We start from the raw sequence: 57,671 nt of genomic DNA, 5'->3' as shown, positions 1-57,671 counted from the left end.
CGGTGCAATTGGCGGAATGTTTGAGCAAAACGCCATTGCCGACCATCAGCGCCGAGATCGAATAGCGGATTGCCTGATAACAGGGGAAGTTCCACGGCTGAATGCCATAGATGACGCCCAGCGGCGAATAGGTCACGATGCCGCGGCCCTCCGGCACATCACGATCTTCATCGGCGAGCATCTCCGGACCGTGCTTGGCTGTATAATCGCAAATCCCGGCGCATAGCTCGATTTCCTCGCGGGCGTCACTGAGCAGCTTACCCATTTCATCGGTCATCAACTGGGCGAATTCCTCCTTCGATTCACGCAGCTTGTCCGCGATGGCCGCGATCACTCCGGCACGTTCCTCGAGGCTCTTGAGCCGCCAGTCGAGAAAGGCGTCATGACTTTGCTGTACGACCCGCATGGCCTCGTCGTCCGACATGATTGGATAGTCTCGAGCGGCTCTTCGGTCAGTGGATTGACGGTTTCTATGGTCTTGTCGGTCATGGGGGATCCTTTATCATTGTGAATTGGTCGGCAGCGCCGGATCTTGGGAGGAAGCGTTCAGCCGTATGTCTTGCGATGGTCGTCCAGCGTGCAGGCCGCATGTTCCAGAGCCTTGTCAATTGCCTCCGGGAAGCTTTTTTCGTCGCAATATATTATGCCGCTATGGGCGGCGCAGACGGCCGCCGTATCGGCCCAGTCGCGGGCCATGTCCCGGGCCCAGCGGATATAGTCATCCGCTGCCCCGGCCCGCTTCTCCAGCCCGTCTGCCAGCTTGGGATGGAATCGCAGTTTCGGGCCCGGCACGACCTTCTGGACGAGCGAGGGCAGATCGATGACCATCAGCGTGTCGTCCGCATGAACAATACCGCTTTCCCTGTGTCGTACGATCACCGATCCAACGTGGACACTGTCGTCATCGGAAATGAAGTCAACGCCGGAAGGGATTGAAAAGTCGAGGATATCGGAAAATTGCCGCTGGGTTGCTTCATCTTCGATGAAATGAGCGTCCCAATCGAGCTCCGGCGCCTGCTCGTGATGCCGCCGGGTACCAATCAGCCGCGCATGGGGCAGCATGTCCTGCATGGCCTGGCAATGGATGGTGTGGAACGGATGGACATTCAGCACCGCCTCGATCAGGGCGCCGCCTTCGGTCAGCGCCATCAGTTCCTCGCGGTCGGATACCTCCGGTGCATAGGAATCGAGCAATATGAACGTACCCCCGGGCTTGCGCACCAGCGACATATGGGTGCCGATATTTATGACATGGGCGATCTTGAAATCACCGCGTATGTTCCAGAAATTGTCAGCAAGATGTTTGATTGCAATGCTCCTTGGGAATTTCACCGGGGGTTTCCTGAACAACACCCGAAAATGATATCAGTTCCGGTCGTCATCGGATGAGCCGGCGCCGAACAGGTAGGTCACGGGCAGCCATGACTTCACCATTAGACAATGAAATCAAACAGCTCTTTCCCGATTAACGCGGTCATGCCGCCAGTGCGGCTTATCGGAAGGATATGGTTGAAACGGCCGCTAGCGCAGCTGGCTATCCTTGCTGCCTCGCCGGTTGAAGCCGGCGGCCTTGCGGCCCGCATCGCGCGCCGACTGACAGACCACACAGGTTCTGGTACCGGGCAAGGCGCGGCGCCTGGCGTCGGGAATTTCCTCGCCGCATTCGGCGCAATATCTGGCAGCTTCGCCCGTAGCATATCGGCCCGTGCGCGCTTGACCGCGTCGGCAATCGTATCGTCTATCTGATCCTGCACCGCGCCATCGCGCGCCCAACCGCCTGCCATAAAAACTCCGAATAAATTAGTTGTGGAAATAGTCTATCGGGGAATCAACGGCTGGACCGGAAAAGGTTGCCCACGTCGCCCTGTCGGGCGTGGGCTTCAGCGGAGCACTGCTTGCCACAGGCTTTGGCCGGACGAATATCGGTACGGAAACACGGGCGCGTTTGACGAATAAGCCGGGGACACCGGATCACGCGACGCAGAAATAGAAACAGGCGGGCCTCTTTTCGAGGTCCCGCCTGTTATTTCTAGAACAAAGCGCGAGAAAAATGGGGGGCGAAACTCTGCCCCCCGGTTTGTTTACTTGTTGACAGCGTCTTTCAAACCCTTGCCGGCTTTGAATTTTGCTTGGGTCGATGCTGGAATCTGCATCGGTTCGCCGGTGCGCGGGTTGCGGCCGGTGGAAGCTTTGCGCTTGGAGGTCGAGAATGTGCCGAAGCCAACGAGACGAACTTCGCCGCCGCTGGACAATGCACTGCTGATGGAATCAAATACGGCGTCTACCGCTTTGCCGGCATCGCTTTTGCTGAGGCCGCTGTGATCCGCTACGTTACTGATAAGGTCCTGTTTATTCATTATGGGAATCCCCCTTCTCTAATGGCAATTCGTTTTGAATCGCGCCGTTGTCTGTCGGCAGTAATGCGAAATTATCCGGAACTGTCAAAGAAAAACCGCTGTTTTCTGCGCCAAAGGACAATTTTTTACGCCAAATGACGCGAAATGAGACGAACGGTTGAGATGCGGTAGCCGTTTCAATTATTTTGCTACCGTATTTCACCTTTGTTTCCAAAGCGCGACTCGATGATGACCGGCGATCAGTGGCGCGCGGCCGACCCGGCCTCGTCGGTGACGGGCGCTGTGGCGTGACTCGCAAGCTCGTCGGCATCGCTCCATTCGATCGGTTCCACCGTCTCGGCCAGCGCCTCGGCCAGCACTTCGTCGACATGGCTCATCGGAATGATCTTCAGCTTCGAAGTAATATTGTCCGGAATTTCGACGAGATCCTTCTCGTTTTCCGCCGGGATCAATACCGTGGTGATACCGCCGCGCAGCGCCGCCAGGAGCTTCTCCTTCAAACCACCGATCGGCAGCACGCGACCGCGCAGGGTGACCTCGCCGGTCATCGCGACATCGCGGCGCACCGGAATTCCGGTCAGCGTCGAAACGATCGCAGTGACAATGCCGACACCGGCCGACGGGCCGTCCTTGGGCACTGCGCCTTCGGGCAGATGGATATGGATATCCTTGCGACTGAAGACACTCGGCTTGATACCGTAGGACGGTGCACGCGCTTTCACGAAGGACAGCGCGGTCTGGATCGACTCGTTCATCACATCGCCGAGCGTGCCGGTGGTCTTGATCTGGCCCTTGCCCGATACGGTGACCGATTCAATCGTCAGCAGCTCGCCGCCGACTTCGGTCCAGGCAAGGCCGGTTACCGCGCCGACCTGGTTTTCCTCCTCGCCGATACCGTGGCGATATTTTCTGACGCCGGCATATTCGGAAAGATTGTCGGGCGTGATTTCGACGCTCTTGTAATCGCCTTCGAGAATCCGGCGCAACGCCTTGCGCGCCAGCTTGGCAATTTCGCGCTCGAGAGTCCGGACGCCGGCTTCCCGCGTATAATAGCGGATCAGGTCGCGCAACGCGTCCTCGCGCAGGGCAAATTCACCCTCCTTCAGACCATGCGCCTCGATCTGCTTTTCAACCAGATGGCGTTTCGCAATCTCGACCTTCTCGTCTTCCGTATAGCCTTCGAGGCGGATGATCTCCATCCGGTCGAGCAGAGGCTGCGGCAGGTTGAGCGAATTGGCGGTGGTCACGAACATGACATCCGACAGGTCGATATCGATTTCGAGATAATGGTCCTGGAACTTGTCATTCTGTTCCGGGTCGAGCACTTCGAGCAATGCCGACGCGGGATCGCCGCGAAAATCCTGACCCAGCTTGTCGATCTCGTCGAGCAGGAACAGCGGATTGGACGTGCCAGCTTTCTTCAGATTGGATACGATCTTGCCCGGCAGCGAACCGATATAGGTCCGGCGATGGCCGCGGATTTCCGCTTCGTCGCGCACGCCGCCCAGCGACTGGCGGACAAATTCGCGACCCGTGGCCCGCGCAATCGAACGGCCAAGCGAGGTCTTGCCGACGCCCGGAGGGCCGACCAGACAAAGGATCGGGCCTTTCAGCTTGTTGGTACGGGACTGGACCGCGAGATATTCGAGGATGCGTTCCTTGACCTTTTCCAGTGCGAAATGGTCATCGTCGAGGACCTTTTCCGCCTGCTTCAGATCTTTCTTGAGCCGGGACTTCTTGCCCCATGGCAGTCCGAGCAGCACATCGAGATAGTTGCGCGTCACCGTCGCTTCGGCCGACATCGGCTGCATGCCCTTGAGCTTTTTCAGTTCGGTGGTCGCCTTGGCTTTCGCTTCCTTGGAGAGCTTCAGATCCTTGATCTTCTTGCCCAGCTCGGCCAGTTCGTCGCCTTCGCCGTCTTCGCCGTCGCCCAGTTCCTTCTGGATCGCCTTCATCTGCTCGTTGAGATAATATTCGCGCTGGGTCTTCTCCATCTGGCGCTTGACCCGGCCACGGATTTTCTTCTCGACCTGCAACACGCCGAGTTCACCTTCCATGAAGGCAAAGACCATTTCGAGACGCTTGACGGGATCGCTCTCCATCAACAGGCTCTGCTTGTCCGAGACCTTGACGTTGATATTGGCGGCCACTGCATCGGCCAGACGCGCGGCATCGTCGATTTCGCCCAGCTGCACGACGGTTTCCGCCGGCATTTTCTTGTTGAGCTTGGAATAATTTTCAAACTGGTCGACCACGGACCGCATCAGGGCCGAAGCTTCGCGCCTTCCGCCGCCTGCTCTTCGAGCAGGTCAATCTCGGCCAGCACATAGCCGTCCGCTTTTTCCTCCAGGGAAATATGTCTGGCGCGCTGCTTGCCTTCGACCAGCACCCGTACGGTGCCGTCGGGCAGTTTCAGCAATTGCAATACGGTCGCAACCACGCCGAGATCATAGAGCTGGTCGCGAACGGGATCGTCTTCCGCCGGGTCGAGCTGTGCGACGAGGAAGATTTCCTTGTCCGCATCCATCGCCTTTTCCAGCGCGACCACCGATTTGTCGCGACCGACAAACAGCGGCACGATCATATTCGGGAAGACCACGATGTCGCGCAACGGCAACAGGGGCAGCGATTTCGATTCAGGGGCAGGATTGGCTTCGGTCACGGACATTTTTACTCCAACTTGGTGCGCTGCAACAGCGCCTATGACCACTATATGGTGCCTGTTGGAGACACTTCAAGCGGGATGCGTCCGATCGGCAGGACGGCCTAAAAGGGCAGTTTGAAGCCCGGGGGTAACTGCATACCGCTGGTCATCTTGCCCATTTCCTCGCTGCTGACCGTATCGGCGCGGTTGCGGGCATCGTTGAACGCGGCGGCGACGAGATCTTCCAGCATCTGCTTTTCATCGGCCTTCATCAGGCTTTCGTCGATCGTCACGGCGAGAACCCGGCCCTTTGCGGTTGCCTTGACCTTGACCAGTCCGCCACCAGCCTGGCCTTCCACTTCGAGGCTATCCAGTTTCTTCTGGGCTTCCTCCATCTGGGTCTGGACCTGCTGCGCGGCTTCCTGCGCCGCTTTCATCATTTCTTCCATCGATTTCATAGCTATGCGCTCCTTGATTCTTGTGGGCGAGGATCTTCGTCCTCCAGCAATATGGCGTCGGGGAAGGCTTCAAAAGCGGCCTTCACCATCGGGGCGTCGAGGATCGCCTGGCGTTCGGCATCCCTGATCTGCTGCTCCTGTTCAACCAGACTGGGCTGCGCCTCACCCTGCCCTTCGACGATGGTCCACTCCCGGCCGGTTTGCTCCTTCAGCGCGTCGGCAATTTTCCGGATATCGGCATCGGCAATAGGACGCGCCGGCTGATAGACGATATTCGGCGGGTCGAGCGAGATCAGCCGCATGTCGGCGATCAATATGCTTTCCAGAACGGCAGAAACCCGGCCGACCGCGTTGATGACATCGGCAAATTCGGTCGGCAGCGCGCTGGCCTGGGGCGTCGGCGACGGGACCGGCGCAGCGGCGGCCTGCGCGACCGGTTCGGCAACCGGCGGTGCCGACTGTTGCTCTGGCGGTGAAGCCGGAGCCGCCGGAGCGCCTGTTCAAGCATTTTCGCGAGCTTTCCCGGATCGGGCATGTCGGCGGCGCAAAGCACGCGGAGCAAAGCCATTTCGCAGGCTTCGCGCGGCAGATGCGCCTGCTGGACTTCCTGATAGCCCTTGAGCAGCAACTGCCAGAGCCGGTGCAGGACCGGATAGGAAAGCTGTTCCGACCAGTCGGAAAATTGTTGCCTTGCCTCTTCCGACAAGGTCGGATCACTGGCTCGGCCGACCTTGAAGAGGGTCACCTGATGCGACAGCGACAGCAGCCCGTTCATCAGCGACAAGGGCTCGACACCGATTTTATACTGTTCGGCAATTGCATCGAGCAAGGCTGCGGAATCGCCTTCAAGCAATCTGGCAAACAGCCGCCGAACGGCGCCCCGATCTGACAACCCCAGCATATCGCGAATCTGGACAGCCTTGACCTCGCCATCGCCGTCCATATCGGCATGGGCAATTGCCTGATCGAGGATCGACAGGCCGTCGCGAACCGAACCCTCGGCCGCCTGGGCGATCAGATCGAGCGCTTCCTGCTCTGCAGTCACGCCTTCCTTGCCGACTATCATGCCGAAATGCGCAGAAAGTTGATCCGGGCTGATCCGCTTCAGGTCGAAGCGCTGGCAGCGGGAGAGAACCGTGATCGGAACCTTGTTGACCTCGGTGGTCGCAAAAATGAACTTCACATGCGGCGGCGGTTCTTCCAGCGTCTTCAACAGCGCATTGAAGGCGTTTTTCGACAGCATGTGCACTTCGTCGATGATGTAGATCTTGTAGCGCGCGGAGACCGAGGAATAGCGCACCGCCTCGATAATCTCGCGAACATCGTCAACGCCGGTATGGCTTGCGGCATCCATCTCGATGACGTCGATAAAGCTGCCCTCGGCAATGCTGCGGCACGGTTCGCATTTGCCGCATGGATCGATCGTCGGGCCACCCTGCCCGTCTTCGCCGATGCAGTTCAGCGCTTTGGCAATCAGCCGCGCGGTCGATGTCTTGCCGACGCCGCGCACACCGGTCATCAGGAAAGCATGGGCCAACCGGTCGCGCTTGATCGCGTTGCCCAGCGTCTGCACCATCGCATCCTGGCCGATCAGTTCGGAAAATTTCGAAGGCCGATATTTGCGCGCCAGCACCCGATAGGGCTGCGCCGCGCCGGGGGCTGGCTGCTCCGGCGCATCGACACCGCCAGCCGCAAATATATCTTGTGAATCGGACATGAAGGAACAGTTTAGGCGAGAGGCCCCGGCTTGTCGAAGGCTATTCGCGGTGAATTTCGACTCTGCCCGAAAACAGGCGGAAAACCGGCTGAGCCTTTGGTTTCAGGGCTGTTTGAAGGTTGGAACTGCCGCCCAGACATGGCGCCGTTGCAAAGTAGGAGCCGGGCGACCCGCAGAAAAATCGTTGCGGCTGCTTCCTTCCGGACCTGACCGGGTTGGCGACGACTGCGTCCACCCGACTCCCGCTGCGCATATGGTGGGACTCGGGTAAAATTGCAAGCCGTTAGATGATCTGCATATTATGGCTTTCACCGGGCATCTGTACGGTCAGGCCATCAAGCTCGGGGGTCAGGGTGATCTGGCAGGCCAAGCGGCTGGTCCGGCGCGCACCCGCGGCCAGATCGAGCATATCCTCTTCCATTTCCGACGCCGGGGGCAATCTGTCAAAATCGGCTGCCCTGACGATGACATGGCAGGTCGAGCAGGCCATTTGCCCTTCGCAAGTTCCCTCGAGCGGCTGGTCATGGATTTGCGCAACGGTAAGCAGATTGTCGCCGTCAGCGGCTTCGACCGAAAGCGTCGTTTCTTCGTCGGAGCTGACGAAATGGACCGTGATCTTGCTCATGATAGCTGATTCTCCGCTGCTTGATTGATCAGACCGGCGGCCCGCTCGATATCTTCCATGCTGTTATAGCGCCCGAATCCCAGACGAATCGATGATTTAATCTGTCCCGGTGCCAGTCCCAGCGCCGCCAGCACATGGCTGGGTCGCCCCGATCCACTGGCACAGGCCGAGCCGGCGGAAAAGGCCACGCCGCGCACATCGGACATCAGCCGGGCGACATCCAGGCCCTCGCGACGGATATTGAGATTGCCGGCATAGCGCCGGTCGAGCGAACCGTTCACGGTCCAGTCGCCGAACAGGCTGCGCGCTCTTTCGGCAAGGCCGACTATATGCTCCCTATCCTGTTCCCGGCGCTCGGCGCATAATTTCGCCGCAGCGCCCAGCCCGGCGCAGAGAGCGGGAGACAGCGTGCCCGACCGCACACCCTGCTCCTGCCCACCACCGTGGATCAGCGCGGGTATATCGATACCTTCGCGCACCCAGAGCGCGCCAATGCCTTTCGGGCCATAAATCTTGTGTCCCGACAGCGCGATCATATCGGCCTGCTGCGGTATATCGATCCGGCCAAAGCCCTGCACCGCATCGCAGAGCATCAGCGCCCCGGCCCGGTGTGCCATTGCTGCAATCTGCTCGACCGGCTGGATCACGCCAATCTCGTTGTTGACCAGCATCGCGCCCACCAGCGCCGTCTGCGGCCCCAAACATGCTTCCAATTCTTCCAAGCGTAACAGCCCCTGGGTATCGACAGGCAGCAGATTCGTCTCGAAGCCCTGCGTGCCATACCAGAGCGCGGTGTCGCGTACGGCGGCATGCTCGGTGTCGACAACCGCGATTTTGGCGCGCCCGTCCTGCATCCGGACCGCTCCCATCGCCAGATTGATCGCCTCGGTCGCGCTGCCGGTGAATATCACCCGCCCGCCGGAGGGACATAAGGCGGCAATCTGATCGCGGGCAAGCTCGACCGCCGCTGCTGCCTTGCGACCCATGATATGGGGACTGTGCGGGTTGCCGAAATTGTCTTTCAGCCAGGGCAGCATCGCGTCGAAAACCTCGGGTGCGAGCGGCGTGGTCGCCTGATTGTCGAGATAGATGGGGTTCATCGGCCGGGTTTAGCTCCGCCGGGATTCTGCAAAGATCGACTTCCACTTGTCGATGAAGGCGTAGATATGCGCCCGGCTGGTGTCCCGACCGATACTGACCCGGATCACCTCGCGCGCCATCTGCGGGTCGGTGCCCATGGCTTCGAGCACATGGCTGGTTTTGAGCGTGCCCGACGAACAGGCGCTGCCGGCGGAGACCGAGAATCCTGCCATGTCGAACTTGATCAGCTGCGTATTGGCGGCCACGCCGGGCATGTGGTAGCTGGCGATGGTGGCGATACGCGGTGCCTTGTCGGCGATCACCGCGCCACCTTCCTTCTTGATTGCATCGTCGAGGTGCTGGCGCAATTCCGAGGCGCGCCCGGCCCAGTTGGCCGGCGCTTCCAGAGCCGCGGTCATGCCCAGAATATAAGGCAAATTCTGTGTTCCCGAGCGATAGCCCTGCTCTTGTCCGCCATCAGCCTCAAGCAGTCGGAGGTCCTTCACCAGCAGGCGCCGACGCCCGGCGGTCCGCCGAATTTATGACCTGCGACGATGATCATATCGGCCTCCGGCAGCGGCATTTTCCCGATCGATTGCGAACAGTCGGCGAGAAGATAGCACCCGCGGTCGCGCACCACCTTCGCCAGCGCACCGAGATCCTGGATCACGCCGGTTTCATTGTTGACCGACTGGATCGCCACCAGCGCCGGTTCTTCGGCTGCCTTGAGCTGATGGTTGAGATTCATCGGAACGACCAGCCCGTTGCTGTCAACCGGAATCGGCTTCGCATTGCGCGCGAATCGCAGCACCACATCATGCTCGACCGGTGAAATATATTGAGCAGCAGGCTTGGACTTGGTCAGCGCGATCTGCACCGCTTCGCTGGCGCCGCTGGTAAAGATGACATCGCCATCCCAAGCCAAAGCGGTCTTGAAACGCTTGCGCGCGTTCTCCAGCATCGCCTGCGCCGCGCGCCCGTCGGCATGGGGCGACGACGGATTGGCCCAATGATCGAAACCCTCCATGCAGGCTTTTCTGGCCACATCGAGCATCGGCGCGGTGGCGGCATGGTCGAGATAGATGCGTTTTGTCTCGGTCACGATATGGGCAAAAACTCTCTGGCTTGCGGGATTGAGTTGCGGATTTGTTCACTCTCCCTATATAGACGCTGCATCCAGCGCAAAAGCTATTCTGACTTGTCGCGCTCTGGAAACGACAATCTAGATCGAAGAATTGAAAATCCATGCCTGACGTAATTTTTACCGGACCCGAAGGCCGCCTTGAAGGCCGCTTCAGCCCAGGACCCCGTGACCGTGCACCGGTTGCGATGATTTTGCATCCCCACCCGCAAGCGGGCGGAACGATGAACGACCGGATCACCCAGGCGATGTACAAGACATTCGTCAAGCGCGGCTTTGCAACGCTGCGGTTCAATTTCCGTGGCGTCGGCCGGTCTCAGGGTACGTTCGACAACGGCATCGGCGAATTGTCCGACGCGGCAGCGGCGCTGGACTGGGTCCAGAGCTTCCACCCCGAAGCGCAGACCACCTGGATTGCCGGCTACAGCTTCGGCGCCTGGATCGGCATGCAGCTCCTGATGCGCCGTCCGGAAATCCGCGGTTTCATTTCCGTGTCTCCGCCAGCGAACATGTATGATTTCAACTTCCTGGCACCCTGCCCGTCATCGGGCATCATTGTCCAGGGCGTGAACGACGAAGTCGTGACGCCGAGCGCGGTCCAGAAGCTGGTCGACAAGCTGCGGACGCAGAAACATATCACCATCCATCATGACGAGATTCCCCGCGCCAACCATTTTATGAAAATGAAATGGACCTGCTGATGGGATCGATCGACAATTATCTCGACATGCGGCTCGCACCGGATTCGCCGATCAAATAAATCGCAGGTCTAGTCGCCGGAATCCGGCGATACAGGCTGATTGCTCTCCGGTGCTGGAATCATCCAGATTCCGACATTGGCGAACATGACGGCGGCTGCCACCAGCATCAGCAGGCCCTGTTTCCGGTTGCTACCCTTGCGCAATATATAGATTCCGCCAGCCAGAAGTGCGGCCCCGGCCAGCATGAGTATCGATAGGATCAGGTCGGACATGCCGGACCGATTACCGCTGCCGCGGCGGACTGACAATGGATTCTTTCACCAATTTCCCGCAGCGATGGCCGCCTCATGCGACCGCTCCCGGTACGGGATTGCCAAAAGCGCCGGGATCATATAGAACAGACAAGGAACAAACGACAGGAAAAGCGGAACCGGCAGCGTGATCCCCGAACCTCCTCTGCTGATCATCGGCCCGATGGCGAACGATCCGGATCTGGCATATTTGCCATGGTGCGAGACGGCAGCGGAAAATATTATCGTCAATCGCGCCAAGTTCAAAGATCTGGAGATGGTCGAGGTCATTTTCGACGCCATGACCTTCCTCGTCTCTCGCCTGACAGCAGCGGAAATGTCCCATTGTCTCGCGACCGGGAAATACCGGCCTCCGCGTCGCAACCTGCACGCCTCCGGACTATCGGCCATCGGTATCGCGCCGGGTGACAATCTGGCCAGCGCAAGTCATCTGCCGACGGTCAACAAACGCTTGCTGCTGCTGGGCAAGTGGATTGGCGAAAGCGTGACCGCAAGCGCGGTGGCCTGGCAGCCATCCGGCAGGATCAGCGATTTCACGGATTTTGTAACAGCGTGGACCAGTATCTGGCTGGCGGGCCCTCACCTGCCAATTTCCGGACGGCGGTCGCATAGGGACGACAGGGTGATTGGGGTCAGCGGCTAGCGCGCACCGTCGCCGTTGTCGCAATCTGCAGGGCAACGGCCCGGTAATACGGGCCATGTTTTAGGGCGAGAGAAAGCCCCTCACCCCCTGCGAAGGCTTGGGCCGCATCGATCCAACGAGCAAAAATATCCCGTCAGATACGACGCGGCCGGAAAAGGCCTGATTATTAGGCTGCCGTCGGTGCGGCTTCGCGGACATTCTGGTCGACATGTTCGGCAAATTGCTCGAAATTGTTGATGAACAATCTGACCAGCTTTTGCGCGGTTTCGTCATAGGCGCTGGGGTCCGACCAGGTCGAACGCGGATCGAGGATCGCGCTGTCGACGCCGGATACGGCGACCGGCACTTCGAAGCCGAAATTCTCGTCGATGCGGAATTCGCCGTCGTTCAGGCTGCCGTCGAGAGCGGCGTTGAGCAAGGCGCGGGTTGCCTTGATCGGCATCCGGCTGCCTTCGCCATATTTGCCACCGGTCCAGCCGGTGTTGACCAGCCAGCAACGCACGCCGCCCTTGGCAATGCGTTCCTTCAGCAGATTGCCGTAAACCGACGGATGGCGCGGCATGAACGGCGCACCGAAGCAGGTCGAGAAGGTCGCTTCCGGCTCGGTCACACCGATTTCCGTGCCGGCGACCTTGGCGGTATAGCCGGACAGGAAATGATACATGGCCTGCTCGGGTGTCAGACGGGAGATAGGAGGCAATACACCGAACGCATCCGCGGTCAGCATGATGATATTCTTGGGCACCGGACCCATATTTTCTTCCGAAGCATTCGGAATGAATTCGATCGGATAGGCACCGCGGGTGTTTTCTGCCTTGCTGTTGTCATCGAGATCAAGTTCCCGGGTCTCCGGATCCATCACGACATTTTCGAGCACGGTACCAAAACGGCGGGTGGTCGCGTAAATTTCAGGCTCCGCTTCTTCGGAGAGACGGATCATCTTGGCGTAGCAGCCGCCTTCGAAATTGAAGACCGCGGTATCGGACCAGCCATGCTCGTCATCACCGATCAGCACACGGCTGGCATCAGCCGAAAGCGTTGTCTTGCCGGTGCCCGAGAGGCCGAAGAAATCGCGGTATCGCCTTCCGGACCGATATTGGCAGAGCAATGCATCGGCATGACCGAATCGAGTGGCAGCAGATAGTTGAGCAGGCCGAAAACCGACTTTTTCATTTCGCCGGCATAAGCGGTGCCACCGATCAGGATCAGCTTCTCGGTGAGATTGACCGCAATGACCGTCTCGCTGCGCGTGCCGTGGCGGGCTGGGTCAGCCTTGAAGCTCGGCAGATCGATGATCGTATATTCCGGAACGAAAGCCGCCAGTTCGTCAGCTTTCGGCCGCACCAGCATCGTGCGGATGAACAGATTGTGCCACGCCAGTTCGTTGATGATCCGGACATTGACCCGGTGCTCCGGCTGCGAACCGCCGAAAAGATCCTGCACGAACAAAGTGTCTTTCTCGGCCAGGGCAGCGAGGAAATCTTCTTTCAACGCGGCAAAATGGTCCGGCGTCATGCCGACGTTGGTCTTGCCCCACCAGACGCTATCCTCGGTCTCGCCATCGCGGACGATGAACTTGTCATTGGCAGAACGTCCGGTGTGCTTGCCGGTTTCGACGACCAGCGGTCCGTCCTTGGCCAGATGGCCTTCTCCGCGGGAAACGGCGGCTTCTACCAGAGCGGGTGCTCCGAGATTCCAGTGCTGTTCGCCTGAATTGGTGAAACCTTGATCATTTAACGTTACAGACGAAACTTTTGGCACTGATTATCCCCTATGGCTTGAAACGGGTTGAGGTGACGCCGACCCGGCGAATTTGAAATGGCGCTTACTGGACCCTGCCGAGTCGGTCAAATTTCTTCCCGCGACCTGACAAAAATAGAGATATTCCGGCCAGATCACGACTGATGTGTCAATATCGCTACCGACAAGCTATCTTGTAACATATTATCCCATCTACTAGGTCACTTCCAGCGCAAGTGGCAAAGGAACGCGAAATAATGGCAGCCAATATTGCTCTTGTCGACGACGACCGCAATATATTGACGTCCGTGTCGATCGCCTTGCAGGCGGAAGGTTTTATCACCCGTGTATATTCCGACAGCGAGGCGGCACTGCACGCCATTCTGGAAAATCCGCCGGATCTCGCGGTATTCGATATAAAAATGCCGAAAATGGACGGTCTGGAACTGCTCAGGCGGGTTCGGGAAAAGTCCAATGTGCCGGTCATTTTCCTCACCTCGAAGGATGAGGAGCTGGATGAGGCATTGGGCCTGGCCATGGGAGCGGATGACTATATCAAGAAGCCGTTCTCCCAGAGGTTGCTGATCGCTCGCGTCCGGTCGATATTGCGGCGGACGGAATTTCTGAAATCGGTTGACGAGGGCCAGGATGACGAAGCCGCCGAGCCGCTCGTGCGCGGAAATCTCGAAATGGACCCGGCGCGCCATCTGGTCCGCTGGAAGGACCAAAATGTGACCCTGACGGTCACGGAATTCATGATACTCGAGACGCTGGCCCACCGGCCCGGTGTGGTCAAAAGCCGCAACCAGCTGATGGACGCCGCCTATCAGGACGATGTCTATGTCGACGACCGGACGATCGACAGCCACATCAAGCGATTGCGCCGGAAGTTTCGCGAAGTCGATGCCGAATTTGATGCAATAGATACTCTATATGGAGCCGGTTATCGCTACACCGAATAAAGACGGACAAGAGTGTGATCGCGCGCTGTCGCTGCGCTGGTCTGCCAGGCTGTCGCTCACGACCCGTATTCTGGCGGTCAATGTTCTGGCGATCGCCCTGCTCGCTGGCGGGCTGTTCTATCTCAACAATTATCGCGACCGGCTGACCGAGGAGCGACTGGTGCAGGCCAGAATGCAGCTGACGATTGTCGCCGATGCCCTGTCGGCCGTTGACGCGGAATATAAGAATGCGCTCATCCGCCAATTCTCCAGCCATTTGCGCGCCCGCTTGCGGCTCTACGGGCCGGATGGCGCGAAGGTCATCGACAGCTTCGCGCTGGCAAAGCCCAGCTATGAATTTGTCGATCCGGAAAAGGAGCCGTTCCGCAAGGATCTGGCCCGCCTGCTGGACCGCACGATCGAAAGCCTGGTGTTCAGCGCGCCAATCCCGAAATTCACGGAGCCGGACGAGGACCTCGCCGCGCCTGGCTCGAACTTGTTGCGTCAAAGGGGGAGACGGAAGCCGTCAGCTCCGTCCGCCTGGCGCCCGACCGCACGCCGGTTATCGCAGCGGGAAAATCCCTGCCCGACGGTACCGGCACCATCCTGCTGACGGCCAATGCCCGCGACATAACCCGGATCGTCAGAGCCGAGCGGTCGAGCGTGTTGCTGGTGATACTGGTGGCCGCCACCGTTTCGATATTGCTTTCGCTCTTTCTCGCCCGGACGATTGTGCAACCGATCAGAAAGCTCGCCCATGCAGCCCTGCGCGTGCGGATGGGACGATCCGATGAAATCGCCATTCCGCGCATGCCGGACCGGCGCGATGAAATCGGCCAGTTGAGCCGCGCTCTGTCGGACATGAGCAGCGCGCTGCGGTATCGCATCAACGCGACGGAGGCCTTCGCCGCCGATGTCAGCCACGAGATCAAGAACCCCCTCGCCTCGTTGCGATCAGCGCTGGAAGGGCTGGAACGGGTCGAGGATCCGGCCCTGCAAAAGCAGCTTCTCGACGTGGCCAATGATGATGTCCAGCGAATCGACCGGCTGATCAACGATATTTCCGACGCTTCGCGGGTCGATGCCGAACTGGCGCGAGCCAAGTTCGAACCGATCGATATCGGCAAGATGCTCGAACAGTTGCTCGCCGCTCGGGAACAGCGGGCGTCCAATCTCGGCGTGCACATCGCCTTTGCCCGTCCCGCCAAGGATGTCGCCAGGGTGATGGGCGACGGCGGCCGCCTCGAACGCGTGTTCAGCAACCTGCTCGACAATGCGGTGTCTTTCTCGCCCGATGGCGGGCTGGTGGAAATTTTGGCAACGCCCGATGGCGAGGAGATTGTCATCCATGTCGCCGACCAAGGTCCCGGCGTGGATCCCGAACAGCGCGAACAGGTTTTCCAGCGCTTCCATTCCGACCGGCCCGACAGCGAAGCCTTTGGCAAACATAGCGGACTCGGACTGGCAATCGCCAAGACGATCATCGAGGGTCATCAGGGCACGATCCGGATTCTCGACCGGCCCGGCGGCCAATCCGGTGCCTGTTTCGAAATTCGCCTGCCGAAGTCTGCGGCATGAGCGATAGCGACGACAGCGGAGAGGCGACGATCCTGCACGCGACCGCCGTGGCGATAGCCGGTGTAGGCCTGCTGATTCGCGGAAACTCCGGTTCGGGCAAATCCGATCTGGCTTTGCGTCTGATCGACCGGGGCGCCGTCCTGGTCAGCGACGACCAGGTTGCCATAAGGCGCGCCGACCAGGCATTGTTGCTCAGTCCGCCAGCCAGTCTGGCTGGCAAGCTGGAAGTGCGTTCGCTTGGCATATTGCAATGTGAGCATGTTTCCGGGGTCGAACTGAAACTGGTGATCGACCTGAAAGACCAAGTCGACCGCTATCCGATGGACCGGCAGCTCATGATTTTACTGGGCATGGAAATCCCATCCTGTACATTGGATGCTATGGAGACGAGCGCAGCGATAAAGGCCGAACTGGCCATGCAACGCATAATGCAGGGCGCAATAATATCATGAGCGAAAAACTTGCCAAACCGGTTCTGCTGGTCACCGGTCTCTCCGGCGCAGGCAAAACGACCGCCTTGAAGACGCTGGAAGATATCGGCTGGGAAACGATCGACAATTTTCCGTTCCGTCTGGTCGAGCGCCTGCTGAAAACCCCGCCATCCAGTTCCCGCGGCGACAGCGATCCGCCACTGGCGATCGGATTCGACAGCCGGACCAGGGGATTTGAACCGGACAAACTGGTGAAGAGCGTCAAGCGTCTGCAGAAAAACAGGATTACCAGATCAGCACATTATATCTCGACTGTGCGGGTGGCGAGCTGGAGCGGCGCTATAGCGAAACAAGACGCCGTCACCCGCTGGCGCTGGACCGTCCGGCGAAACAGGGGATAGCGCTCGAGCGGACCATGCTCGCGCCGTTCCGCCGCTGGGCGGATCATGTGATCGACACCACCGACCTGACCGCCAACGATCTGCAACGGGAAATCCGGCAGCAGTTCACGCTCGACAAGGATGCAGTCACCACCATCACCCTCACCAGCTTCGGCTTTTCCCGCGGCATCCCCAACAATATCGATCTGTTGTTCGACGTCCGTTTTCTGGCCAATCCCTTCTGGGATCCGGAACTCAAGCTGAAAACAGGGCTGGACGCGGATGTCGGCGAATATATTGCGCAGGACCCGGCCTATCCCGAGGCAATCGACAAGATACTCGACCTGCTCAAATTCCTGCTGCCGCGTTATCAGGAAGCCGGCAAGGCCTATGTCAACATCGGCATCGGCTGTACCGGCGGGCGGCACAGATCGGTACATGTTGCCGAGCGTCTGAGCAAAGACTTGCGTGCCGGCGGCTTTTCGCCCAATGTCCTGCATCGCAATTTGGCATCAAGGCCAATAGAAGCGCTCGAATCAATGCAGAAATCAAACGGAAACAGGGGAATTTAATCAGGTGATTGGATTGGTCCTCGTCACACACGGGCATCTCGCAACCGAGTTTGTCATTGCCATGGAACATGTGGTCGGCGCGCAAAAGGCGATTGCCGCTATCGGCATCGGTGCGCGTGACGATATGGAAGAACGCCGCAAGGAAATTGCCGATTGCATAGCCAAGGTGGATTCCGGCGAGGGAGTCATCATCCTGACCGACCTGTTCGGCGGGACACCTTCCAACCTGGCCATTTCGCTGATGGAAAAAGGCAAGGTCGAGGTCATCGCGGGGGTCAACCTGCCGATGCTCATCCGCCTCGACGGCGCGCGCAAGTGCATGGATATCGGCTCGGCCATTGCCGCTGCCAAGGAAGCGGGCAGAAAATATATCAGCGTCGCCTCGGAGATTCTGGGGAGCGATGCGTGAGCGAGTTCCGGAAAACCGTTGAGATCACAAACAGCCGCGGATTGCACGCAAGAGCCAGCGCCAAGTTCGTAACCTATGTCAGCAAATTGCCCGAGGGCATTGACGTGAAGGTGGCGAAGGACGGAACGGAAGTGACCGGCACGTCCATCATGGGCCTGATGATGCTGGGCGCGGCCAAGGGCGACAGCGTCGAAATCATCGTGTCCGGTGATCAGGCGGAAAGCGCGCTGGAAAAACTGACCGGGCTGATTTTCGACGGCTTTGGTGAAGACTGACACCATGCGTCACCAGATTAGCGGTTTTTCCAATCCGACGATCAAGAGGCTGAGAAGCCTGCGCGAGAAAAAGCATCGCAAGCGCGAGGGATTGTTCCTCGCCGAAGGTCTCCGGATCCTGACAGAGGCGCTGGAAAGCGGAAGAACACCGAAAATATTGGTGGTCGTCGAGGACACGGAACTGCATCCACTGGCGCAAAAGATCGAAGCGGCGACAGTGGCCGCGGGCGGCGATGTCATCGAGACCAGCGAGACGATCATCGCCAAGCTTTCCGGCAAGTCCAACCCGCAATCGATTATCGGCATCTATCCCGATCATCCGGTCCCGCTGTCCGAACTGGATCGATCCACTTCCAATATCTGGCTGGTCGCCCAGGCACTGCGCGACCCCGGCAATCTTGGCACGATATTGCGCACCGGCGATGCGGTGGGCGCCGGCGGTCTGATCCTGATCGATGATTGCGTCGATCCCTTTTCGGTCGAGGCGGTGCGCGCGAGCATGGGTGCTGTCTTTACCCAGCAGATTGTGCAGGCCCGCTGGCCGGATTTTCTGGCCTGGCTGCGCGAAGGCCCCGGCGAACTGGTCGGCACCAGTCTCAACACCGACAAGGATTACCAGTCGGTGGAATATCGCTCGCCCACCTTCCTGCTGATCGGCAACGAGGCGCAGGGCCTGCCGGAAGACTATGAAGCCGCCTGCGATACTTTGGTCAAAATGCCGATGATGGGCAAGGCCGACAGTCTCAACGCCGCCGTCGCTGCCTCGGTCATGGCCTATGAGGTGCTGAACCAGACCCGCCAAAGATAATTTGGCGTCCCGCCATCTCTATGTTAGCTTGCTGGCGGAGGGGAAAAATATGAAAAAACACTGATTTTGCCATCGCTGGCAATGCTGGCGCTTGCGGCCTGCGACGCACCGGCCGAAGAAGCTCCGGTGGTCGAGGAAAAACTGGGCGACTATAGCGCCATCGGCACCGAACCGGGCTGGACTGTCGACATCAAGGACGAGACTATCGCGTTCACGTCCCAGAACGGCAAGGATTTCACGCTGCCGATCGACCGGACCAAGAAAACCGACAGCGGCTGGGAGCTGAGAGGCTTTTCCGACACCGACAATATCAATCTCTACATCACCAGCGGCGTGGAATGTAATGACGGCATGAGCGATCGCACCTATGCCGATACGGTCAAGGTCGAGGCGAGCGACAGCGGTGTGCTCAACGGCTGCGGCGGAAGCTTCACCGAAAGCCTCCCCGGTCCGGCCTAAAAGCTATTCTGCAGCCCGGTCGCTGATTTCCCGATCGTCCTCGATCAGTTTTTCGGCGACCGAGTCACTATAGCGGGGCAGCGCCTCGATTTCCGGCACCGGCTCGAGATCCTTCTTGCCGGTCTCGATTTGCAGCTCTGCAAATTTGCGTCCGGTCGCCATGACGTTGCGCTCGAAGCTGCCAACAAATTTGTTATAATTGCCGACCGCGCTGCCAAGGCCCGAGCCCATGCGTTTCAGATGCTCTCCGGCAACCGCAAGCCGGTCATACATTTCCTTGCCCAACTGGCCGATCTGCTTGGCCTCGGCGGCCATTTTTTCCTGACGCCAGACACCGGCCACGGTCCGCGCGATGGCAACCAGATTGGTCGGCGTCGCCAGCAGGACCTTCTTGTCGAAGGCATGGTCCCATAATGTGGGTTCATGTTCGAGGGCGGCGGCCAGAAAATGCTCGCCAGGCACGAACATGATCACATAGTCCGGCGCGTCCTCGAACTGGTCCCAATAGGCTTTCTTCGACAGTCCATCGATATGCGCTTTCATGCTGTTACAGTGACGCGCCATGGCAAAGCTGCGCGCAGCCTCATCATCCGCTTCGAACGCGTCCTGATAGTCGTTGAGCGACACCTTGGCATCAATCACCAGCTTGCGCCCGCCGGGCACATTGATCACCGCATCGGGGCGCAGGCGCCCCTCGTCGGTGTCGATGCTCTGCTCGGTAACGAAGTCTGTATGCTCCGACAATCCGCAGGTCTCGAGCACATTCTTGAGCTGCTGCTCGCCCCAGCGGCCGCGCGATTTCGGCGCGTTGCGGAGACTGTTGACGAGGCGGGCGGCTTCCTGCTGCACCCTGTCCTGCCCCAGCCGGACCTGCTCGATGGTTGCCGTAATGCCGGCATAGGATTCGGTCCGCTCTTTCTCGATCTTGGTGATCGAGGCTTCGTAGGTCGCCAGACGCTCGTGCACCGGCTGCAGCAATTTGGCGATCTTTTCGCCACCCTTTTCACTGGCCTGGTCAAAGCGCTGGTCGGCCCGTTCCAGAAACTGCCGCTGGGCAGTCTCCAGCATTTTCGAACCGATTTCGGAAAATTGCGCCGACAGTGCCTCTTTCGCCTCGATGAGCTGCTGCATCTGCTTTTCATGATTGCGCGCATCGGCTTGCAAGGCAGCCAGTTCGGTTCTCGCCGCATCGCGCTCGTCGCGGACGCCGTCGAGCGTGATCCGCAAGGCATCGGTGGCCTGCGCCGCGTCCTTGGCCGACTGTATCGCCTCCTTCGTTGCCTGCGCGGCATCCTTGGCCGGCTTGCTGCCAATAAACCAGCCCAGCGCCAGACCGCCCAGAAGAGCGAGGACGATGGCGAAAATGACGATGACAGGATCCAAATTGACTCCCTTTCCGATAAGAACGAAAAGGGAACTTAGGATCGTTTTGAAGAATAGGCAATACTCGTCAATCCGGGAAAGACAATTCAGAGCGGTGCAATTAATAAATGCCGTTCGTCCTGAGCCTGTCGAAGGACCGTTCAAGCCGAGAGGTGCACTTCGACAGGCTCAGTGCGAACGGGCTCTTACAGGCTATGGAATAAACCGGCCATCAGGCCGCGATGCCATGTTCCTTGCGCAGCTTGGCGAGCTTCTTCAGCACCATCTGCCGTTTCAACCGCGAGAGATGGTCGATGAACAATATGCCCTCGAGATGGTCCATCTCGTGTTGCAGACAGGTCGCGAGCATGCCCTCGATCTGCTCTTCATATTGCTTGCCCTCGACATCCTGCCAGCGCGCGGTGATGGTCGCAGGCCGTTCGACATCGGCATATTGGTCGGGCACCGAAAGGCAGCCCTCCTGATAGACATTGAGATCCTCTGACGGATCGAGAATTTCCGGATTGATGAACACGCGCGGATCGTTGATCACGCCATGGTCATGGTCGCAATGCTCGCCATGGTCATGCTCGTGCGGCGCCGGTTCCTGCAGATCAATCACCAGCACCCGCTTGGGCACGCCGACCTGGATCGCGGCCAGACCGATGCCCGGTGCGTCATACATGGTGTCGAACATGTCCTTGACCAGCGTTTTGAGTTCGTCGTCAAACACGGTCACAGGTTCAGACACAGTTTTCAGGCGCGGATCAGGCACCTCGAGGATCGGTAATATAGCCATGGTGCAAATTTAGGGATTCTGCGCGGATTCGTCAAGCAGCGTGCGCGATCTTCAGCGGACCGCCAAAGTATAAGCCCCCCTGTCAGTCGTACGTCCCCGGGGCATCCCCCTGATGTGACCGGGGGCAAGATCGACGGCAACGGTACGTCAAAAAAGAGGCGTGCGGTTCATATATTCGAACCGCACGCCTTTTTTTACAGCCTTTGATGCGTGACTTAGAACTGACCGCGCAAGGTAATGCCGTAAGTTCTAGGCTCCGCAAGGAATGCCGAATAGGTTTGTTGCGATGCAACGAACGGGGTGTTGAACGCTACCTGTGAATAGTCGACGTTGAACAGATTCTGCGCCCAACCTTCGATGGCCCATTTATCATCTGGTCCACGGATACCGATACGGGCATTCACCAGCGTGAAGCCGTCCTGCTCTTTGCCATAAAGCAAATCCGATCCTGTATTATAATCACTGGTCGTTCTGACGTTGACGTAGAAGAGGCCAGTCAGTCCGCTATTGCCGATCGGCGGGGTGTAGGACAGAGATGCCGTAGCGGTGAGTTCCGGAGCATTGGAGAGGTTGTCACCGGGAAGCAGGCGCAAAGCCGGATCAAGCGCGCTACCGTCGTCACGGCCAACCAGATCATTCTCGTAACTGGTATCCGTATAGGTCAGGCCCATGGTCACATTGACGTGCCGAACCGGATTGATCGATGCTTCCAGTTCGACGCCCTGCGCGACAACGCCATATTTGACATCATCCGCGTCGCAGCTACCCGTCGTGCCGTCTGCATCGGTGTCGGCTCCATTGAGATCCGTGCTGCAGGCGTTGATATTCTGGACAAGGAACACCGAGCCATTGAATGTATTGAGCTGGAAATTGTCAAACTGCTGACGGAAAGCGGCAACGCTCAACGAAAATTCCCGACTGGAATATTTCGCACCAATTTCGAAAGCATCGACCGTTTCCTGATCAAACTGAAGATTGGCAGTGTCCCCGGTCAATGCCGGATTACCCAGCGTCGAGTTGGTTAACGCTGACCGGTCCAGATTGAAACCACCAGCTTTGTAGCCGCGCGAGTAACTGCCATAAATCAGCAGATCGTCGGTCGGTTTATAGGACAGGATCGCAGTCCCCGTAAATTCGCTTTCGCTGCGGCTGTCGGCGAGACTTACCCCGTCAAGTTCAGCGGTCGAATTGCCCTGACAGGATAGTCCGATCAGGCCCGCGGCAAGTGGGGCCACTCCACTGCTGAGCAACGGCGTGAACAAAGCCCGCTGAATCGGGCACATCGTATTGTCATTGGAAAAGGCAGCGTTAAAATCTTTAGTCTCGTTCGTATAGCGCAGCCCAAGGGTCAGATCGAGATTGTCGGTGACATGGAAGATATTATGCGTGAAGAACGCAAAATTCTCGCTCTTCTGATTATAAACATCGAGCACAGTTCCCTTGTCGTTAATCTGCGCCAGATTATCCAGACCAGCGAAAATCAGCGGCGTGGCAGCACCAAAGGCGCCGGCACCTCCATTTGCAGCGAGCAGGGCTGCCCTGCCACCAGCACTCAGACAACCCGTACTGGTCGGTGACGCCAATGCAGGATTAACGGCGTTGACGACGCGGCATGGTGCAAACGCTCCATATTGCGTGCCGAAGCGAAGATTATCCCGCGTTTCAAGCTTCTCGTTCGCGTAGAAACCACCGATGAGCCAATCGAGCTTGTCATCGAACATGGAACCCTGCAACCGCAATTCCTGTGTAAAGGTCTTGAACTCTCGGGCTCCGGCATTTTCATTCGGTTCGCGATAGAGAATGTCTACTTGCGTGTAATCGGTATCAGAAGCCTGGAAATTGGAATATTCCCGATATCCTGTGATCGACGTGAGGTTCAGGTTGCCCAATTCTGCGTTTATTTCGACTGAAGCACCGAAATCCTCGGTCTCGCCGGCGTAGGAGCGACCTGGCGTCACATAAATGTCCCGATTGAATGTGCTTTGGGTCAGAGCGTTGCTGTTTTGACCCAAGGCAAGCAGCACCGGAATGATCGGGTTGGCCGGGTCGGTCAGCGCCGGTGCACCGGGTTGTGGAAGAGCGAAGGGATCTAGTCCCGGGCTCACCCGCGCCTGCTGTGCAAATTCAGGCTGGACAAAAGTTGCTGCACAACAGGATTCATCTTTCTTCGAATAGTCACCTACTACACGGACACTCAAAGTATCGCTCGGCTCAAACAAAAGCTGGCCACGCACGAGATAGCGGTCCTTGTTGTTGACATCGGTTCCGTTAACAACGTCGGTATAAAAGCCGTCCCGCTTGAGATAGACTCCGTCAATACGCGCAGCGATTGTCTCGCTCAGCGGACCGGTGAGCCCCCCTTCCAGACGAATCTGGTCAAAATTGCCATAAGTCGCTGCGGCGTAGCCGGATAGCGTAAATTCTGGTGCAGCGGTTGTGATGTTGATCATCCCGGCCGACGAATTTCGTCCACCCAATGTCCCTTGTGGTCCTCGCAGAACCTCGACCCGTTCGATCGGTCCCAGCTCACTGAGCGCATTACCGCTCCGCGAACGGTACACGCCATCGATGAACACGGCGACGGAACTTTCAAGCCCGGGATTGTCGCCCACTGTACCGATACCGCGTATACGGGCCGATCCGTTGGCCTCGTTGCCGGTCGATGATACCAGCAACGACGGTGCAAGCTGATTGAGTTCGCGAATGTCGGTGGCGCCGCTTTGCTGCAATTGCTCTGCCCCGATAGCTGAAACGGCGATCGGCACATCGGATAAAACCTGTGCCCGACCCTGTGCGGTGACCACGATCACATTGTCATCGTAATTGCCTACATTACTTCCGCCAGCCTGGTCGTCAGTCTCGGGTTGCGTCTGTGCGTAAACCGGGGCGGTTGCAATTGCCGCAAATGCGAACGCACATACAGATAGATTCAACGCTAGCTTCATGACATCTCTCCTGAAATTATTTTTTTATACTATTGCTTATGATAGCTTGATGGTTGGCATTTCATAGCCAAATCGGAGAGCGTTGCGTCAAATTTTCAACAACTGTTGCTTTATTGTCGTTTTAGCGTCCCACGTGTTAGAAAGGAACTGCCGGGCAACGCTTGCACAGATTGATCGACCCCCTGCTCGAAACCAGCACCGGCAAAAAAGATAATTCTGCAGCATGTTAGCGCCGCGCGGAAATATGACCGTCTGGGTCAGCAGCGCACCGGTTAGCGGCCTTGTATCAGGCCACAATCAGTCCTGGTTGACCGGCCTGCGCGACCGCAATGCCTGCGCCAACGTGCCCTCGTCCAGATAATCCAGCTCGCCGCCAACGGGAATGCCGTGCGATAGCTGGCTCAGCCTAATCGGGTAATTTTCCAGCCGCTCGGCGATATAATGGGCGGTTGTCTGCCCTTCCAGCGTCGCGTTCATCGCCAGCACCACTTCGTCAATACCGCCCGCCTCAACCCGGCGGATCAGCGTGTCGATACCGATATCTTCCGGGCGGACGCCGTCGAGCGCCGACAATTTGCCGCCCAGCACATGGAATTTGCCAGGAAACAGCCGCGATTTGTCCAGCGCCCAGAGATCCGAAACTTCTTCTACCACGCACAGGGATTTTTCGTCGCGGCGGGGGTCGCTGCATATCTGGCAGGGATCCTGCGTATCGACATTGCCGCAAATCCCGCAAGTCACGAGCCGCTCGTCTACGCGTTCCATCGCCGCCAATATCGGCTTCATCGCCGTTTCCGGACGCTTGAGCAGATAGAGCACAGCCCGGCGCGCCGAACGTGGCCCCAGGCCGGGGAGCTTGGCGAGGGCCTGAACCAGATTTTCGATCTCTTGCGATGCCATGGCTTAGTCATTAGGAGCAGCCGCACAACCCTGCCAAGCAGAAAATGCTTGTCCAGCAACGCCGCGAGCAGATCTCGTCGCGGTCAAGCCGGAAGCGGATCACTTATTTGAAAGACAGTCTATGACGCCCGGCAACACATCCCTTCGCATCGCCTTCATGGGGACCCCAGATTTTGCTGTACCGGCGCTGCAAGCGTTGCACGAAGCGGGTCACGAAATTGCCGCCGTCTACTCGCAGCCACCCCGGCGGGCCGGACGGGGCAAGAAGCTGTCCCCCTCACCAGTGCAGCGCATGGCGGAGGAACTGGGAATCGAAGTCCGCACCCCGGTGTCGCTGAAAAGCGAAGAAGAACAGGCCGCCTTTGCCGCGCTTGACCTGGATGTCGCGGTTGTCGCCGCTTATGGCCTGATCCTGCCGCAGGCGATACTGGACGCGCCGAAAATGGGTTGTCTAAATATCCACGGCTCCTTGCTTCCCCGCTGGCGCGGCGCGGCACCGGTGCAGCGGTCGATATTGGCGGGTGACACCGAAACCGGAATCACCATCATGCAGATGGAAGCCGGGCTGGACACCGGACCGATGCTCCTGAAATCGACCACGCCGGTGGACGGGAAGACCGCTGGCGAGCTGACCGAAGAACTCGCCGAGACGGGTGCAACGCTGATGGTGCAATATCTGGCGGCTCCATCCGACTACCCCGCCGAAGTGCAGGACGACGCATTGGCAACCTATGCGAAGAAAATCGAAAAGCAGGAAGCGCGTCTGGATTTCGCCCGGTCCGCCGATCAGGTCGAGCGCCAGATCAGGGCGTTCAATCCCCACCCGGGCGCTTTTTTCGAATATCAGGAAGCCCGCTACCGGATATTGAAGGCAAAAGTCAGCGACGCTGCAGGCGTCGCGGGCACGACTCTGGACGACCATCTGCTGATCGGCTGCGGCAGCGGAGCGATCCAGCCGGAAGTCATCCAGAAAGCGGGCAAACCGGCGATGGACCTCAAGGCCTTTCTCAACGGTACGAAAATCCCGAAGGGGACCAAATTGCAATGACCCGCTTCGCGATCACTCTGGAATATGATGGCCGCCCGTTCATGGGCTGGCAGCATCAGGATCACGGCCCGAGCGTCCAGCAGGCGGTCGAACAGGCGATCCACAAGATCACCGGTCAGGACGTGCGTGTTTTTGCAGCCGGCAGAACCGACGCCGGCGTCCACGCCATAGCGATGCGCGCGCATTTTGATCTCGAGACGAAATTGACTCCCTTCCGGTTGAGCGAGGGCATCAACGCCGAATTGCGCCCCAACCCCGTTGCGGTGCTGGCCTGCGACATTGTCGACGAGGAATGGCACGCGCGCTTTGCCTGCGAGGGTCGGCGCTATCTCTACAAGATCACCAACCGCCGCGCGCCCTGACCTTTGATCGCGGCCTGAGCTGGCAGATTGCACCCAGCCTCGACGCTGAAGCAATGCACAATGCGGCGCAGGCGCTGACCGGCCAGCACGACTTCACCACATTCCGCTCGGTCCATTGCCAGGCGCAAAGCCCGGTCAAGACGCTCGACAGCATATCGGTCAGCCGCTTCGGCGAGGAAATTGAAGTCGAGGTCGCCGCCCGCTCCTTCCTGCATCACCAGGTTCGCTCGATCGTCGGGTGCCTGAAACTGGTCGGCACCGGCAAATGGACGAAAGTGGACCTGAAAAACGCGCTGAAAGCGAGAGACCGCAATGCGCTCGGCTTCAACGCCCCGCCGGACGGTCTCTATTTTGTCGAAGCCATCTATCCGGAATAGCTGTTCACCGGCGAAGGCCGGTGGCCAGAAAATTGGTGCACTATCGGCTGGACCCCGGCCTTCGCCGGGGAACTAGAGTCCAAACAACCGCGACAGCGACTTGTCGAGCATCAGCAGCTGCCACAGCAATCGGCTGTTATCGGAACGTCCGGCGATATGGTCATCCGCGACCTTGCGCATGGCCTTGCTATCAAACCACCCGGTCCGCGCCAGATTGCCGCCGCTGGCGATGTCCCGGGCGGTGTCGGCAAGCGGTCCGCGGAACCATTGTGCGATCGGCGTCACGAAACCCATTTTCGGACGGTAGAGAATGTCATCGGGGAGATATTGTTCCATCGCCTTTTTGAGGAGATATTTGCCCTGCCCCCTGTGCACCCGCAAACCGGTCGGCAGTTTTGCCGCGAACTCCATCAGCTTGTAGTCAAGCAGGGGTTCGCGCGCTTCCAGACCGACGGCCATGCTGGTCCGGTCGACCTTGGTCAATATGTCGCCCGGCAGCCACATTTTCATATCGGCATATTGCGCCTGATCGAGGCCATTGCGCGCCGGCGCATTGTCCATCAGGTCGATCATCCGCTGCTCGGCCTGATAGTCGCCAAGATCGCTGCGCATGCGGTCGGAATAGATGTGCCGGCGTCCCGATGGCGTGGTCACGCCAACCGCCTCGGCATAGCCTTCCGGCCCGGTCCGGGCCAGCGAGAGCAAAGTCGACTTGGCGCGAAACGGACGTGGTGCCCAGTCGGCCTTGGGATAGACAGAGCCCAGCCAGCCGAAGGCCGGCCCACGGAAGGATTGAGGCAACAGCCCCCTCACCCGTTCTTCGGCATGGTGAAACACATGGCGGCGATAGCCTGCCATTGCCTCGTCAGCACCATCTCCGGACAGCGCGACGGTCACGGTCTCGCGGGCGAGCTCGGCCACCCGGTACGTCGGCAAGGCAGAGGCATCGGCAAAGGGTTCGTCAAAATGGTCGGCGAGCGTATCGATCAGGCCGAAATCATCCGCCGCCACAATGCGTTTGCGATGATCGGTCCGAAACCGTTCCGCGACTTGCCGGGCATAGCCGGTCTCGTCGAGCGAATGCTGGTCGAAACCGATCGAACAGGTCTTGACCGGCCGCCGGCTGTGCTCCGCCATCAGCGCGACCACCGCGCTGCTGTCGACCCCACCGGACAGAAAGGCGCCCAGCGGCACATCCGCGACCATCCGCGAGCCTACGGCCTGTTTGAGCAGGTCGACCAACTCCTCTTCCAAAGCACCAGCAGAAGCCTTGTGGCGCTGGCTGAAATCCATATCCCAATATTGCACCGGTGCGGGTTCCGGCTTGCCCTGCTCGAGCAGCAGATAATGGCCGGCCGCCAGCTTCTTCACGCCCCTGAGCAGCGATGTCTGGTCCGGGACATAGCCAAAAGCGAGATAGTCATCGACCGCCCGCAAATTGGGTTCCCGCCGCAGCAAGGGGTTGGCGAGCAAAGCTTTCAGTTCCGAACCGAACAATATGCTGCCGTCAGAAACCCGCGCGTAGAACAGCGGCTTCACGCCCAGCCGGTCGCGGGCCAGAAACAATTGGCGGCTGCGCTGGTCGTAGAGCGCGAAGACAAACATGCCGTTCAGCCGCTTCAGGCACTCCACGCCCCATTGCCGCCAGGCATAGAGAATGACTTCGCTGTCGCTACTGGTCGCAAACTGGTGGCCCAGCCCCTCCAGCTCGGCCCGAACCTCGCGGAAGTTGTATATCTCGCCGTTGAAACTGAGTACCTGCGCTTCGTCGGCCGTCAGCATCGGCTGCGCGCCGCCTTCCAGATCGATGATCGAAAGTCGGCGATGCCCAAGCCCGACACCCGGGGCGGTCCAGATGCCCGATCCGTCCGGCCCGCGGTGCGACAGGCTGTCGGTCATCTTGCGCAGACGATCGGGATCGACGGGCTTGGCCGTCTCCAAATGAAATATACCTGCTATGCCACACATAGGTGCGCCCTAGCGCAGGCCCGCCATCGCGTCAGCCAATTTGTCGACCGGGCCGAGATCAGAGAGAAAGGCGTCGATCGCAATCCGGGGCGATTCTTCGCGCCTCGTCTCCGACGACACCAGAATTGCCACGGCCTGTTGCGGACCGCCAAGCAGCCTGCTCTTCAGCGTTTCGAGCTTCACCACCGAGCCGCTGCCGGTGAGCTTGCCGCCGATGCGATAGAAACTGACGACATCGCGCACCACCGGTCCGGGCGCGATCAGTTCGACCGCAGACCCGCCGGCCGGTGCTTCGAGCGCGCGGTTGCGGGACCATTCGGTTTCCGGAACCAGTGCGCCCTGCCCGTAACCGACGATCTCGCGTCCTTCTTCCTGACGGTCGTAAACGGCGATAGCGAGATCGGCCTCCATGCCCGTCACAGGGTTCCGGTAGCGCCCGAGCAGCTGATGGCTGGCACCGGCAAAACGGGGTTGCCAGGGGTAAAGTGGCTGATAATCCACCCGCTCCCAACCGGCGACGTCCGGCAGGGCAATCCTGTCGGGGACGGTCGACTCCTGAGCCGCGAGTACCGATATCCACAGTACCGGCGTCAAAAGGATAGCCGCCATCACGGCCATGATCTTCACCGGATGCTGCCGGCCCGACCGGATGGACTGCCGACGAGCCAAAGCGTCTCCATCAATCATCGCATCGTCGATCTTCCGGTCGAAAAAGGGCCAGCCGATCGCCATCAGCACGATCAGGACAAAGGCGAAAAAGAACCAGCCGTAGAAAATATGATCAAAGCCGACCGCGAAATCGAGCGATGTATGATGCGCGATATAGATGGTGCCGAAAGCACGGACACCATTGGCGAGGATCGGCACGATGACCGCGGCGATCATGAACAATATCCGCCGGTTCCAACTCTGGAAGCAGACATTACCGACCAGCGCGCCATAAGCGAACATCGCGATCAGGAACTTGATGCCCGAACAGGCCTCGGCCACCTCGAAATAGCCGGTCGGCGTCGATATGAAAATCCCGTCAATGAAGGCCGGGATATCGGCCCAGGCGAGAAACAGCATCGACAATTTGGCGGTCACCATTTGCAGAAAAGGTACAAATTCCTCGCCGAACGGGACCAGAAAAAACTGAAAGCCAGCGGGAATGTGAGGCCGCGGGCGACAGCGGGTCCGAGCAAGGTGATTACCGCGCCGTGCAGCATCATCAGCAGCCCGAGATGGCGGGCAAGGGAAACGCCGGCAGCCTCTCCGATCAGCCATCCCGAAGCGGCAATTCCGGTCAGCAAAAGTCCTGGCGGCCAGATTTCCGGCACGAGCTTGGCCAGTTCTTCTCGACGTTGCTGCACCAGCCAGTAGAGGATCGGCACGATCAGCAGACAATGATTATAGGTGGAGACAGACCACCATGTCCGGACCATGTCCGCGCCGTCACGCCAGAAAAAGGCCAATATTGCCAAGCTGGCAAGCGCCAGTAATTTCAGGTGCGTCGACCAAAGCGATGCAGGAATAGCAGGCTGTTTGTTGCTCTGGATATGATCGGCAGTTGCGCTCGTCATGCTGCAGCCTCGGCAACCGCAGATACGGGCAGACCGCACAAGGCGGGCAGATCTGCAAGCTGCGTCTCCCACGAATATTGCGCATGAATAAGCCGTTTCGCCCGCTCGCCAAGCTTCGCTGCCTGCTCAGGGTTTTGCAGCAACTGGCACACCAGTCGCGCCTCGTCGTCCGCAGACGCAGCGATCAGGAAATGCTCGCCGTCGATCGCGTCAATGCCCTCTGCCGCGCAATCGGACACGACCACCGGTCTGCCCATCGCCATCGCCTCGAGCACCTTGTTCTGGATACCGCGAGCAATCCGCAGCGGCGCGACGACAACATCGGCAGCCACGATCCAGTTGCGGATGTCCTCGACCGCGCCGATCACAAGCGTGCCATTCCTGCCGTCAAGCTGCCTGACCTTCTCGGTCGGCGCCCGGCCGGCGATGGCAAAGCGCGCGTCCGGAAAACGTGCGAGGATTGTCGGCATGACCTGCGTGCTGAAGCTGTGCACCGCCTGAACATTGGTTGATAATCCATCTGGCCGGTGAACAGGATCATCGGTCCGCTTTGTTCCAGCCCCTCTGGCTGCACGTCCGTTGCGCCGTAAAATTCCAGGTCGATCCCGTTGCCCACGGCCTTCACCCGGTCCCCGGCCAGGCCCGAGCGCTGACGAAACAAACCCGCCTCCGCTTCGCTGACAAACAGGCTGTGATCGGCCCGTTCGGCAACATCTTTTTCGAAGGTCCGCAACAACCGGCCCTCCCGGCGATTGATCCAGGCCATCGGCCCCGTGCCTTCCTTGGCATAGCTTTCGAATTTGGCGCTATCGACATCACCGAAATCCATCACCACGCAACCGTCAAACACTACCGGAATATATTGTGCCATCTGGCCGGAAAATATGAAGATGCAGTCTATCGGGCGTGTGGCAATGACGTCCGCAACATAGGCGCGGATTGCGGCGCTGGCGAAACAGGTCAGCGACACCGGCTGTCCGGAAAATATGGCTTCGATCCCGCCGGCCCATCTCGCTTTCGTCCGCAGGACAATCTCGCAGGAAGCAAGCTCCGCCTTGCGCGCCCAGCCGGTCTGCGCCTCGGCTTCGTCTTCGGCAAAACAGGCCACATGCACGGGGGCGCAGTCCATCAGCCTTTGCAGGAAATGGTGCGAGCGGATCTTGTCGCCCCGGTTCGGTGGCCAGGGGACGCGATGCGTCAGGAACAATATCTCACCCATCAGCCGAGGCCTTTGGCTATCAAGGGTCCGACACGGTTGGCGATGGGCAACGGCAGGCGTTGCCACAGCGCCACCTGCATCCGGTATTTCGGGCTCATCGGATTGACATCGCGCGCATCCTCACCATCGGCTGTGCGCGTTGCATAGGAAAGCGGTTGCGGTTCGAATCCCCAGTTCTTCTTGAAGGAAAAAGCACCCGTTCCATATTTGGATCGGCCGAAATCAAACGAAGTACATCCCCGCTTGCGGGCATGGTTCATCAGTTCATAATACATGATGTCATTGGCGCGAAAGCGTCGCGCGTCCCATGTGCCGCCGCCCCAGTAAGGCATTACCGTCTGGTGATGATAGAGACTGAGAACGCTGGCGACCGGCACATCATCGCTGAGCACGGTCAGGATATCGGCATCCTCGCCGAAAGCGTCGAGGACTTCGTCGAACAGCGCTTTCGGGAATACCGGTGTTCCCAGATTACGGACGCTTTCGGCATAGACGGCATAATGATCCGCCCGGTCTTCCTGCGTCGTCCCGATGCGCACCGTCAAACCGTTTTTCAGACCCTTGCGGACTTCAGCGCGCTGTTTGCGCGGAATGGCGAGCAATTGGCTTTCCGCATCGTCCGCCAGTTCGGTGACAAAACCGGCGTAGACATCCTGCTTGCACTGCCATTGTCCATCGGGCACCGGCCCGCCGCGCAATTCGACGGTGGGAAAGCTGTTGCTCTCGGCAAAGCGCCACGCTTCGTTGGCGAGCAACTGGATTGCCTGATCATTGTCGGAGAGAATACCGCCGCCCACGGCAAAACCGGAAGAAACCAGTGCCCTGCCAAACAGGGGCGAATGGATCAGGTTCAGCGGCAGAATTCCTTGCAATTGTCCTTTGTGATCTTCAGCCAGAAGGTATCGCCACTCGTGACCGCAGCCCTTGCCGACCGACAATACCCATGCCGGGCGATGAAAGGATGTGCCTAGCGGCGAAGCATCCACGAACGATTCAATCCGGGCCAGTTCACCGGCATCGGCTTGCGCGAGAATACGGACCGTCAAGGACTCCGGCTTGATTGCCATATGCATCACATCAGCCCCGCTTCCAGCGCCGCCAGTTCGTCCACTCTGCCCCAGCGGAAATCTTGCCCGGCCCGCTGCAGCTTGGCACGCATCGCTGCCAAATTGGTATAATGGCGTAGCCGGGATCGAAGCGGCGCATTGGCAACCCGCGGCTGATCAGGTCGATCTCCCACGGGTGAAAGTAAAAATCGCGCCATGTCCGTCATCGCGCTGCATCTTCCTGATCGAGCGCTCATATAAGGCATAAGGCAAAAGCCGGAAAAAGCCGCCTCCGCCAGCGGCGAACGTACGGTTACCGAGCTTGACCGTGGTCACCGGCAATTCGATGAAATCGGACTGCTCGACGGGCTTCCAGGCAAAGCGCGGCGACCCTGCCCAGCCATAATGATCATGACGGATCGGCGCGACACTGGAGGAATAGGCATAGCCTTCTTCGGCCAATATCTTGTGCGCCCACGGGGTCCGCTGATCGATGGAAAAACTGGGAGCCCGATAGCCGATGACCTGCTGGCCGGACGTATCCTCGATTATCTTGCGGCTGCGGTCCAGATCGGTCCGGAACTGTTCGGGCGACAGGGTGAACACGCGGGCATGGTCATAGCCGTGATTGGCGATTTCATGACCGGCGTCGGCTATCCGCCGCATGAGGGCCGGATAGCGCTCCGCGACCCACCCCAATATAAAAAAGGTCGCCTTGATGCCTGCTTCTTCGAACAGGGCCAGCACCTCATTGGTGTTATGTTCTACCCGATGCTCGAGCTGATCCCAATCGGCACGATCGATGACCGTTTCGAAGGCTCCCACCTGAAACCAGTCCTCGATATCGACCGACATGGCGTTGAGCAAAGCATCCGCTTTTCTCGCCCTGGCGAAAGGTTCAGGCCGCGCGTCCCGCATTGACATAGCTTTCCTTGCTCCGGACATCGCTCTCGACCCATTGCACAAGCAACGTCAAGACGCGGTGCAGATTTTCTTCTTGGTCGTTCATGCGCGTTTCCATCCGCGACAGACGCTTTGCCATGATATCGATCTGCTGTGCCATCGCCTTGTCGGAGGCTGCCGGAGCCACAGCCGGTTCGGCGGGCTTCGCTTGGGATGCAATCCGCGTTCCGGCAGCCTGTGCGGCCGATTCCGGCGGCGCTTGCGGAGGACGAAGGTTGACCACTTCATGCTCCGTCGCGGACGCCGGTTCGGGCGCGGGAACGGGGCCGGCGCGCTGACAGGTGCATCTGTACTCGCAGTCTGGGCCTTCTTGGGCTTTTCCCACAAAGGGTTCTTGGGCTCGGCAGTTGCTGTCGGCGGAGCGGCAATTTCCACATCTTCGCCATTCAGATCGGCAATCACCCGTTCGACCATCGGCTGGTCGATCATCTCGGCATGCTCGATCGCCCCCATCAGCAATATCCGGCTCATCAAGGCGTTGATCTTGCGGGGCACGCCATCGGTTTCGGAGTAAAGCAGCCGAAATACGCTGGATGTGATTTTCGGGCGTCCCGACCAACCGCTTTTGGACAAGCGATGCGTGACATAAGGTTCGATCTCTTCTGCATCCATCGGTTCAAGATGGTGGTGCGCGATGACCCGCTGCCGCAATTGCTCCAGCTGGTTGGAGTTCTGCAACATATCGCGAAATTCCGGCTGGCCGAGCAGAAATATCTGCAGCAACGCTTGCCCGCCAAGCTGGAAATTGGACAGCATCCGCAATTCCTCCAGCGCGCCCGCCGGAAGATTTTGCGATTCGTCCACGATCAGCAGACAGCGCCGCCCCGCCCGCGCTTCGGCGTGCAGAAACTCTTCAAAGGCGCTGAGCAACTGCGCCTTGTCCATATGGTCTGTGTTGATATCGAAATGGTTGGCAGCAACGCGCACAATATCTTCGCTGTCCAGCTTCGTGGTCACGATATTGGCGGCGGTCAGACGCGCCTTGTCGATTGTCGCCATCAGATGGCTGACCAACGTGGTCTTGCCCGCGCCGACGTCTCCCGTGATGACGATGAAGCCTTCACCCTGTGCCAGGCCATAGCCAAGATAGGACAATGCCTTGCGGTGCGTCAGGCTTTCGAAATAGAAATGCGGATCCGGGGTCAGCTGAAAGGGCCGGCCATTCAATCCATAAAATGTATCATACATGCGCGTATCTCCGGTCAACGGCGGTGAAGAAGCCGTTAAAAATCATATCTCAGTCCCAGCAGAGCGGAAGCGGTAAGCTCGCTGTCGAAACCATCTTGCTGGAAACTGTCCAGACCAACCGCCGCCGTGCCCTGCAATCGGGGCAATATCTGGCGATAATAAGCTGCGTTGGCGCCGACCCCAGAACATTGGGTGCATTGGCAAAGCCGCTGTCCAGAAGATTGGCGTAAACATTGGCATCGAAGCTGGAATAGGCATCGAGTTCGCGGCCGATGGTCAGGTTGGCGTAATAATTCTGGTCGACGAGTCCATCGACCGCGGAAACCGAACCGAGTTGCGAGGCAAAGAAGCGCCGACGCGCATAGCCCACGCCCAAGCCGGTATTCCATCCGCCATGACTATAGGTAAGCTGCCCGTTGACGCCCCGCGCGCGGAACGAGGAAGATGCGGCTGATTGCAGGACATCGTTGAAACACAGGCTGCTCGTCTGACCGAAGGCACAGCCGTTCAATTCCCCGCTAAGGGGATTGCGAGTGGTGGAAAAGCCGGTGCCCAGATTGGCGAGATTGTCGTTGAGCAAATTCCCGAAGCCCGACACCGTGTCGTAGACGGAAATATTCAGCGCTGTGTTCTGGTTCGGCTGATAGGCGAAGTTGCCATAATAGGTTTCGCTACCATAGCGTTGACCGACCCGCGCCTCGAGCGAGGTACGGCGACTTGGCCGCCAGAGCACACCGGCATCCCAGTATATACCGTCCTGATCGTAGGACAGCAATCGGGGCGAGCTTTTGTCGGTGACAAAGCGGCCGTCGTCGCCGATGATCGGAACACCGTCGGTGTCGCGCAACGCATCCCGTTCCGAAATCTCGATATCCTCATAGCCAACGCCGCCAACCAGAGCCATGGTCGACGAAACCGGCACGGTTACGTCGGCACGGACCTGCTTTCCGTCGAACCGCTGATCCAGCTGGCTGCCATCTTCGCGTTGCCAGCCTGCACCGACGGTCCAGCCGAAAGGCAAATCACCGGGTTGCATGCCGACGCTGGCGCTCGCCGAATGGCTGACGCTATCATCGAATACGTCGATGGGAGCCTGTCCCGGTGGCAGGATTCCAGCAGATTCATTCTCTACCTTGGTATAGCCGATGCGGTAACCGGCATTCACATCCAGGGCGCCCACCCGGGTTGCGAGACTCGGACCGGCATAAACGGAATAGACCTGCGTCACATTGTCGATATTGCCGACCGTATTGGATGGTGCCTCACCGCGCAGATCGACCCGGCTGCGGGCCGCGATTCCACCGGCTTCCAGGGCCAGAAGATTGGGAACAATCTGCACGCTGCCGCGGGCCAGACCGGTGATGATATCCTCGTCACCCAGATTGTCCTGATAGAAGAACCTCCGCTCATAGCGGACGTTCAACTGGGCTTCGGCATTGCGCGTCTGAAGCGACGTATCGACACCGGCGGCGACCGACGTATAGGTCAGAACATCGCTGCCGTCCTTTAGATCTGCCACCAATATTTGCTGGATTTCCAGATAGGGTGCCACGTCAGCCTGGCGCTCGCGTGCCTCGACGGCGGGTGCGGCCAGTCCCAGTAGCGGCAAAATTGCCGCCCCGTATTTCAGGACATTTCTGGTCATATGCGCGGTCATGGCTTACTCTCCATATCCATAATAGGATCCAAAGCGCCTGCCCGTCGGCGAGAATTTCGTGCCGTTCAGGAGAAGCTGGATATGATCACAGCCGCCCAGTAAACTCAGCGCATCGCGCAGGGCGGTTTCGGTTGTTTCATCGGCTTTGACCACCATCAGTACCTGACCGACATGCATGGCCAGAACCGAGGCCGGTGATGCCGACAGGGCCGGTGGCGAGTCGAAAATCACAATGCGGTTGGGATTGTTCTGGGTCAGGCGGTTGAGCACCTGTTCGGTCCGCGAGGACGCCAGATATTCGGTATCGGCATTGGTCTGGTCACCGGCCGGCAGGATTGCCAGCCCGGGAATATCCGTATGAATGATGCAGTCTTCCACAGGCAATTGCGGGTCGGCAAGCGCATCCATCAAGCCCTTGCTTCCCTCCAGACCAAGGCTGGACAATATGCTCGGTTTTGCAAAATCCGCATCAACCAACAGGACTTCATTGTCTTTTTCCGCCGCGATCGAGAGCGCCAGGTTCAGTGCACAGAATGTCTTGCCTTCATTCGGGTGCGCCGAGCAGATCAATATCCGCTCGCCCCGCGGCAAAGGGGCCATTTTCTGGCTGCCTTTCGCGGCGAGCAGCAATTGGCGCTTTATGATCCGGAACTCTTCGGAAATGCCGGTTACCGGGCCGTCCGGAACGATGAATCCGGCGTCTCGCAACTTGTCCCGGTCGACAATGACGGTTGGTCCTTCATAGGCCTCTACCGGCCTCTGACGAACAGGTGTGACCTGCCGGGAAAGCGTCTCGGGCTGCGCGGATTTCGACGGGAGCTCCCGTTGTTCGCCCGTCCGGACTGCGGGAATATAGTCGTAGATTTCCCCTGCCCTTTCGAGCAACGAACCGGTCTTTTTGGGAGGATTATATTCGTTCATATCTGCTCCCTCAGGCCACCATGCCGCGCTGGATAAATTCTACGATCATCAGCATCCCGAACACGCCGAAAAGAGCGCCGCTCGTGCCGAAAATATACGAAGCTTCTTCTTCTGGATCTCGCGCTGGGCGCTGGTCAGAATTTGGGAGACCGAACCGATGACCGGCAGGCCGCTTGCCTTTTCCAGCCGTGCTGCGGTCGGATAGCTGGTTTGCACATGGCCCATCGCAAAGGCAGTGCCGATCCCGCCACCGATCCCGGCAATCAGAACCATAGCCAGCAACAGAGGCCGGTTTGGAGCAGCGGGCGAACGTGGGCTGGACGGCGGATCAATAACGCGGAACTTGAGCGAATCGGTTTCGGATTCGACCTGCCCGCGCAATTTGATCTGCTCCCGGTCTGCAAGCAGTTTGTTATATTGCTCTTTCAGCACCTCGTGGTCCCGGTTGATCCGCGACATTTCTGCAGCGACGCCAGGTTCGAGTGTCTGTTTCGACGCAAGTTGCGCCATGTCCGACTGCAGTGCATTTTTCCGCGCCTGTAATGCCGCGAGGCTGGCTTGGCGTTCTGCGCGCATGCTCTGCAGCGAACTATAGGCCGGATTGGGCGTGCGATAGCCACCACCGCCAGCTGGTTCTTTGGCAACCTGTCCGCGCAGCGCTGCGATTTCATTTTTCATGGAGATGATGTCGGGATGGCTGTCGGTCCAGCCACGAGCGCGAGCGCCAGCGAGATTGGCTTCCATCTGGGCGAGTTGGCCACGGGCACCGCCGCTGCCAATTCCGGGCGTCGCGATCGACGACGGCGTGCCGGCAAGCTGGCCATTGAGCGCCGCCAGAGATCCGGATGCCTGGCTTATCTGGGAGTCAATTTGCGCAAGTTCCGCCCTGGCCGCTTCCATCCGCTGGCTGATCGAACCGATACCGGGCAATAGTCCGAGATTCTCCGTCTCGAACTGGACTCGCTTCTGCTCGACTTCCTGAAGCTCTTTTTCCCGCTGCGCGAGTTGAGCGTCGAGAAATTTGATTGTCTGGCTCGTTTCAGACCGGTCGCCCGACAGATTTTCCTCAACAAAAATGTCGATCATTTTCTGGACAATATCACGCGCCAGCACGGCATTTTCCGCGTCGGAAAAATTGCTGGCCGAGGATCTTGCCGTAATCTCGAACAGATTGTCTTTTTCCGACTTGATCTCGATGCTCTTGCGCAATGTCTCGACCTTGTTGGCCAGTTCACGATCCGTCGCCACTGACTGGTTCAGCGCGGTTCCGCGAACGACTTTTTCGAGATTGATCGTGGAAGCGAGGGTTTCCTGGACCCGCTCCATGTTCTTCTTGCGCTCGCGCGCGTCCACCCCGACCTTGTCGGACAGGATCGACTGCATCTCTACAGAAATGCGTGCCTGCGACTCATAGCTGTTGGGGATCAGCGCGACGACAAGCCAGCCCAGCAGGCAAAGCCCCCAGGCCACAGCCAGTGCAAGCCAGCGTCTGTTCCAGACGCTGTGCACCGCTATTCTAAATTCATCATAAAGGCCGTTCATGTGTCTATTCAATTCCTGTGCAGGGAAGCCAAAACAGATTAAAACATGCTTTCCGGGATGATGATCACATCACCGGGCCGCAGCATTACATTGGCGCGAGTTTCACCCTTCTTCATGAGATCGTCGATGCGCAGGGCAAATTCCTGCTGTTTGCCGGTGCCGCGATCGAACCGGATCAGCCGCGCGCGGTTACCGGAGGCAAATTCGGACATGCCGCCGACCGCGATCATCGCGTCAAGCAGAGTCATATTGGCGCGATAGGGTATCGATGCCGGCTTTTCGGTCGCGCCTACCACGCGAATTTGCTGAGAAAACGTACCTGAGAAATTATTGACGATGACCGAAACCAGCGGTTCATTGATATATTGCGATAATTGCAGCGTCAGATCCTGCGCCAGCATCGCCGGCGTCTTTCCTACGGCCGGCATATCGGTGATCAGCGGTGTGGTGATCCGGCCATCAGGGCGGACCTGAACCTTGGCGCCGAGTTCCGGATTGCGCCAGACGAATATCGTCAGCTCGTCGAGCGGACCGATAACATATTCCTCTCCGGGCCCTTCCTGCATCGAGACAAAGGATGCCGGCGGCAATTGCGGTCCGCTGGAATTGCCGGAACAACCGGCGACGGCGAGCGACGCCATGCCGGCACCGACCATCAGCCTCGCCAAATGATTGTTTTTAATCGCAGAACGCATTTTTTCCACCTCGTATAAACCAACTGGCAAATGGCCAGTTTCCGGGGGGAAACGGGCAATTCGCGCAAAGTCACGAGATGGCTATGCTGGATAATAGTGAATATAGCGTTAGGATTAGCTGAATTTCCGATTAACGACGGCGATATTCAGGCGGTAGCCCACAGCTCCGAAAGCTAGTCGACGAGCAGCTCCGTAGCAGGTCCCTGGCCCAGAAAATTGGCCGGACTTGCCGAGGCACCATATGCCCCGGCACAGAAAACTGCCACGATGTCACCGACCGTTGCTTCGGGCATGGCCGCATTGTCGCTGAGCCGGTCAAGGGGGGTGCAGAGACAGCCAACGATCGAGACTGTTTCGGTCGGTTCCTCAGAAAATTTGCTGGCGATCGCAGCGGGATAGTTGCGTCTTACCACCGTCCCGAAATTGCCGCTGGCGGCGAGCTGGTGATGCAGGCCGCCGTCGGTTACCAGAAAGGTCTGCCCCTGGCTCTGCTTGCGATCGATTATCCGTGTCAGATAGACACCCGCCTCGCCGACCAGGTAGCGGCCGAGTTCAATGGCAAATTGTGTCGATGACAATATGCTCGGCAGCCGGGTGAGCTGATCCGACAAGGCGTTGCCAACCTTGCCGATGTCCAGTGGTTCGTCTCCCGGGAAATAGGGAATACCAAAACCACCACCGAGATTGACATGGGCCGGGGCCTCGCCGATTTCGATTGCCAGCCGACCGGCGAGGTCCAGCGTTTGCGCCTGTGTTTCGATAATCGCGTCCGCGCTGAGCGCCTGCGAGCCGGCAAAATATGAAAGCCGCGCCACTCCGCACCGGCTTCCAGAATCTGTTTTACGACAGGCGCGACCAGCTCGATATCCATCCCGAACGGCTTGGCGCCGCCGCCCATTTTCATCCCCGAGCCCTTGAGATCGAAGTCCGGATTGACCCGGATCGCCAGCCGCGGCTGTTTCTCCAGCGCGGCACCGATTTTCAGTGCCCGATCGCATTCGCCCGGCGATTCAATATTGATCGTCACACCGGCCTGGATTGCCTGCTGGAGTTCCTCGTCGCGCTTGCCCGGTCCGGCGAAGCTGACATGGTCCGGTGCCGCGCCCGCTGCCAGCGCCATCTGCAATTCCCCACCGGAAGCGATATCGATGCCGTCGGCCAGGCCAACCATATGGCGCAGCAACGGTGGAAAGGGATTGGCCTTCATCGCATAATGCAGATCCAGGCGGTCGGGCATCGCCGCCCGCAATTGCATCATTCGGTCGTCGAGCCGGCTTCGAGAATAGACAAAAAGCGGCGAACCATGTTCCGCGACCAGCGCACCGGCTCGCTGGCCACCGAGGGCCAGTTCGCCGTCAAGGGCGTGAAAACCGGAGGGGATCGGGCCGATGGCCTTGGTCTTGATCATTCGATATCCATGCTGGCCAATGCGTTGCGGTCCAGCTTTCCATTGGGGTTCTTGGGAAATTCAGAAAGCAGGATGATATCCCGGGGGTGCATAAAATTCGGTAAATTCTGCTTGAGATATTTTGCCAGCTGTTCCGCAACTGCGGAAGCTTCCGTCTCTTGTTCAGCCGGTCGGACAAACAGACGGATAGCATGGCCCAGTCTTTCATCAGGAACGCCCAGGGCAACCGCTTCCGCCACCATCCCCGACTCCACTGCTATTTCCTCAATTTCCGTCGGACTGATCCGGTTGCCTGAACTTTTGATCATCGCATCGTCCCGACCGACGAAATAGAGCAGACCGTCATCGCCGCGCTTCACCGTATCGCCAGAGAAAACAGCGGTTCCAGCATATTTTGATGCGTCCGGGGCACTTTTAAATCTCTGCGCGGTCCGCACGGGATCATTCCAGTAACCCTGCGCAACGAGCGGCCCGCAATGAACCAGTTCTCCGGGTTGATCCGGCCCGGCGACAGCCCCCGTTTCATCAACCACCAATATTTCAGCATAAGGGATGGCGGTCCCCATGCTGGTCGGGTTGTCATCAATCAGAGCGGGATCAAGATAGGTCGACCGGAACGCCTCGGTCAGGCCGTACATCGCATAGATATCGGTTCCGGAACCGAATATTCCCCGCAATTGCTTGACCAATGTCGGAGTCAGCGCACCACCGCTGTTGGTCAGCCGCTGCATCGAGACAACCGCTTCTTCCGGCCATTCATGTTCGACCAGTTGCACCCAGAGCGGTGGAACGGCGGCCAGGGTCGTGATCTGTTCGCGTGCACATGCCTTCATGACGTCACGTGGCGTGAGATAGTCCAGCGGAACCGCGCAACCACCCGCCGACCAGGTCGACAGCAGCTGGTTCTGGCCATAGTCAAAGCTGAGCGGGAGGACGCATATCGTACGATCATCCGATGAAAGCTCGAGATATTCAGCGACACTCAGCGCTCCGAGCGTCAAATTGGCGTGGCTGAGCATCACGCCTTTTGGGCGTCCGGTGGACCCGCTAGTATATAATATCGCAGCCAAATCATTTGTATCGGTCGTTGCCGCGCTCGGCGCCATTGGATCCGCAATCGACTCCAGCGCGCCCTCGACAAGTTTGTCCTCAAATATACGGCAGCCTTCCTCGCCATTGTCTCCCAGAGTTTTGATCCGTCCGGCGTTGCTAATCAACAACTTGGCACCACTATCTGAGACGATATGAACAACTTGAGCTGATTTTAGCAAAGGATTGACCGGCACATGGACCAGGCCGGCCCGGGCCGCCGCCAGCGGCATCAGACAGGCCAGTTCGGTTTTCGAGAGCCATGTCGCGACCCTATCCCCCTTGGCCAATCCCTGCCCGTGCAGCCATGCCGCCAGCATGCCGACACGATGATTTAACATCTTGTAGCTAAGAGACCCCGAACGCGTCACGAGGGCGCTTGCATCCGGATCCTTGCCTATCGCGAGATGGTCCATCGGGAATGCGGCGGTTTCGGGAGTGATGTTCAATTTTTGACCTATGGGAAAAAGAGCAGATTTGTGACAGATACGACCTTAGCCATGACCAGTGAATATCATAGCAATTTTCAGTCCGTGCAAGCCATTGCCGGAGAAAAACTGGGCCGGTCGGTCCAGAAATCACTGTTCGACCGGATCGAATGGCTGAAACCGCTTCATGAACTGTGCCTGCCAGACAAGTCCCCGCTGATAGTCCATAGCCAGGAAGGCGATGCGGAAGCATGGATGTTCCTGATGAAAACCGGATTTCGACGCCATGCCGCCCTCGCCAACTGGTATAATTTCACCTTCCGCCCGATTTATCTCGGTGACTATGACGAAGTAACCAAATTGGCTCTGCTCGCCAAATTGGCAAATCAGCTGAAATCTAGCTCGCATCGTATTGAAATAACGCCAGTTCCTGACGAGGATTCCGCTGCCAGCCTGACCGAACGCGCTTTCGAGCAAGCCGGCTGGATCGTGTTCCGGTCGAAGGCCGATGACAATCATATATTGAACGTCAGGGGCCGCACCTTCGACCAATATTGGGCCGATCGTCCCGGCCAGTTGCGCAATACGGTACGCCGCAAGGCGAAAAAATCTCGTGTCGATCCGGATCGAAACCCGGTTCTCCGAAGAGGACTGGGATGATTATGTCTCGGTCTACCAGCGCAGCTGGAAGCCCGAGGAAGGCAATCCGGATTTCTGAGAAATCTGGCGCGGCACGAGGCGGCCGCCGGATGCATGCGCCTCGGGCTCGCCTATATCGACGGAGAACCGGTGGCCGCGCAATTCTGGACGGTGGAAAATGGCGAGGCGCTAATCCACAAGTTGGCGCATGTCGAGGATGCCACCAAGACGTCTCCTGGAACATTGCTGTCCGTTGCCATGTTCCAGCATGCGATCGATATCGATAATGTCGATCTGATCGACTTTGGCACCGGTAACGACGGCTACAAACGCGAGTGGATGGAGGATGTGCGGGACCGCTACCGGCTCGAATTCTACTGGCCGAACAATCCCATGTCCTGGCTACCAATTTTGAGGCACTTTGCGTCGGGCCTTGCCGGAAAGCGCTCACCGCTTTAGGGAAGCGCCGTTATCCGAGATTCGGGGGTATTAATGCAGAATAAGGTCGAGTTGACGCCGGAAGCCGCCGTGCGTGCAGTGATGCGTGATATTTTGGGACTGAGCGAAGAGCAGGTCGCGGAATTCACGGCGGAAACAGAGCTTTTTGGCGCCCTCCCCGAACTCGACAGCATGGCCGTTGCCGGGCTGCTCACCGAACTGGAAGATCGTCTGGACATCATGATCGACGATGATGAAGTCGATGGCGAACTGTTCGAGACTTTCGGCAATCTGGTCGCCTTTGCCGAGATGAAAGTCACCGAGTGACGCTCATCCCCGCATTCGTCTCCTACGAATTTGCGGATCGCAAAGAATTATGTTTGTCCCTCGCAGCCGGGTCTGCAGGCCGGGTCATGCTCGTTCCACCGCTGTTCGACGAGATGAACCGCATGCGCAAGATGCTGGTCGATGTCATGCGCTCGCTCGAAGCTCTTGAAATCGCAAGCTTCCTGCCTGATCTTCCTGGCACCAACGAAAGCCTGCTGCCACTGGAACAGGCCACGCTATCTGACTGGCAAAAAGCCTGAAGGCCTGCGCTCAACAGCATCAGATTTCGCATATCGCTTCCTTCCGGGGCGGCGTCTTGGCTGTTGCGGATCTGCAAAGCGCCAACCACTGGATTTTCAGCCCGGCAAAAGGCGCGACCATCTTGCGGACCATGATGCGGACCAGGGTCGCGGCCGATCGCGAGTCTGGACTGAGCACAAGCCTCGCCGAACTGGCCGAGCAGGCCAGGACCGGATCGCTAGAGCTGGCTGGCAATATCATCGGCTCCGATCTGTTCGCGCAGTTGAATGTGGCCGAAATACCCGCGATGGAAAATCAGCGGATCGTTCGCCTCGCATCCGATAACAAACAGGGCGACGTTCAAATCTCGGGCTCTGCCCTGTGGCTTCGCGCCGAGCCCGGCGATGACCTGGCCATGTCCTCTGCCATCGCTCAGGATATTGCCACATGGATCGAGCAATGACGCGGAGTTTTCACCAGATAGCCTGTGAGAACGACATGCTCTCGGCGACAGTGGATGCCGGAACAAGCACGACCGCCTTACTGATTGTCAGCGGCGGCAACGAAATTCGGTCGGGCGCCCATAGCGGGATGGCAGCATTGGCGTTGCGCATTGCAAATCAAGGTTTCCCGGTGCTGCGCTACGACCGTCGCGGCATTGGTGAAAGCAGTGGCGACAACCAAGGCTTTCGAGGTAGCGCTGCAGAAATCGCAGCAGCGGTCCAATATCTTCGGCAGACGCAGCCGCACGTAAAATCGGTCCTCGCCTTCGGGAATTGCGATGCGGCGACCGCTCTGGCTCTGTTCGGACCCGAGGCGGGGTTGGACGGCTACATATTGGCCAATCCGTGGGTTATTGAAGCTAGCAATGAACCGGATACCGCAGAACCGACAATGTCGGCTGGCGCGATCCGTGCCCGCTATTGGGACCGGATTAAAATCCGAAAACGATCATCGATCTCCTATCCGGAAAGATCGATTTCAGAAAATTGCTCAAAGGTCTTAAACAGGCCTCCCGAACGGAAGAAAATAGCGCGCTTTCCTTGCGCTTGCGCGACGCGCTCTCCGCCTTGGAAGCGAATACACTAATTCTGCTGGCTAAGCGCGATACCACTGCCCGAGCGTTTCTCGCTGCGTGGGACAGCTCAGATTTCGATTCGGTGCGAAGAAAGTCTGCAATCACTTTCGATACCCTCGACAGCGCATCGCACAGTTTCGCGGACGAAGCGGCCAGAGACTGGCTCGCCGGAAAACTGCTGGAGGCGCTGCGCGCCGCCTGACTATTCGGCGGCGATCAGTTCAAATTCCTGTTCCGCCAGAAAGCGCTCTGCATCGAGCGCCGCCATACAGCCGGTGCCGGCGGCAGTCACAGCCTGGCGATAGACATGGTCCATGACATCCCCACAGGCGAACAGGCCCGGGATCTTGGTTTTCGGCGTACCCGGTTCCACCTGGATATAGCCGCCGTTGATCAGGTCAAGATGGCCCTTGAAAATCTCAGTCGCCGGCGCGTGTCCGATAGCAACGAACGCACCGTCCAGCGCAAGATGGCTCTTCTCGCCAGTCTGCGTATCGACCAGATCGAGACCGACCAGTCCGACCGGCTCGCCGCCGCCTACAAAACGTTCGACATTCGTATTCCAAAGCACCGAAATCTTGGGATTGGCGAACAGCCGGTCCTGCAGGATCTTTTCCGCCCGCAGGCTGTCGCGGCGGTGGATCAGCGTAACGTCATCACTGTGATTGGTCATGTAAAGCGCTTCCTCGACCGCGGTATTGCCGCCGCCGATCACCGCCACCTTCTTGCCGCGATAGAAAAATCCGTCGCAGGTTGCACAAGCAGAAACGCCCTTGCCCGACAATTCCTCTTCGCCCGGAAGCCCCAGCCACTTGGCCTGCGCACCAGTCGCTATAACCAGTGTATCGCCTTCGTAGATATCACCGCCATCGCCGGTCATCCGGAAGGGCCGCTGGGAAAAATCGACATCAACAATCGTGTCAAAGATGAACCGGGTACCGACTTTTTCCGCCTGCGCCTGCATTTCTTCCATCAACCACGGCCCCTGGATGACATCACGAAATCCGGGGTAATTTTCGACATCGGTTGTGATGGTCAGCTGGCCGCCCGGTTGCAGGCCCTGAACCACGATCGGCTCCAGCCCGGCCCGGGCACCATAGATGGCGGCCGACAATCCGGCAGGTCCCGATCCCAGGATAAGCATTTTCGTGCGATGCGTTTCGGCCATATTCCATTCCTGACGATGTTGATTCTGTTATCTGCAAATAGGGATGCGCAGCGCCGGTAGGCAAGACCTATCACAGTCAAAACCGGCGAAGAATAATTTTGACGGGTGATAGCGCGATTTGGCCTTTTACTGATTAGCGGCTTGCGTCCCCAGGCATCGGCTCTGCCGTCCGGCGGCCAAGAGAGTGGCCGCAGCGATATGGAACAGCACTCGCATCATTCATGTTGACGGCCTGCAGCGGCTCCCTTCCCTTATGCCGGTCGCGCAAACTTACGACACAGACAAGGCCCACCGCATCAAGCAATTCTTGTATTCGCGCTGCCGCTCGACAGCGACAGCAATTCAAAACGAAAGGGCGAAAACGAAGCCCGATCGTCCAGACGCAAAAACTGAAGGTTACCTATTCTGGCGATTATATCCCCCAGAGCCGCTTCCAAGGAAGCCGGCGTGTAAGCCAGGACTGGCAGAGCTTCCCGACCGAGATAAGGTATCAGACATGTTGAAAGCGTTCGCAATGTTTTCATATGAATGGTTTCGCAATTCGCCGAAAATCCGATGACATCCCCCATCGTCCCGTGATCGGACTGGAAACCCAGATGTTGGCTAACCTGCTCCAGCTGTCCGAAATGGATCGTATATTCGTAATGGTTGGTCAATTTGACGGCTTTGGGAGATCGCTTGCGCGTACCATATTCGGTAACGACCGCATATCCGTTCTTGGCCAGGCATTTGGCGATGTTTTCCAGCATTTTAATGGCGCCAAAATTGATCACTGCCACCTTCTTGTTCCCTTGGGTAATGGGAACGCAGTTCAGTCGATAGCGGTGCACCACAGTCTCCGCATCGGTCTGGGGGGTGCCCCGTTGAACATTGTCGAGCGATACCGTGGCGACGTTCAGATCGGCAATCACTTCGTTAGACAGCACAAGATCAAATTGCTGATCACCGAAGTCATGACTTTCAATATTGCCCGAAACAAAGTGGGTTTTCTCAACATGGCCGCCACAATTGGATTTTTGCGCCGACTGTAACTCTGGAGACAGATCGAACAGCGTATAGGACAGGCCTTCGTAAAGATCAGGATATCTCATCTGCAGACGGTCCATTATCGCATTGGCGAAAAAGCCCAGACCACAACCAATCTCGATGACCCTGCAGGGCGATTTTAACCGACCGTTTGCGACTAGCCAGTCGCAAAACGCCTCACCATAGCTCCTGTTATCGAGTGCAATATGCGGTTCGCGAAACATATGCGAGATAGTAGTTTCAATCTGGTCAAATTGCCGATTGCCTTCAGTCAAACGCGTTTTGTGAAATATATCATTGGCATCGACTGTTGCCGTCATCGCCGTCGCCATATCGCGTAACCTGGCAGCTTGGCGCAATCTCTTTTGGTGCATCGCGGCCTGCGATCCCGCCGGATGTCGCCAGCGCACCACATCTTTTCCCCAAAAGTTCAGACTTTCCAGAAACTTTGCCAGCTCGGAAGGCGTTATATCGAGCTTCTCCACGATTTCGTTCTGGACCATTCCGGTTGCCAAACAATCCAATATCTCGGTTTCCCGGCGACTGAATCTTCGAACCGGTACTGATTGCAATGATGTCTGAAAAATCCGACGGATTCCTCGCCATGGCGCAACCATAAAACGCCGGGTTGAGGACGCACATTGCGCCGTCAGCTGTACTTTCAGGAACCTTTGCCGCCATTATATAATATTTCCGGTTTTCCAGTCATATCCAACTCGCTCGAACGGACAAGTAAGACGCGATTAGCCCACATGACAACTGCTTATGGCAATCAACAATGATCCGGCACGAGTCAGAGCATGGAGAGTTACAAGGCGATTTCGGCTCTTTTCGGAGATATATGACTGGCGATCTCCAAATCGTATGCAAGTGCGACGCTCCCAAATGGAACATGGATCAAATGTTCAGGCCATGATCGCATATTTCGATTGACCGGTTTCTCGACACATCTGTTTTGAGATGCGTGTTTCTTCGCCATCGATAATCGCAACATCGGTAATCGTCAGGCATTTGCGGCCGTCGGGTTCGGTATTGAGGGCCGTTACAGTCGACGATCCTGATACACCGCCCCGGGTCGGACTTGTCCAGTTTGCGACCGCTCCCACTTCCTCCTGCTCGACAACAGCAAAAGTCGCCTCCGCTGCTTTTTCCTGTTCTTTCTGATCCAGTTTACAGGCAATTTCGCCGACAAGCACCGCGCCGACCGCACCGGCGATCAGGGTCCCGACATCGTCAAGTCCGGCAACAGAACCGACCACGCTGCCGAAAATGCCACCGAGGAGACGACCGCGCCCTCTTGACTTCTTGCAGCTCTTGTCTTCTGCGGCTTTCGCCTTGATTTTCTTCGGCTTTTCCATTTCGGCGAGGCTCTCTGCCACATAGGTATAGCCATAATTTTCCGGCACGGGATAGCCACCGCAGCCGGTATTGTAGCAATAGCGGTCGCTGAGATAATTCCGGTCTGCATGATAAAGCTGCTCCGCCGCCCGGTAGACAGCCATATTGGCGCCATCCGGATCCGAATTCGCATGTTCCTGCATCATGTCCTTGTAGAAACGATCTCTGCTGGCGGCAGAATATTCCATCCTCCCGGCGACTTTCTCGGTGTAGATCCGGGACAACTCGTCCTGATATTGGTTCATGCGCTCACGATATTCGGTCAGCACGCCACTGTAATAATTGTCCAGCGCGGTTGTGCATTCATTGATATTCTTCGCCTTGTCGTGAGGATCTGGCAAATGCAGATGGTCTTCGCGACAATCGGGATAATCGCGCTGCAACAATTGCGGGAGTGGCGGCAATTCGGGCAAAGGTGGTTCCACATGCGCCGGCGGAACATAGGCTTTGTCTGCGAGAGCTCGCGCCTCCGGGCTTTCCGGACCGGTTTCAGTGCCCGGTTCCCGCTCGGCTTGGGATGTCGGAGAATCACCGGTCGATTGCAGGCTTCCGTAAGACGAGCTGGCAAGATAAGTCGACCGCAGCAATGACGCTACACCCTGGTTCTGCCCGGTCAATGCCTGACTTTTGCAGTTCGAACCGCCCGGCAGGGGATTGTAGAGACATTCCCCATGAGCCCTGTCGAGGCCGGTGAATAGCCTGTTCGCGGGGTCGGACGGATCGGGATGACAGTCGGCACATGCGATGCCGCTATGGGATGCAATGCCGACACTCGCTTCGACCGCACCGGAAGCCAGAACGAACGCTCCGATCACAAAGGCCCCCATATATCCGACGGCCGTGACAGAAAGCGCTGCTTGAACCTTACCCAAATATTCCTCCTGTTTCATGCCCCGAGACAAGCCCGAAGACCCTGCCCTAACCCAAATATCCGACCAAATCCAATTTAGTTGAATTTTTCGCAATCGCCCTGGATAGTCAGGTCCGTCTGACATGATCTTGAAAAACGGGCAGAAATTGGTCAGACTATATGGTCTAACCAACCCTCCGTGCATCTGTAATCAGAGGGAAAATCACCCGCCGATACGAAGTCACCCGATTACCTTATCGGGACCCCGGAGAAAATCTGTGATCAATGCCACATGAGGGCTGGAATATTTCGTCAATCGGGAACCGATGAGGCGACCAGCTGTTCATACAGTCAGGTGGTGGGCTGCTGCTGATTCTAGAAGCATGGAGAAACGGTTGCCTGCCGTAACCGGCATCTGAACCGCCCATCTTTCCCTCGAAAGAATATTTCACGATCCGGATCGGCGCGAGATGCTTACAAATCCGGCCATAAAACTGAGGAAAAGTCGCTTCGTTCCGCAGATCTTCGGCCATATTCTGGTAGCGGAGGAGGGACTCGAACCCCCGACACATGGATTATGATTCCACTGCTCTAACCACCTGAGCTACTCCGCCAACCGGTTCTGTCGATCGCGTGATCACGACAAAACTCTCTCTGGACGGCGGCGCTATAGTCATAGCCTTCGGTCTGGTCAACAAGCTGAAGCGAGAAATAAGCTAAAACTTGCACGGCCAATACGATCCGCGCTAACAGCGCTTTTCAAGCCGATATGTGGCACCAAGGGGCAGATATGAACGCATTTTATGACATATTGATTGTTGGCGCTGGCCATGCGGGCGCGCAAGCGGCCATCGCGTTGCGCCAGAAGAAGTTTGAAGGCTCGATCGGCCTCGTCGGAAACGAGAAATATCCCCCTTATGAACGGCCCCCGCTATCCAAGGAATATCTTGCGGGCGACAAGCCGTTCGAGCGGATTTTGCTGCGCCCCGAGAGCTTCTGGGTCGAGCGCGAGATCGATTTGCTCACCGGACGACGGGTGTCCAAACTCGATCCGATTGGCAAGAAGGTGACCTTGGCGTCCGACGACGAAATCGGCTACGGCAAGCTGATCTGGGCAACCGGCGGTTCTCCGCGCATGCTCGATTGCCCCGGCAGCCAGGCGCGCAATATCCATGCCGTGCGGTCTCGCGCCGATGTCGACAAGATCATGGCTGCCTTGCCGACCGTCAAGAAAGTCGTGGTTATAGGCGGTGGCTATATTGGCCTGGAAGCCGCAGCCGTGTTGACGAAATTGGGCAAGCAGATCACCGTCGTCGAATCGCTCGACCGCGTCCTGTCGCGAGTGGCTGGCGAAACGCTGTCCCGCTTTTTCGAGGCAGAGCATCGCAGACAGGGTGTCACCATAGAGCTGGAGGCCACCGTCGCCGGATTCGAAACCGGAGAGGATGGTATCGCAACCGCGGTAACGCTCACCGACGGCAGGAAGCTAGAAGCAGACATGTTTGTCGTCGGCATCGGCATCATTCCGGAAACCGGCCCGCTCGTCGCTGCAGGCGCCGCCACAGGCAATGGCGTCGACGTTGACCAGCATTGCCGCACCAGTCTGGAAGACGTCTATGCGATCGGCGATTGTGCCGCGCACAGCAATGCCTTTGCCGATGGCGCGATGATCCGTCTGGAATCGGTCCAGAACGCGAATGACCAGGCGAAAGTGGCCGCGCTCGACATTCTTGGCGAAGAAACCGAATATGACGCTGTGCCCTGGTTCTGGTCGAACCAATATGACCTCCGCCTGCAGACCGTCGGCCTCTCGACCGGTCACGACAGCTATGTCGTCCGCGGCGATCCGGATTCACGCAGTTTTTCGGTAATCTATTACCGCGACGGAAAGGTCGTGGCGCTTGATTGCGTGAACGCAACCAAAGATTATGTGCAGGGCCGCAAGGCGGTTGTCGAGGGACTGAATCTCGACAAGGGCGAACTGGCCAATACGGAGGTTCCGATCAAGGAAGTCGGAGTCTACTAACGCCCTCTGAAAGGCCAGGTGCCGATCGTCTGCCACGGGCCGTCTAGATAATAATGCAGTCCGATACCGTGAATCGTCACGGGACGAGGCTGGAACGTAGCCGACAGTGAATCGAACAATGCATGCGCTTCCCGCGCCGGCACCTTGTTCTGCACGGTGATATGCAGGCGCGGCGTCTGCTGGTCCTGCGCCACCAGTAATCCCGCGAAGCGTTCCGCCAGTTCCATCCGCAGGGCAAGCAGGTCGGGAGCTTGCAACCGATAGGCCACGCCTTTGCCGAGATGGATCAGGCCGGACAGATGCGCATCCGGTCTCGGCGCCTCTCTGGTCAGCGCAACAATTGCCGCCTTTATTTCATCCAGCGCCTGCGGCGGCAGATGGTGAAACAGGGTGACATGGGCGTCGATCACATTGCGCTCGGGCGGGAAATGGCGTTTGCGCAGTGCGTTGGCCCAGGCAAAATCGGCCTTGCCCAGTTGCGCCGTCATGATGATGGGTTTGTTCAGGCGCTCCATGAATCCTTCTATCGCACAATGTAAAACCGCGAGCAATTTCTCGCTCGCGGTTCATTTTCTCGGGTTGTGCGGCGGACCTAGGCCGCTTTGCGCGTTGCTTCTTCGCTGTCCAGCCATTCAAGCAGCTTTTCGGGGGTCGATTCGACATAAGGATCGTTGTCGACGCCGTCATCATTGATACCGGGCTCTTCGAACCAGGCGCTGACGACGCCATCATCTGCAATCATCGAATAGCGCCAGCTGCGATCACCGAAACCGAGATGGTTTTTCTTGATCAGCATGCCCATGCGGCGGGTGAAGTCGCCCGATCCGTCCGGCAGCAATTTGACTTTTTCGAGGCCCAGGGACTTGCCCCACTGGTACATCACGAAGGCGTCATTGACCGAAATACAGTAGACTTCGTCAACGCCGCGCGCCTGGAATTCTTCATGGAGACGTTCGTAGGCCGGGCACTGCTCGTTCGAGCAGGTGGGGGTGAATGCGCCCGGCAGGGAGAAGACAGCAATGCGTTTTCCCGCAAACAGGTCTTTGGTATTCACGTCTTCCCAGCGGAAGGGATTTTCGCCTTCGACCGATTCGTCTCGAACGCGGGTTTCAGGGTAACTTCAGGGATATTTCTACCGATCATCATGGGCTCCATTGGTTTGAATGAGGGCCGCCTAGCATCGAAAGATTAATAGGCTAAATTGATTTATTACACTCCACTGATTGATATAATCACTCAAATCCTGTGCGGCTGCTAATGCCTTTGGTGCATGGTATTTTCCGCATAACGCGGAATTCACATGACGCTTCCAGAAGATTGCTGCGCTGAAAGCCCGCCCCACGCTCCGGTTCGACATTCTTCTTGATCGGAAACCGCACGAGTTGCACTATCCCGCAACCATGGGGAGGATGAAATGACGGAAGAATCGAAAACACCGGTCTGGTTCTGGATCATCGGCACTGTCGCGCTGGTCTGGAACGCTCTGGGCCTCGGCGCCTATTTTCAGCAGATCATGATGAGCGCCGAACAGTTTGCCGCCTTGCCACAAGTGCAGCAGGATTTGCTCTCGACACAGCCCATCTGGGTCAGCGCCGCCTTTGCGATTGCTGTCTTTGCCGGCTTCGCAGCGGCGATTGCCCTGCTGATGCGGAAACGGATCGCGGTTCGCCTGTTCCTGCTTTCTCTGCTGGCCGTCCTTGTCCAGTTCAGCAGCTATTTCATCCTCGATGGCTACAGCGAATTTGTCGCCGGTCAGGGATGGACGATGCCGGTTCTGATTGTCGCCTTTGCGCTCGGCTTTGTCTTATTCTCGCTTCGGGCGGAAAAAGCGGCCTGCTGCGCTAGGTCAGGCTGACGTGCTGAACGGCGTGAAATCGGTGTCTTCATCATAGATATCGACACCCTCGCGGCGTTTCAGCCAGCCGACCACCAGATAGGTGACCGGCGTCAGCACCGCTTCCCACAACACTTTCAGCAGCCAATTGGTAACCATGACGGTGATCACCGCCGAGGTTTCCCAGACGCCGAGAAAGGCCAGCGGATAGAAGATCAGGCTGTCGACCCCCTGCCCCACCACCGTTGAACCGATGGTCCGGCTCCACAAGGCCTTGCCCTGCGTCCAGACCTTCATCCGGGCCATCACATAGCTGTTCACAAATTCCCCGGCCCAGAAGGCCGTGATCGAGGCGATAACGATCCGCCAGGCGCTGCCGAACACGGCTTCGTAATTCTGCTGGCAGATCGCGCCCTTGTTATCCGGCAGGGCGGGATCGGCGAACCGCAATGCGTCGCTGGCGGGAGGGCAGAGCCATCCGTCAAACGGTGGCAGCTTGACCACCACCCAGCTCATCAGCGCAAGAAACAGCAATGCGGCAAAGCCGGTCCAGATCACCCGCCTGGCTCTCGCAAAGCCGTAAATCTCGGTCAGCACATCGCCGATGACATAGCCAATAGGAAAGAAAAGTATGCCGGCACCATAGATGAAAAGACCGTCGGCAGCCGGCCACCATCCGTCCGGCCACCAGGATATCTGCAGATAGGTCAGTTTCGCCGCGCCGATAATATTAGAGAGCAGCAACACGGTCACAAAAGCCGCCATCACGAAATCATAATAGCGGAACCGGTGACCGGTCTGGCTGGAAGCGGATGTGCGGACTATGGAATTGTCGGTCATGGGCTGACTTTAGCTCCGGCGGGAGACAATTCAACATATGGATCACAGACGCGACTTCTGCATTGGAATCTTCTTCGATTCTTTAAGAGCCGAGTGCGCATAATCAGCGCGCCTTCATGATCTCAATGTACCGGAACCAGCCTTCCCGTTACAAAGCGGGGACGACGGCGCGTTAGTTTTCCTACATCGCTCCTAGATATAGCAAGGTTAGGCCAATTGTATTGCTGAGACCGTGCGATAGCATGAGCGGCCAGAGGTTACGTCTGAAAGCCAGATACAGAAGTCCGGATGCAATGGCGATGGCTCCGGTCGCCACCCATCCGGCCACGCCCTGATAGTAGAAGTGAGCTTGCCCAAACAGGATCGCCTGACAGACAATGGCAAGAAATGCCGGAAATGCTATGCCCGTGAACAAATGCTCGAAACGCGAAAACAAAGCCCCGCGGAATAACATTTCTTCGGTAAACCCTCCGATGACCCACGCGAGCATCAGCCAGAATAGAAAGACGGGAAAATTCCCCTGAATATTGTCGAACCGCCCCTGATATCTCGCATCTATGGCTTGGGTGGCCTCGTCCGGCACATCGAAAAGGCCGACGATAAAGGACTCAGCAATTATGCCAACACCGATGGTCACGACCAACGCAATGACAGTCCACACGGCTAGCAGCTTCATATTCTCGGGGCGTTTTAGCCCAACACTGCTCCAGCTTTGACCACTTTGGCGAAGACAGATTGTTGCAACACCCAAAGCGAGAAGAAGCGAAATCGGTCCAGCAAGGGTCCAGATCGCATCAATTTGCAGCAACAGATATTTGCTTGTCAAAAGCGTGAAGATGATAAGCGATAGATCGCGAAATGCTGTCCATCGACCGGGATTGCTGTGATCTGGGTTTGTCATGAATATTCCTGTTCACTGATAATGCATGGCGCTCGGATTTGCGGGATTGAATATGATGCGGGCCTTTCAGAGCGCCCGAACCCGCTCCAGGACGGATCTTTGCTCAAGCGCCTCCGTCGCGCGCCGCGTGATCGCAGGCATGTCACATTCGATTTCCTCGAACAGGCCGGCGAAAGCACGAGCGGCTTTTTCCAGACACGCCTGCAATCGCCCGAATTGCTCGATGCCGCTGGGTGTCAGCCGCAAAATTTTCCGCCGTCCGTCCTGGGGATCTGCGATCCGCTCGACAATAGCTGATGTGATCAGCAGTTCGACGCGTTGCGTTGCCACCTGATGCGGCTGCCGAAGAAGTTTCGCAATGTCAGCGGTGGATATTTTGCGCCGCTCCCCAATCAACAAAATATAGGACACAGCTCGCGCGGGAAACTCGATACCCGCGTCCTGCAAGAGCAATTCACCCTGATCAGAGATCAAATCCGCTAAGCGCATCAACTGATTGGCGACAAAAGCGCCTCGCAACGGATGGCTATCAACGTAACTTTCCACAGGCACAGACTCCGGTAAATTTATACAATCTATTGTACAATAAGCTGTATATATCGCGTTCAGTCAACCTGTTTCTTCAGCATGGCCTGCTCATATCCGGCAAAAAGCCTTCTATGTCGTGCGGTAATCTCCCGTTCTCATGCAAGAGTGACAGAATGAATGTGCTCGGAAAGCCGCGACTTGATCAGAGTGACTTTTTAAAGATCGATTGTCTCTGTCTCGGCACGATGTGTCTCAAGCGCTCGCCGGAAACACCGGCCAGCTATCGACTATCGCACCATCGTCATAGATCGCGATATCTCCGAATTGCAGGAACACGGCTTCGCTTTGTGTCGGACGGAGGAAGACAAAATCATCGGGCCGGATGTCGGTGCCCGGACCGCCATTCAGCATTTCCTGGTTGCTCGAGCGGCCGAATGTGCTGTTATAGCGCAGCCCGGGCGGATCTTCGGGATGTGCCATCCACTTGCCCCCGTAGATGACGACCGTCTTGTCGAGATTGGGATTGAGCGCGCGTTTGGCACCGTCGGCAAATTCCATTACCGGTAGCCGCATTTCATCAAGCACCTTGAGAGCAGGCGTGGCAATGAAAGCGGCCGGCACGAACGGCTCCAGTAAATCCGTGTCAAAGTCTGTCGGCTTGACCAGCGCCGACCCGGCCGAGATTTCGTTGGCAATATCGGTACCCTTGTAGAGGCGATAGGTCGGACTACCCGCGGCGTTGCGGGTCGCGGCTTTGACCTCGACCTCTCCAAAGACCTGCTTTGCTGAACCCAAGGCCGAACCATAAATTTCCCATGCGCCATTTTTGGCCCGCTCCCGCCAGCCCAATGTCGTGGGAATCTTGGACAGATGCGGCTCGTAACCCATTAGACCGGAAAAGCTCAGGCGGTTTGACTGGCGGATTTTTCCATCATGCCGGTCAGCGCGTCGCCGGGTTCCATCCCGCCACGGTGCAGACCTACGTCCAGTTCGATATTGATCGCCATATCAGCGCCCTGCGCTTCGGCAATGGCAGCATATTGATCCAGTCGTTCGGGTGTATCCACCAACCATTGAACCTTGCTGGCCGCTTCCGCTTTATCCTGTGGCAGCGCGGTGAAATAATTTTTCACGGCCTGCGCCGGCATCGGCTTGCCGATCAGCTGGTTCGCGTCCGGCATCGCTTTGCTCAACGCGATCAACATTGGCAGGTTGAATGTCATGAGCCGGTCGGTGCCGGCGCGTTCCCGAATATGACCAATCAGGTCGAGCGAAGGCAGTGATTTGGCGACGATCCGGTATCCCATGCCGTCCGGCAAATCAGACAGGAGTTGATCGATATTGGCATTGAGCCGCGCCCGGTCGATCACCAAGACAGGCTGGGCTATATTCGCGTCGCGCAATGCCTTTTGCATGGCAAGAAAATAGGGGCTGCGCGGTCCGCTCTTATCCGATGTCCGTCCCAGTGCCACAGCCATTCCTCCCGCTATCACCGCTCCGCCAACCAGCATTTTTCTGCGGCTCAATTTTGCCATGCTAGGCTTCTCCCCAGATCTTGGACAGATAAGGATTTACAAATTTCCCGGCCGGATCAAGCTCCTTGCGCAGCTCATTGAAAGCAGCAAATTT

Annotated in this window: 51 protein-coding genes, 1 tRNA gene, 1 other RNA gene and 13 pseudogenes (1 of these 66 running past the window's edge); 21 read left to right on the top strand and 45 right to left on the bottom strand. The window is 58.0% G+C overall.

All coding sequences use genetic code 11. The features are described 5' to 3' along the window. The 13 genes and pseudogenes from C8024_RS17220 to C8024_RS23750 all read right to left on the bottom strand — a co-directional run. On the bottom strand, positions 1–424 hold the 5' end (the start) of the coding sequence (locus tag C8024_RS17220; protein WP_367947412.1) for an NAD-dependent succinate-semialdehyde dehydrogenase. 890 nt of this gene lie to the left of the window's left edge; only the first 424 of its 1,314 coding nucleotides appear in the window; it begins with the start codon at positions 422–424; its stop codon lies off the left edge, out of view. Between the two features lie 122 nt (positions 425–546). Beyond that, positions 547–1,332 carry a hypothetical protein gene (locus C8024_RS17215; RefSeq protein WP_173207395.1) on the bottom strand — a complete coding sequence of 262 codons (786 nt, stop codon included), beginning with the start codon at positions 1,330–1,332 and terminating at the stop codon, positions 547–549. Positions 1,333–1,521: 189 nt separating this feature from the next. Beyond that, positions 1,522–1,784, bottom strand: a pseudogene (locus C8024_RS17210) (DksA/TraR family C4-type zinc finger protein). Between the two features lie 297 nt (positions 1,785–2,081). Next, complete coding sequence (locus tag C8024_RS17205; RefSeq protein WP_067199217.1) at positions 2,082–2,357, bottom strand: HU family DNA-binding protein; 276 nt, start codon at positions 2,355–2,357, stop codon at positions 2,082–2,084. Beyond that, positions 2,350–2,571, bottom strand: a complete 222-nt coding sequence (locus tag C8024_RS17200; protein ID WP_173207392.1) for a hypothetical protein — start codon at positions 2,569–2,571, stop codon at positions 2,350–2,352. The genes C8024_RS17205 and C8024_RS17200 overlap by 8 nt, the downstream gene beginning before the upstream one ends. 25 nt (positions 2,572–2,596) lie before the next feature. Then, positions 2,597–5,025 (bottom strand): annotated as a pseudogene (gene lon, locus C8024_RS17195) (endopeptidase La). Positions 5,026–5,123: 98 nt separating this feature from the next. Then, the gene (locus tag C8024_RS17190; RefSeq protein ID WP_173207389.1) at positions 5,124–5,459 is read right to left on the bottom strand and encodes a YbaB/EbfC family nucleoid-associated protein; all 336 of its coding nucleotides are present in this window, start codon (positions 5,457–5,459) and stop codon (positions 5,124–5,126) included. A 2-nt stretch (positions 5,460–5,461) separates the two neighbouring features. Then, positions 5,462–7,176 (bottom strand): annotated as a pseudogene (locus tag C8024_RS17185) (DNA polymerase III subunit gamma/tau). Positions 7,177–7,327: 151 nt separating this feature from the next. Next, positions 7,328–7,422: signal recognition particle sRNA small type (gene ffs / locus C8024_RS17180), an RNA gene on the bottom strand. A gap of 37 nt (positions 7,423–7,459) precedes the next feature. Then, positions 7,460–7,801, bottom strand: a complete 342-nt coding sequence (locus tag C8024_RS17175) for a 2Fe-2S iron-sulfur cluster-binding protein (RefSeq protein ID WP_100094916.1) — start codon at positions 7,799–7,801, stop codon at positions 7,460–7,462. Beyond that, positions 7,798–8,901, bottom strand: coding sequence for a cysteine desulfurase family protein (locus tag C8024_RS17170; RefSeq protein WP_173207386.1), 1,104 nt, complete (start codon positions 8,899–8,901; stop codon positions 7,798–7,800). The genes C8024_RS17175 and C8024_RS17170 overlap by 4 nt, the downstream gene beginning before the upstream one ends. Before the next feature lie 9 nt (positions 8,902–8,910). Further along, positions 8,911–9,387 carry an aminotransferase class V-fold PLP-dependent enzyme gene (locus C8024_RS23755; RefSeq protein WP_367947411.1) on the bottom strand — a complete coding sequence of 159 codons (477 nt, stop codon included), beginning with the start codon at positions 9,385–9,387 and terminating at the stop codon, positions 8,911–8,913. Beyond that, entirely contained in the window at positions 9,384–9,983 is a 600-nt protein-coding gene (locus C8024_RS23750) for an aminotransferase class V-fold PLP-dependent enzyme (protein ID WP_367947410.1), read from the bottom strand. Before C8024_RS23750 ends, C8024_RS23755 begins: the two co-directional genes overlap by 4 nt. A gap of 143 nt (positions 9,984–10,126) precedes the next feature. Between C8024_RS23750 and C8024_RS17160 the strand changes: the two are divergent. After that, positions 10,127–10,782: pseudogene (locus C8024_RS17160) on the top strand (alpha/beta hydrolase). A gap of 9 nt (positions 10,783–10,791) precedes the next feature. Here C8024_RS17160 and C8024_RS17155 read toward each other — a convergent pair. After that, positions 10,792–10,995, bottom strand: a complete 204-nt coding sequence (locus C8024_RS17155; RefSeq protein WP_100095702.1) for a hypothetical protein — start codon at positions 10,993–10,995, stop codon at positions 10,792–10,794. Positions 10,996–11,161: 166 nt separating this feature from the next. Between C8024_RS17155 and C8024_RS17150 the strand changes: the two genes are divergently transcribed. Beyond that, positions 11,162–11,677, top strand: a complete 516-nt coding sequence (locus C8024_RS17150) for a hypothetical protein (RefSeq protein WP_173207383.1) — start codon at positions 11,162–11,164, stop codon at positions 11,675–11,677. Between the two features lie 166 nt (positions 11,678–11,843). Here C8024_RS17150 and C8024_RS17145 read toward each other — a convergent pair. Further along, positions 11,844–13,438, bottom strand: a pseudogene (locus C8024_RS17145) (phosphoenolpyruvate carboxykinase). A 236-nt stretch (positions 13,439–13,674) separates the two neighbouring features. Here C8024_RS17145 and C8024_RS17140 point away from each other — a divergent pair. The 8 genes and pseudogenes from C8024_RS17140 (at position 13,675) to C8024_RS17105 (ending at position 19,270) form a co-directional block, all read left to right on the top strand. Beyond that, entirely contained in the window at positions 13,675–14,379 is a 705-nt protein-coding gene (locus C8024_RS17140) for a response regulator transcription factor (RefSeq protein WP_173207381.1), read from the top strand. Continuing rightward, positions 14,351–15,936 (top strand): annotated as a pseudogene (locus C8024_RS17135) (ATP-binding protein). The gene C8024_RS17140 and the pseudogene C8024_RS17135 overlap by 29 nt, the downstream one beginning before the upstream one ends. Beyond that, entirely contained in the window at positions 15,933–16,388 is a 456-nt protein-coding gene (locus C8024_RS17130; RefSeq protein WP_173207378.1) for an HPr kinase/phosphorylase, read from the top strand. Before C8024_RS17135 ends, C8024_RS17130 begins: the two are co-directional and overlap by 4 nt. Then, positions 16,385–17,319, top strand: a pseudogene (rapZ, locus tag C8024_RS17125) (RNase adapter RapZ). The gene C8024_RS17130 and the pseudogene rapZ overlap by 4 nt, the downstream one beginning before the upstream one ends. Positions 17,320–17,323: 4 nt before the next feature. Then, positions 17,324–17,728, top strand: coding sequence for a PTS sugar transporter subunit IIA (locus C8024_RS17120; RefSeq protein ID WP_173207376.1), 405 nt, complete (start codon positions 17,324–17,326; stop codon positions 17,726–17,728). Then, complete coding sequence (locus tag C8024_RS17115) at positions 17,725–18,003, top strand: HPr family phosphocarrier protein (RefSeq protein ID WP_100094926.1); 279 nt, start codon at positions 17,725–17,727, stop codon at positions 18,001–18,003. The genes C8024_RS17120 and C8024_RS17115 overlap by 4 nt, the downstream gene beginning before the upstream one ends. 4 nt (positions 18,004–18,007) lie before the next feature. Next, a complete protein-coding gene (locus C8024_RS17110; RefSeq protein ID WP_173207375.1) occupies positions 18,008–18,811 on the top strand; it encodes an RNA methyltransferase in 804 nt (267 codons plus the stop codon). Between the two features lie 66 nt (positions 18,812–18,877). Next, complete coding sequence (locus C8024_RS17105; protein ID WP_173207373.1) at positions 18,878–19,270, top strand: COG3650 family protein; 393 nt, start codon at positions 18,878–18,880, stop codon at positions 19,268–19,270. A 3-nt stretch (positions 19,271–19,273) separates the two neighbouring features. Here C8024_RS17105 and rmuC read toward each other — a convergent pair whose 3' ends face one another. The 4 genes from rmuC to recR form a co-directional block, all read right to left on the bottom strand. Next, positions 19,274–20,653, bottom strand: coding sequence for a DNA recombination protein RmuC (rmuC, locus tag C8024_RS17100; RefSeq protein WP_173207371.1), 1,380 nt, complete (start codon positions 20,651–20,653; stop codon positions 19,274–19,276). Positions 20,654–20,864: 211 nt separating this feature from the next. After that, complete coding sequence (def, locus tag C8024_RS17095; protein ID WP_173207369.1) at positions 20,865–21,431, bottom strand: peptide deformylase; 567 nt, start codon at positions 21,429–21,431, stop codon at positions 20,865–20,867. Positions 21,432–21,646: 215 nt separating this feature from the next. Next, on the bottom strand, positions 21,647–24,376 hold the full coding sequence (locus C8024_RS17090) for a TonB-dependent receptor (protein ID WP_173207367.1): 2,730 nt from the start codon (positions 24,374–24,376) through the stop codon (positions 21,647–21,649). A 297-nt stretch (positions 24,377–24,673) separates the two neighbouring features. Further along, positions 24,674–25,276, bottom strand: coding sequence for a recombination mediator RecR (gene recR, locus C8024_RS17085; RefSeq protein ID WP_100094932.1), 603 nt, complete (start codon positions 25,274–25,276; stop codon positions 24,674–24,676). 121 nt (positions 25,277–25,397) lie between these two features. Here recR and fmt point away from each other — a divergent pair, with 121 nt between their 5' ends. Both fmt and truA read left to right on the top strand, forming a co-directional pair. After that, positions 25,398–26,324: a methionyl-tRNA formyltransferase gene (gene fmt / locus C8024_RS17080; protein WP_173207364.1), complete on the top strand. Its 927-nt coding sequence runs from the start codon at positions 25,398–25,400 to the stop codon at positions 26,322–26,324. After that, positions 26,321–27,063: pseudogene (truA, locus tag C8024_RS17075) on the top strand (tRNA pseudouridine(38-40) synthase TruA). The gene fmt and the pseudogene truA overlap by 4 nt, the downstream one beginning before the upstream one ends. 72 nt (positions 27,064–27,135) lie before the next feature. Here the strand turns inward: truA and C8024_RS17070 are convergent. From C8024_RS17070 to C8024_RS17015, 14 genes and pseudogenes are all read right to left on the bottom strand, one after another. Next, complete coding sequence (locus tag C8024_RS17070; RefSeq protein WP_173207362.1) at positions 27,136–29,031, bottom strand: XrtA/PEP-CTERM system amidotransferase; 1,896 nt, start codon at positions 29,029–29,031, stop codon at positions 27,136–27,138. A gap of 9 nt (positions 29,032–29,040) precedes the next feature. After that, positions 29,041–29,718 (bottom strand): exosortase C-terminal domain/associated protein EpsI, encoded by a 678-nt coding sequence (locus C8024_RS22165; RefSeq protein ID WP_367947415.1) that lies wholly within the window; start codon positions 29,716–29,718, stop codon positions 29,041–29,043. 78 nt (positions 29,719–29,796) lie between these two features. Next, a pseudogene (xrtA, locus tag C8024_RS22160) lies at positions 29,797–30,455 on the bottom strand (exosortase A); the annotation flags it as partial. Positions 30,456–30,589: 134 nt separating this feature from the next. Further along, on the bottom strand, positions 30,590–31,063 hold the full coding sequence (locus C8024_RS22155) for a glycosyltransferase (protein WP_254306041.1): 474 nt from the start codon (positions 31,061–31,063) through the stop codon (positions 30,590–30,592). Next, positions 30,958–31,812 (bottom strand): glycosyltransferase, encoded by an 855-nt coding sequence (locus C8024_RS17060; protein WP_254306040.1) that lies wholly within the window; start codon positions 31,810–31,812, stop codon positions 30,958–30,960. The genes C8024_RS22155 and C8024_RS17060 overlap by 106 nt, the downstream gene beginning before the upstream one ends. Then, positions 31,812–32,879 (bottom strand): FemAB family XrtA/PEP-CTERM system-associated protein, encoded by a 1,068-nt coding sequence (locus tag C8024_RS17055; RefSeq protein ID WP_173207449.1) that lies wholly within the window; start codon positions 32,877–32,879, stop codon positions 31,812–31,814. The genes C8024_RS17060 and C8024_RS17055 overlap by 1 nt, the downstream gene beginning before the upstream one ends. Positions 32,880–32,884: 5 nt before the next feature. Beyond that, positions 32,885–33,713: pseudogene (locus C8024_RS17050) on the bottom strand (XrtA system polysaccharide deacetylase). Positions 33,714–33,863: 150 nt separating this feature from the next. Continuing rightward, the gene (locus C8024_RS17045) at positions 33,864–35,009 is read right to left on the bottom strand and encodes an XrtA/PEP-CTERM system-associated ATPase (protein ID WP_367947409.1); all 1,146 of its coding nucleotides are present in this window, start codon (positions 35,007–35,009) and stop codon (positions 33,864–33,866) included. Positions 35,010–35,058: 49 nt separating this feature from the next. Further along, on the bottom strand, positions 35,059–36,666 hold the full coding sequence (locus C8024_RS17040; RefSeq protein ID WP_173207359.1) for a hypothetical protein: 1,608 nt from the start codon (positions 36,664–36,666) through the stop codon (positions 35,059–35,061). A gap of 3 nt (positions 36,667–36,669) precedes the next feature. Continuing rightward, positions 36,670–37,587: an AAA family ATPase gene (locus C8024_RS17035; RefSeq protein ID WP_173207356.1), complete on the bottom strand. Its 918-nt coding sequence runs from the start codon at positions 37,585–37,587 to the stop codon at positions 36,670–36,672. A gap of 10 nt (positions 37,588–37,597) precedes the next feature. Beyond that, positions 37,598–39,129: pseudogene (locus C8024_RS17030) on the bottom strand (XrtA system polysaccharide chain length determinant). 38 nt (positions 39,130–39,167) lie between these two features. Then, complete coding sequence (locus C8024_RS17025) at positions 39,168–39,812, bottom strand: XrtA/PEP-CTERM system exopolysaccharide export protein (RefSeq protein ID WP_089134692.1); 645 nt, start codon at positions 39,810–39,812, stop codon at positions 39,168–39,170. Positions 39,813–39,997: 185 nt separating this feature from the next. After that, a pseudogene (locus tag C8024_RS17020) lies at positions 39,998–41,232 on the bottom strand (pyridoxal-dependent decarboxylase, exosortase A system-associated). Continuing rightward, positions 41,229–42,737 (bottom strand): acyl-CoA ligase (AMP-forming), exosortase A system-associated, encoded by a 1,509-nt coding sequence (locus C8024_RS17015; protein ID WP_173207446.1) that lies wholly within the window; start codon positions 42,735–42,737, stop codon positions 41,229–41,231. The pseudogene C8024_RS17020 and the gene C8024_RS17015 overlap by 4 nt, the downstream one beginning before the upstream one ends. A gap of 84 nt (positions 42,738–42,821) precedes the next feature. Here C8024_RS17015 and C8024_RS17010 point away from each other — a divergent pair, with 84 nt between their 5' ends. The 7 genes from C8024_RS17010 to C8024_RS22145 are packed head-to-tail and all read left to right on the top strand — an operon-like array spanning position 42,822 to position 45,673. Further along, a complete protein-coding gene (locus C8024_RS17010) occupies positions 42,822–43,409 on the top strand; it encodes a hypothetical protein (RefSeq protein WP_173207353.1) in 588 nt (195 codons plus the stop codon). Between the two features lie 24 nt (positions 43,410–43,433). Next, a complete protein-coding gene (locus C8024_RS17005; protein WP_173207442.1) occupies positions 43,434–43,847 on the top strand; it encodes a GNAT family N-acetyltransferase in 414 nt (137 codons plus the stop codon). A gap of 33 nt (positions 43,848–43,880) precedes the next feature. Further along, the gene (locus C8024_RS17000) at positions 43,881–44,153 is read left to right on the top strand and encodes an acyl carrier protein (RefSeq protein WP_100094944.1); all 273 of its coding nucleotides are present in this window, start codon (positions 43,881–43,883) and stop codon (positions 44,151–44,153) included. Next, the gene (locus C8024_RS16995; RefSeq protein WP_173207350.1) at positions 44,150–44,413 is read left to right on the top strand and encodes a hypothetical protein; all 264 of its coding nucleotides are present in this window, start codon (positions 44,150–44,152) and stop codon (positions 44,411–44,413) included. Before C8024_RS17000 ends, C8024_RS16995 begins: the two co-directional genes overlap by 4 nt. Positions 44,414–44,469: 56 nt before the next feature. Beyond that, complete coding sequence (locus C8024_RS16990) at positions 44,470–44,856, top strand: hypothetical protein (protein ID WP_173207348.1); 387 nt, start codon at positions 44,470–44,472, stop codon at positions 44,854–44,856. Next, positions 44,841–45,482 (top strand): alpha/beta hydrolase, encoded by a 642-nt coding sequence (locus tag C8024_RS22150; protein ID WP_367947408.1) that lies wholly within the window; start codon positions 44,841–44,843, stop codon positions 45,480–45,482. Before C8024_RS16990 ends, C8024_RS22150 begins: the two co-directional genes overlap by 16 nt. Then, positions 45,437–45,673 (top strand): hypothetical protein, encoded by a 237-nt coding sequence (locus C8024_RS22145; RefSeq protein ID WP_254306050.1) that lies wholly within the window; start codon positions 45,437–45,439, stop codon positions 45,671–45,673. The genes C8024_RS22150 and C8024_RS22145 overlap by 46 nt, the downstream gene beginning before the upstream one ends. Here C8024_RS22145 and trxB read toward each other — a convergent pair whose 3' ends face one another. The 4 genes from trxB to C8024_RS16965 all read right to left on the bottom strand — a co-directional run bounded on the left by trxB (position 45,674) and on the right by C8024_RS16965 (position 50,527). Next, entirely contained in the window at positions 45,674–46,639 is a 966-nt protein-coding gene (gene trxB, locus C8024_RS16980) for a thioredoxin-disulfide reductase (RefSeq protein ID WP_173207345.1), read from the bottom strand. Between the two features lie 296 nt (positions 46,640–46,935). Next, positions 46,936–48,168 (bottom strand): bifunctional 2-polyprenyl-6-hydroxyphenol methylase/3-demethylubiquinol 3-O-methyltransferase UbiG, encoded by a 1,233-nt coding sequence (locus C8024_RS16975; RefSeq protein ID WP_173207342.1) that lies wholly within the window; start codon positions 48,166–48,168, stop codon positions 46,936–46,938. Between the two features lie 402 nt (positions 48,169–48,570). Further along, a complete protein-coding gene (locus C8024_RS16970) occupies positions 48,571–49,935 on the bottom strand; it encodes a hypothetical protein (RefSeq protein WP_173207338.1) in 1,365 nt (454 codons plus the stop codon). Between the two features lie 515 nt (positions 49,936–50,450). Next, positions 50,451–50,527: transfer RNA gene (locus C8024_RS16965), tRNA-Met, on the bottom strand. A 176-nt stretch (positions 50,528–50,703) separates the two neighbouring features. Between C8024_RS16965 and C8024_RS16960 the strand changes: the two genes are divergently transcribed. After that, positions 50,704–51,939: an NAD(P)/FAD-dependent oxidoreductase gene (locus C8024_RS16960; RefSeq protein WP_173207335.1), complete on the top strand. Its 1,236-nt coding sequence runs from the start codon at positions 50,704–50,706 to the stop codon at positions 51,937–51,939. Here the strand turns inward: C8024_RS16960 and C8024_RS16955 are convergent. Continuing rightward, a complete protein-coding gene (locus C8024_RS16955) occupies positions 51,936–52,454 on the bottom strand; it encodes a 2'-5' RNA ligase family protein (RefSeq protein ID WP_254306039.1) in 519 nt (172 codons plus the stop codon). The two genes, C8024_RS16960 and C8024_RS16955, sit on opposite strands and share 4 nt — an antisense overlap. Positions 52,455–52,531: 77 nt before the next feature. After that, positions 52,532–53,082, bottom strand: a pseudogene (locus C8024_RS16950) (peroxiredoxin). Positions 53,083–53,353: 271 nt separating this feature from the next. On the opposite strand from C8024_RS16950, the gene C8024_RS16945 reads away from it, so the two are divergent. Then, positions 53,354–53,794, top strand: a complete 441-nt coding sequence (locus C8024_RS16945; protein WP_173207332.1) for a hypothetical protein — start codon at positions 53,354–53,356, stop codon at positions 53,792–53,794. Here the strand turns inward: C8024_RS16945 and C8024_RS16940 are convergent. The 6 genes from C8024_RS16940 to C8024_RS23745 all read right to left on the bottom strand — a co-directional run. Beyond that, on the bottom strand, positions 53,786–54,613 hold the full coding sequence (locus C8024_RS16940) for a queuosine precursor transporter (protein WP_173207329.1): 828 nt from the start codon (positions 54,611–54,613) through the stop codon (positions 53,786–53,788). The genes C8024_RS16945 and C8024_RS16940 overlap by 9 nt on opposite strands. A 181-nt stretch (positions 54,614–54,794) precedes the next feature. Further along, the gene (locus C8024_RS16935; RefSeq protein ID WP_173207326.1) at positions 54,795–55,514 is read right to left on the bottom strand and encodes a CPBP family intramembrane glutamic endopeptidase; all 720 of its coding nucleotides are present in this window, start codon (positions 55,512–55,514) and stop codon (positions 54,795–54,797) included. A gap of 66 nt (positions 55,515–55,580) precedes the next feature. Further along, on the bottom strand, positions 55,581–56,003 hold the full coding sequence (locus C8024_RS16930; protein ID WP_173207323.1) for a MarR family winged helix-turn-helix transcriptional regulator: 423 nt from the start codon (positions 56,001–56,003) through the stop codon (positions 55,581–55,583). A gap of 291 nt (positions 56,004–56,294) precedes the next feature. Continuing rightward, entirely contained in the window at positions 56,295–56,930 is a 636-nt protein-coding gene (locus C8024_RS16925; RefSeq protein WP_173207320.1) for a hypothetical protein, read from the bottom strand. 14 nt (positions 56,931–56,944) lie between these two features. Beyond that, positions 56,945–57,577, bottom strand: a complete 633-nt coding sequence (locus C8024_RS16920; RefSeq protein ID WP_173207317.1) for an alanine racemase — start codon at positions 57,575–57,577, stop codon at positions 56,945–56,947. A 1-nt stretch (position 57,578) separates the two neighbouring features. Continuing rightward, on the bottom strand, positions 57,579–57,671 hold a 93-nt coding region (locus C8024_RS23745; RefSeq protein ID WP_367947414.1), incomplete at its 5' end, for a D-arabinono-1,4-lactone oxidase.

Origin of the sequence: Sphingopyxis sp. BSNA05 (assembly GCF_013265645.1) — a bacterium.
Taxonomy (GTDB): domain Bacteria; phylum Pseudomonadota; class Alphaproteobacteria; order Sphingomonadales; family Sphingomonadaceae; genus Parasphingorhabdus.
The sequence above is the reverse complement of the archived record's forward strand: the minus strand, read 5'-3'. Positions and strand labels throughout refer to the sequence as shown.

Coding starts and splice junctions, on each gene's coding strand:
- C8024_RS17205 (WP_067199217.1), bottom strand. CDS start 2,357: ATGAATAAACAGGACCTTATCAGTAACGTAGCGGATCACAGCGGCCTC.
- C8024_RS17190 (WP_173207389.1), bottom strand. CDS start 5,459: ATGAAATCGATGGAAGAAATGATGAAAGCGGCGCAGGAAGCCGCGCAG.
- C8024_RS17175 (WP_100094916.1), bottom strand. CDS start 7,801: ATGAGCAAGATCACGGTCCATTTCGTCAGCTCCGACGAAGAAACGACG.
- C8024_RS17170 (WP_173207386.1), bottom strand. CDS start 8,901: ATGAACCCCATCTATCTCGACAATCAGGCGACCACGCCGCTCGCACCC.
- C8024_RS17155 (WP_100095702.1), bottom strand. CDS start 10,995: ATGTCCGACCTGATCCTATCGATACTCATGCTGGCCGGGGCCGCACTT.
- C8024_RS17140 (WP_173207381.1), top strand. CDS start 13,675: ATGGCAGCCAATATTGCTCTTGTCGACGACGACCGCAATATATTGACG.
- C8024_RS17130 (WP_173207378.1), top strand. CDS start 15,933: ATGAGCGATAGCGACGACAGCGGAGAGGCGACGATCCTGCACGCGACC.
- C8024_RS17110 (WP_173207375.1), top strand. CDS start 18,008: ATGCGTCACCAGATTAGCGGTTTTTCCAATCCGACGATCAAGAGGCTG.
- def (WP_173207369.1), bottom strand. CDS start 21,431: ATGGCTATATTACCGATCCTCGAGGTGCCTGATCCGCGCCTGAAAACT.
- C8024_RS17090 (WP_173207367.1), bottom strand. CDS start 24,376: ATGAAGCTAGCGTTGAATCTATCTGTATGTGCGTTCGCATTTGCGGCA.
- recR (WP_100094932.1), bottom strand. CDS start 25,276: ATGGCATCGCAAGAGATCGAAAATCTGGTTCAGGCCCTCGCCAAGCTC.
- fmt (WP_173207364.1), top strand. CDS start 25,398: ATGACGCCCGGCAACACATCCCTTCGCATCGCCTTCATGGGGACCCCA.
- C8024_RS17070 (WP_173207362.1), bottom strand. CDS start 29,031: ATGTGTGGCATAGCAGGTATATTTCATTTGGAGACGGCCAAGCCCGTC.
- C8024_RS22165 (WP_367947415.1), bottom strand. CDS start 29,718: ATGATTGATGGAGACGCTTTGGCTCGTCGGCAGTCCATCCGGTCGGGC.
- C8024_RS22155 (WP_254306041.1), bottom strand. CDS start 31,063: ATGCCGACAATCCTCGCACGTTTTCCGGACGCGCGCTTTGCCATCGCC.
- C8024_RS17060 (WP_254306040.1), bottom strand. CDS start 31,812: ATGGGTGAGATATTGTTCCTGACGCATCGCGTCCCCTGGCCACCGAAC.
- C8024_RS17055 (WP_173207449.1), bottom strand. CDS start 32,879: ATGGCAATCAAGCCGGAGTCCTTGACGGTCCGTATTCTCGCGCAAGCC.
- C8024_RS17045 (WP_367947409.1), bottom strand. CDS start 35,009: ATGTATGATACATTTTATGGATTGAATGGCCGGCCCTTTCAGCTGACC.
- C8024_RS17040 (WP_173207359.1), bottom strand. CDS start 36,666: ATGACCGCGCATATGACCAGAAATGTCCTGAAATACGGGGCGGCAATT.
- C8024_RS17035 (WP_173207356.1), bottom strand. CDS start 37,587: ATGAACGAATATAATCCTCCCAAAAAGACCGGTTCGTTGCTCGAAAGG.
- C8024_RS17015 (WP_173207446.1), bottom strand. CDS start 42,737: ATGGACCATCTCGCGATAGGCAAGGATCCGGATGCAAGCGCCCTCGTG.
- C8024_RS17010 (WP_173207353.1), top strand. CDS start 42,822: ATGACCAGTGAATATCATAGCAATTTTCAGTCCGTGCAAGCCATTGCC.
- C8024_RS17000 (WP_100094944.1), top strand. CDS start 43,881: ATGCAGAATAAGGTCGAGTTGACGCCGGAAGCCGCCGTGCGTGCAGTG.
- C8024_RS22150 (WP_367947408.1), top strand. CDS start 44,841: ATGGATCGAGCAATGACGCGGAGTTTTCACCAGATAGCCTGTGAGAAC.
- trxB (WP_173207345.1), bottom strand. CDS start 46,639: ATGGCCGAAACGCATCGCACGAAAATGCTTATCCTGGGATCGGGACCT.
- C8024_RS16975 (WP_173207342.1), bottom strand. CDS start 48,168: ATGGTCCAGAACGAAATCGTGGAGAAGCTCGATATAACGCCTTCCGAG.
- C8024_RS16960 (WP_173207335.1), top strand. CDS start 50,704: ATGAACGCATTTTATGACATATTGATTGTTGGCGCTGGCCATGCGGGC.
- C8024_RS16955 (WP_254306039.1), bottom strand. CDS start 52,454: ATGGAGCGCCTGAACAAACCCATCATCATGACGGCGCAACTGGGCAAG.
- C8024_RS16945 (WP_173207332.1), top strand. CDS start 53,354: ATGACGGAAGAATCGAAAACACCGGTCTGGTTCTGGATCATCGGCACT.
- C8024_RS16940 (WP_173207329.1), bottom strand. CDS start 54,613: ATGACCGACAATTCCATAGTCCGCACATCCGCTTCCAGCCAGACCGGT.
- C8024_RS16935 (WP_173207326.1), bottom strand. CDS start 55,514: ATGACAAACCCAGATCACAGCAATCCCGGTCGATGGACAGCATTTCGC.
- C8024_RS16930 (WP_173207323.1), bottom strand. CDS start 56,003: ATGCGCTTAGCGGATTTGATCTCTGATCAGGGTGAATTGCTCTTGCAG.
- C8024_RS16925 (WP_173207320.1), bottom strand. CDS start 56,930: ATGGGTTACGAGCCGCATCTGTCCAAGATTCCCACGACATTGGGCTGG.
- C8024_RS16920 (WP_173207317.1), bottom strand. CDS start 57,577: ATGGCAAAATTGAGCCGCAGAAAAATGCTGGTTGGCGGAGCGGTGATA.